The organism is Pedobacter sp. 22226, assembly GCF_052045455.1.
Taxonomy (GTDB): Bacteria; Bacteroidota; Bacteroidia; order Sphingobacteriales; family Sphingobacteriaceae; genus Pedobacter; species Pedobacter jeongneungensis.
The window spans coordinates 1-57,671 of record NZ_JBQEPB010000003.1; the positions used below are offsets into that span (position 1 = coordinate 1).

Consider the following 57,671-nt stretch of genomic DNA (forward strand, 5'->3'; position numbering starts at 1 on the left):
CTTTAAAACTAGAGATGACGAAAATTCACCCTGCCTTTTATTTAAACGCTTACTAAGCTTTCTTCTTGTAATAAGATTTGCAACAAAAAAATCAGTTTGATAAACCAAAGGAGATGACGTTAACTACGGGAACTAATACAACACCCTAAACTTTATCGTTTGTTCGATCTTTTTAAGCGATCTGAACAATTGTTTATCGTATTGTGCATTAATATCGGTAATGGCGTAACCGATTTCGGGGTTTGTCATTAAAAACTGGCTCACGATATTGATATCGTGTTTGGCAAAAACAGTATTGATTTTCGCCATAATACCCGGAACGTTTTTGTGGATATGGATTAAACGGTGCGATTTCTCGATTTTTGGCAGTTGCAGGTTGGGGAAATTACTACTTAAATAAGTAGCCCCGGTATTCATAAAATCGGCAACCCGTTTTGGAATAAAATCGATGTTACGCGGATTATTTTTAGGATCGTCGAAAACTACAATGCCTTGTTTGGTACAAAGATCGAGATCTATTTTATTTTTAGCATTGCCTAAATAACCAATTGTTTTCAATTTAGCGGCATTTTTTAACTGCTCTTTATCTATTTTTTCGCCATCGGCCAAAAGGATAATCCCAACATCTTTTACATATTTCTCTTCAAAAGAGGTTTTATGACGGATTGATAAGCCATCATTTTTAAGGATAGCAATGGTTAGGGGATCAACCTCACCAATTACCAGACAAAGAATCCTGTTTTTGGGATAAGAAATTGCACGGGGTAGATCGTTCACATATAAGAACTCATCGAAACTTGGCGTAACGTGGTCGGCTTTAGAAACAATGCTTTCGCGGGCAATATTTTCTGTAAAAGCAAAAAACTTATTGATGATACCGCTTTCTCGTAACTGGAAATCAGAGTAACCATCGCCTATACCAAACAATTCGCCCTCAAGCTTTAAATGCTGAAGTAATTTTACCTTTCCACCTTCTTCACTTAAAGGATTGGCATGGTCGTAATCAATAATTTTACCATCACCTGTTGTTACGAAAGTATTGGCGTAAATATTCTCTTTCTTAATATGGTACTGGCTTACTACAGGCGTAATAAACTCTTTAAATCCGCCCGAAACGATCAAAACTTCATCTGCGTGTTTTTTAAAAAACTCGGCATTACGCGAAAAAGAAGTAGATACTTTCTTTTTTAAATGCTTGATAAGTTGTTTCAAATGATCTTCGTTTGCTTCGAGCAGTTTAACGCGTTGTGCTAAACTTTCGGAGAAGGAAAGTTTCCCTTCCATGGCAAAATTGGTATAATCTTCAATTTTTTGGAAAATCGCTTCTTTATCTGGGTGGTTCCTGAGCGAAATCCTTGCAAGTTCATCGAGTGCTTCTACCTGGGTAAAGGTACTATCAAAATCGATGATGTAATAGGCTTTTTGTTTGGGCATTATCTTAAATGTTGGGTAATTTCTCTTATACTTTCGGCAACAGGTTTAAAAACTATACCGGTTTCCGATTTTACTTTATCATTGTTATAATAACTTAAGGTTACGCTACTTTTTGCGGCATCTTTGGTGATGGAAGGCTCTTTTCCGGTAAATATAGATGCAAATTTTAAGGCTCGCCAGGCGATACCAAGCATCCATGGCTTCGCTTCTTTGGTGGGGGCCTTAACTCCAAAACCTTGTGCAATTTCGCCGAATAAATCTTTATAATGATAATCGTCAGCTGAAATAATATAACGTTCTCCCGAAACTTCAGCATTCATTAATATAATCATTGCTTTGGCTACATCTTCTACATCAACAAAACCCGATGCGCCGTCAGTATAAAACGAAAAACCGCCTTTTACCAATTTAAAAATCGCCCCGCTTCCTTCAAAACCTGCATTTTTTCCGATTATTACCGATGGATTAACGATAATAGCATCTAATCCTTCCGTTATGCCCCGCCAAACCTCCATTTCGCCCTCATATTTGGATAATCCGTAGGCATGCGCTTTTGAATCATACTCCCAAAAGTCTTTTTCATTAATTTTCTGACCTTTTTTAGCATTGCCAAGCGCAGCAACTGAACTTACATGCAACAACCGGCAGTTCTTCTCAGCACAAAGGTTTACAATGTTCGAAGTTCCCTCAATGTTTACATGAAAAAGCTGCTTCTTATCTTTAGGATTAAAGGAAACAAATGCGGCGCAATGGTACACTTTGGTAATCCCCTCAAATGCATCTTCTAAAGCAGATGGCTCATTAATATCAGCCACAAACCATTCGATCAGGGAGACATTTTGAATGAGGCCAGGAATTTTGGATTTCTCCCGCCTTAGCGCCCGTACCGCTAAACCCTTATCAGTTAACTGTTTAATTAATTCAGATCCTAAAAATCCAGTTCCTCCGGTTACCAGTATCATTTTATTTTTTTCGGGCTATATGTGGAAATACGCATTCAAAAATAGATATTTGAGCCGAGAGTTTTAAATATATGTCATTAACGGATTTCTTTTCCCCCATTAACCCCGATAGTTTTACACCTAAGCAAGGATTTTTTACAAGTCAGCTGGGTTTAAAAGCACAGATCTACACAGAATCGTTTCCTGATTTTGAGGAAAATACTTATGATCTGGCCATTTTTGGGGTGCTTGACGGAAGAGGTGCGGTTAATAATGAAGGTACTGCCCTGGCTCCGGATTATTTCAGGGAGAAATTTTACAAACTCAACGAAGGCGCTTTTAACAGCAGGATTGTAGATTTAGGGAATATTAAACACGGTGCAACCATTGCTGATACGTATATCGCCATTAAAATGGTGGTTTCTGAACTGATTAAAAAAGACATTATTCCTATTATTATTGGCGGCGGACAGGATTTAACCTACGGCCAGTACCTCGGTTATGAAGATTTAGAGCAGAAAGTAGACCTGGTAGTTATTGATAACCAGTTTGATATCGGCGACGATGACTATGAAGGTATTGCTACCCGATCGGATTGTTACCTGAACAAGATTTTTCTGCACCAGCCCAATTACCTCTTCAACTTTAGCAATGTAGGTTACCAGACTTATTTTGTAAACCAGGAAAGTTTGAGCGTAATGGATAAATTATATTTCGATGTGCACCGTTTGGGCGAGTTTGCACAGGATATTACGTTAACAGAACCCATTATCCGAAATGCAAATATGATCAGTTTTGATATGGGTGCCATCCGCTCTGCTGATGCTGCTGCAAATGCCAATACTACGCCAAACGGTTTTGATGGTGAAGAAGCCTGCCGCATTGTACGTTATGCAGGCATGAACGATAAACTAACCTCAATTGGGTTTTACGAATTTAACCCGGCTTATGACAACAACGGACAAACCGCTTTCTTACTGGCACAGATGGTATGGTATTTTGTAGAAGGTTTTTATGCCCGTAAAAAAGATTTTCCGTTAACACCGAAATCGCAGTTTATGATTTACCGCACCAGCTTAAAGGATGGTTCGGGAGAAATGATGTTTGTAAAAAGTAAAAAATCAGACCGCTGGTGGATGCAGGTTCCTTACCCCTCAGGACAAACCAAAAATGAACGTTATCACCTTGTGCCCTGCAGGTATGATGATTACCAAACCGCGGTTAATGGCGAAATGCCCGATTTGTGGTGGCGGACTTATCAGAAACTGAATTAAGTTTGTGTAATTTCAAAGTAAAAACTGTGTAATTTCAAAGTGGGGGTTGTGTAATTTCAAAGTTAAAGCTGTGTAATTTCAAAGTGAGAGTTGTATATCAGTTGCTTCTTTTGTAATATTGCACAAAATAACTAGCTATGCGACAATTAGTTAAAAGACATATAAGCAAACATATTGAACAGCAAAAAAGCAAATTCCCTATTATTGCTGTTACTGGTCCCCGACAATCAGGAAAAACTACATTGTTAAAGAATATATTTAGTGATTACAGATACATTTCGCTAGAAAACCCGGATGTTAGGGCTTTTGCAACCGAAGACCCTAATGGTTTCTTAAATGAATATAATAATAAGGTGATCTTTGACGAGGTGCAAAGGGTTCCGATACTCTTTTCCTATTTACAGGGCATAGTTGATGAATCTAAAATAATGGGACAATTTATTTTATCGGGTTCACAAAATTTTCATTTAATGCATGGCATCACACAAAGTCTTGCAGGAAGGTTAGCATTGTTTAAACTTTTACCTTTCGATTTATCTGAACTCAAGGCCAGCAATTTAGTTGAGGATTCATATGCTGAGGCCTGCATTAAAGGTTTTTACCCTGCTATATACGATCGTAATATAGAACCTAATGTGTATTTTTCCAATTATATACAAACCTATGTAGAAAAAGATGTTACGGAGCTTTTAAATATCAAAGATTTAAGAACATTCAGAACATTTATCGGATTATGTGCTAACCAAGCTGGTCAATTAATTAACCTAAGCGCACTGGCTAATGCCTCTAATATATCACAGCCAACGGCAAAAAACTGGCTTTCTCTTTTGGAAAGCAGTTATATTGTGTACCTACTGCAGCCATATCATGAAAATTTTAATAAACGTTTAATAAAAACACCTAAACTTTATTTTTACGATTCAGGATTATTATGCCATTTACTAAAAATCAAAACCAGCGAAGCCCTATCAAGAAACAGGCTAAAAGGAAACATCTTTGAGAATATGGTAATCGCAGAATTCCAAAAACAAAATTATCACAACTACTTAAATAATGAATATTACTTTTGGCAAGATAGCCATGCCAACGAAGTAGATCTGCTTCAACCAACAGATGAGGGGTTCAATGTATTTGAAATAAAGGCTACACAAACAATTACTCCCGACTTATTTAAAAACATGAATAAGTTTGAAATGATTACAAGTCCAAAAAAGGCAGAAAAAACACTTATTTATGGTGGATTAGAGAACCAAAAGCGTAGTCAGTATAAAATATTAAGTTGGAAATCAGCAAAATAAAGGTTACGCTATAATAAAAGAATATATCATAATTTTACACGGCAATTTACGTTAAAGCGGTACAGATTCCTATATTTGAAAAACGATAACTAACCCCCATGAAAAAAATATTATTATCTGCAATGGCCTTATTGCCACTTGCAGCACTTGCCCAAAAGCCATTTACAGTTAATGGCAATATAAAAGGATTAAAAACCGGAGATAAGGTTTATTTGATTTATCAAGGCGATGGCAAAAATGTTACCGATTCTACAACAGTGGCAAATGGTGTTTTTGCATTTAAAGGTACGGTAACCGACCCGACACAGGGCGGCCTGTATTTAAACAAAAACCCTTTTGTGAAGCGCCCGGCACAAGGTGAAATATTAGATGCCCTATCACTTTATTTGGAACCGGGAGCCATTAAAATAACCGCTAACGATTCTTTAAAAAATGCAACCATTACAGGTTCTGTGGTAAACGATGATTCTAAAAAATTAAAAACCTTAACCAAACCTGTTGCCGATAAGCTTGCAGCAATTAATGCAGAATATGCAGCTTACACCCCGGAGCAGAAAAAAGATAAAGCGCTTATGGGAGCTTTGGGAGAACGTTACGAAAAAGAAGCTGCAGGAATGACTCCTTTATTGCTTCAATATGCAAACAGTAACCCAAAATCTTACATCAGTTTAAGTGCAATCGGCCAGTTGGCTTCTGATCCTGATCAGGCAGTGGCAGCAGAAAAAGCTTTTATTTCATTATCACCAGAGCTAAAAGCAACAGCAACAGGTAAAAGAATTGCCAATATATTCGACGCGGGAAGAAAAACAGCAGTTGGTGCAATGGCAATGGATTTTACCCAAACTGATACCGCCGGAAAAGCAGTAAAATTATCAGATTTTAAAGGTAAATATGTCCTGGTTGATTTCTGGGCATCATGGTGTGGTCCATGCCGTCAGGAAAACCCAAATGTAGTAGTTGCTTATAATAAATTTAAAGATAAAGGCTTTACCGTATTAGGTGTTTCATTAGACCGTCCTGGTAAAAAAGACGCCTGGTTAAAGGCAATAGCTGACGATAAATTAACCTGGACGCATGTTTCTGATCTAAAATTTTGGGACAATGAGGTTGCCAGGATGTATGGTATCCAATCAATCCCTGCTAATTTCTTAATTGATCCAACAGGTAAAATTATTGCCAAGGGATTAAGAGAACAAGCTTTACAGGATAAACTTCAGGAATTATTGGGAAGTAAATCGAAATAAGAATTAGCTGTTAAGCAATAGAACAGAAAATAAAAAACCCGCTGATTATTAAAATCAGCGGGTTTCTTTTTATGTATGCTTTTTGACTTAAATTAAATCAAAGCCTATATCTTCCCTGAAATATTTACCATCGAAATAAATTCTTCCGGCATCGGCAGTTGCCGATTGTAGGGCGGTAAACAAATCTTTCTGTAAACTGGTAATCGCGATTACCCTGCCACCGTTGGTTTTTACCACATCGTTTTCTAAAAGTGTTCCGGCGTGGAAAGCATTAGAGTGGCGCAGGTTTTCAATTCCGCTTATGGCTTTACCTTTGAGATAATCGCCCGGATACCCCCCGGCTACAATCATTACGGTAGCTGCAGTTTGATCTGAAATAACCAGGTTAACTTCATTGAGTTTTTTATTGGCTGTAGCTAAAAATAACTCTACCAGATCGTTCTCGATCCTAGGAATTACACTTTCCGTTTCAGGATCGCCCATACGTGCATTGTACTCAATTACAAATGGTTCTTCCCCAACTTTGATTAACCCGAAAAAGATGAAACCTGTATAATCGATACTATCTTTCTTTAAACCTTCTACCGTTGGCTTTATAATGCGTTCTTCTACTTTAGTCAAAAACTCAGGCGTAGCAAACGGAACCGGAGAAACCGAGCCCATACCACCTGTATTTAAGCCGGTATCGCCCTGGCCAATGCGTTTATAATCTTTAGCCGAAGGTAATGTGATATAATTTTCGCCATCGGTTAAAATAAACACCGAAAGTTCAATTCCACTTAAAAACTCTTCGATAACCACGGTTGCACCAGCTGCACCAAATTTACCGCCAAGCATCAGTTTTAATTCTTCCTGTGCTTCAATAGTTTCGGTGCAGATCAATACACCTTTACCAGCCGCTAAACCATCAGCTTTTAAAACAACCGGTAATGCATGGTTTTGAAGGTAAGCCAAACCATCTTCCAAAGTTTCGGGGGTAAAAGATTTTGAAGCCGCGGTTGGAATACCATGACGCTCCATAAATTGCTTAGAAAAATCTTTACTTCCTTCTAAAATAGCACCTTCTTTTTTAGGTCCGATAACGGGAATGTGTGCAATTGCTTTATCAGAAAGGAAAAAATCATGAATACCATTTACCAGAGGTTCTTCAGGCCCAACCACAACCAGCTCGATGTTTTCGGTAAGCACCACTTTTTTAATGGCATCAAAATCGTTCACATTGATGTTGATATTAGTACCATATGCTCCTGTACCGCCGTTTCCCGGAGCAATAATTAGTTTATCGCAGTGCGAAGACTGGCTCATTTTCCAAGCGAATGCGCTTTCTCTGCCGCCTGAACCTAAAAGTAAGATATTCATATGTGGCAAAGATAAATAAAAATGTAAGAGGGAAAATGGAAAAAGATGGAAGAGGGAAAATGTAAGATGGACGCTGTGTTAAGCGACTGGAAATCCCTCCATCATCCATTTTACATTTTACTTCATTTGGCGCTTCTCGTCATTTGCTCCAGCATATCCCACATTTCGGTGGGAATAGCCTCTAATCCGTTCATTTGACCGGCACCCTGTAACCATTCGCCACCATCAATGGTGATTACTTCCCCGTTGATGTATCCGGAGAAATCGCTTACCAGAAAAGCAGCCAGGTTAGCCAGTTCCTGATGATCGCCAACCCTTTTTAAAGGCACACGGTTTTTAAAGTCGAATTTTTTGGCTAAATCACCAGGTAATAAACGCTCCCAGGCGCCTTTGGTTGGGAATGGGCCTGGTGCAATGGCATTGGTACGGATCCCGTATTTACCCCACTCAACAGCTAAAGATCGGGTTAAAGCCAAAACACCACCTTTTGCACAGGCAGATGGCACTACATACGCAGAGCCTGTAAAGGCGTAAGTGGTAATGATATTTAAAACGGTTGCGGCCTGTTTTTCCTTGATCCAGTGTTTACCGAAAGTAAGTGTACAATTAACGGTTCCTTTTAATACGATATCGATAATAGATGAAAATGCATTTGCAGATAAACGCTCGGTTGGGGAAATGAAATTACCCGCAGCATTATTCAATAATACATCTACTGAACCAAACTTTTCTAAAGTTTTGGCGAGTACATTTTCTACCTGTTCAATCTCCCGCACATCGCAGGCTATTGCCAATACTTTGCCACCGGTTTTTTCTTCCATTTCACCGGCAGTTTTTTGTAGTACATCCTGCTTACGGCTGGTGATTACTAAATTAGCCCCTAACTTCAGGAAATAAACACCCATTGCTTTTCCCAATCCTGTTCCGCCACCTGTAATTACAATGGTTTTTCCTTTTAAAGCATCTTCTCTGAGCATTGGTGAGTTATAATTGAACATGGAATTTTGGTTAATTGTGAAATTGGTTAATTGTTGAGATTGGTTAATCGGTTAATTGTTTAAACTGGTTAACTGTTCATAGCGGATTGCCAGCTACGAACTGTCAATTGAAAACTGTTAACTGAAAACTACTTTCTCTGTAGGTTAGCTAAAATGGTTTGTAAAATATGGCGCGTTGCCGGTGACCACCATTGGGCCAACATTTTTTCTAAAGCAGCAGATTGATCAGCTGATGCGGCAGCAATAAGTTCTTCGCGGATATTCAGCTTACTTTGCGACCAGGTATTACTTTCCTGTTCCATAAATTTTTTAATCTTGCGTTCGGCCGCCGTTAATAAACTTTCATTCTTTACCAGCTCATCTATCAAACCTGCCTTTAAAGCTTCTTCGGGATTATACAATTTACCCGAAAGCAAACTACGGGTTGCTTCGGCTTTGCCAATCCAAAAAGCATATAACTGGAAAATACTGTTGGGAACGATAATACCTACGGGAACTTCGTTTAAGCCAATAATATACTGGCCTTCGGCCATAATGCGGTAATCGCAAGCTAAGGCCATTACACAACCACCTGCCGGACTATGCCCGCTAATTGCAGCTACCATTGGCTTTTTAAAGGAAACCATATTCGCAGTGAAGCCTAAAAACAATTCCCAGAACGATTTTGCTTCTTCTTCGTTATAATTATAAAGCTCTACCAGGTCTAACCCTGCAGAAAAGAATGGTGCTGTTCCGGTTAGAATTATGCCGCCAATGTTATCATCGGCGGCAATATTTTTAAGCATATCATCCAGTTCAGTAATCAGTTCGCGGTTTAATGCGTTTGATTTTCCCCGGTTTAAGGTAATGGTTGCTAAACGGTCTTTAACACTTACTTTTATTGTATTCATATTGTAATTAGTATCAAGGTCCAGGTATTAAGTATCGAGATTTCGAGTATTGAGTATCAAGATTTGAGTATTGAGATTCAAGTATCGGGTATCAGGATTCAGGTATTGGGTATCAAGACAATTATGCTAAATATAATTATGCATGCATACTAATTCAAATTTATCTATTTTTTGCTATTTAACATCATAAGTGTAAACTTTTCTGCCCAAATGGCCCTCAGCATCAATGCCTTCAATTACAACCCGGTAGTTTCCAGGTTCATCCGCATTGTAAAATTCGAACTTGGCTTTTCCGTCTTTATCTGCAACCACCTGTGGATTCCAGTAAATGGTTGTTCTTAAATCGGCTCTGCTGGCTGAGCTTGCTGAATCATATTTCGGTGAGTAGAATTCTCTGGAAACTGAAAATCCTTTAGGGTTTAAGGTTACAATGCCCGGTGCGTAACGGTTGGTACTTCTGCCTCCATCGCCGCGTTTGGTAGTGATAATAATTACCCCGCCGCTACCCTGCGAACCATAAATTGCGGTGTTGCCAATACTTTTTAACAGTTCGATGGTTTCAACATCTGATGGAATAACGTTATCCAGAAAATCGGCCTCCATTTGCATTCCATCTACAATAATCTGAACCGGAGTGTTTTGGCTACGCATTAAATAAGGTACGTTGCCTCTAAAAATTACGCCTGGTAAACGCCCCTGTAAACATTGTGATAAAGTTACACAGGTTGATAACTGATCGGCCGTCATTACATAATCGGCCCGGCCTGCACCATTTAAGTTCGATGAGTTTTTAGCCGGATTTTTCTTTTCGGTAATGGTAACCTCTTCTAATTTTATGGTTCTTTCAAGCAGTCCTAAACGCGTCATCTCGTTAAAATAGTTGTCGCTTTCTTTAATGTATTTCATCAGGGTATTGTTCACATTGATGTCGATATCTGCACCGTTTTTATTTTTGGTTACAATTTGCCCGGGAACTATATCTAAATTAATATCTACAAACTTCCTTTCTGTTTTAGTCCTGGCCTGCACCACAAACTTTGTACTATCGCCAAAACTCAGGTTATCGAAAACAAATTTTCCTTCGGCATTGGTTACTGTATCCAGTATATACATGGTGCCCTTGGTTGCCATCAACATCACTTTTCCACCGGGAACGGGTTTATTACCTTTAGTTATGGTTCCACTAATGGTAATCGATTGTTCGGGCTGGTAAGTAATATTCGGGCCTACATTATTGATGATATTTTTCCAGATAAACCTTCTCCATCCCTGGGTAAGCATCAGGTTATCCAATTCTTTTTGGGTTTGAAGATCATCTTTCAGAAAATAATGGTTAGGTTTTTCAACATACCCGGTCAGATCGGAAGTAAGCAACAGGGAAGTAAGGATATTTGATTCGTTATCTTCATCCGGAGCCACTTTACTAGCATTGGTAACGGCTACTGAAAAACTACCCAAAACCGGCTGACCGTTATTGGCCGCATCGAAAGCAAAGCTGGCTTTTCCTCTTTTAGTGGTTGCAACCTGAGATGAATTGAGTGATAAATCGATCAGGTCGGATTTTTTATTTACAAAAATTAAACGTTCGGCAATTGGCTGGTTACTGCCAGAGAACAAAGTAAACTGAACAATACCTGCAGGCAGATTCTTTTTAGGGATATTAGCCAACAGTACCTGTTTATCCATTTTCGCTTTCGAAACATAATACACATTGCCGCCATGCTGTGCCACCACTTTTAGTTCTTCGCCATTAACCAGATCGGCACTGCTCATAATTTTGAGCACTACTTTACCGGTATCGAGGCTATTTACGGAAATGGTATAACCACTTTTAACGGATGCAGGAAGCTTTATGGTTTTTTGCGATCCATCTTTAAATTTAATCTTTGCTGAATATGATTTTCCAGCCTGGCTGTTAAAAACAAAATTCCCCATACCAAGGTAACTGGTAGCAAAATTGGTTACTTCGTTTCCCATCTCATCTACAATCATACCTTCAACATCTTCTCCCCTGCCATTAGAATTTACCGCTTTTATGGCCACTTTCTGAGGCAGCTCTTCTATTAATGATCCCCCCTCTGGCATAAACTGAACATCTACATCATTCGAGGTTGAAGTAATCGGGATTGATTTGATTACTTTTTGTTTATTATCCAGCGTAATGGTGGCTACAATCTTCCCCGATTTGTTCTGGAAAGACTGATTATTGGTGAAACTGATCACCGCATCGCCGGTTTGGCTGGTTTTGGCTTTTCCTTTGGCAACCGAACGATAATCCAGCTGCACATCGTAACTTACATCATTTTCGCTGTAAGCCACACCATTTTTATCTTCGAAGTGAACGGTGGCCGTTACTTTATCAGTGTTGTTTTCTTTTGTAAAGTTGTAGGTGGTTTTTGTAAAAACTTTGTTAGCCCAGCTATTTCCAATCTTGATTGTTTTATCGAAGAAGAATTCTGTGCCAAAATTCCGCATATAATTGGTGTATGCCCTGATGCGGTAATTACCCTCGCCAAGCGAATCGGTAAGCTTAAAATCGCCCCATGTGATACCTCCCATAATAGGCAGTTTAACCATTTTTTTAAGGGAATCTTTTTCGTTAATCAGCTCTACATAAAGGATTTTACTGATGTTTGATGGTTCGGAAGTTTTGGTGTTTACCACGTAGGCTTTAAACCAAATATCATCCCCAATGGCATAATAAGGCTTATCTAAATGAAGGTGGACTTTTTCCTGGGGATATTTGCTGGTGTAATCTTCGAATTTTTGTAAGAGCTGACTAAAGGGATCATCGTCCATTTTAAATGCGGTAAAGCCGATTAATAAACAGACAAAGCTGAGTGCGAGAATAATTCTGGGTTTCATGTGGTTAGGTAAAATAAATAAACCTCAAGGTACAAAACCTCCTGCATACTTTTATGAAGTTACCGTGAAATTTAGTTGGGAGCGTGGGGTTAGGAGTTTCGGTTGGCAATTAGCAGTCTTCAGTTAATCAATATTTTTCCGCAGATATAAGAAGATAAACGTTGAGTTGTAGTTGGTGGTTTGCAAATTACAATTCAATTACCAATGCTCAAATCACAATATCCAAAACATAGCGATTGGCTTAGCAATATAACAATCGGGCAATTGCAATAATACAGTTAACCCATTCCCCAACCATTAAGAAGTTAAGAAAATTAAGGTTTTAGCAATTCACAATGAAGCAATACAACAATCGGGCAATTATAATAATACAGTTAACGCATTATCCGACCATTAAGAAGTTAAGAAAATTAAGGGTATAGCAATTCACAACAAAGCAATACAACAATCCGACAATTGCAATAATACAGTTAACCCATTACCCAACCATTAAGAAGTTAAGAAAATTAAGGTTTTAGCACTCACAATAAAGCAATACAACAATCGGGCAATTACAATAATTCAGTTAACTCATTAACCGACAATTAAGAAGTTAAGAAAATTAAGGTTTTAGCAATTACAATAAAGCAATACAACAATCGGGCAATTGTAATAATACAGGCAACCCATTACCCAACCATTAAGAAGTTGAGAAAATTAAGATTTTAGCAATTCACAACAAAGCAATACAACAATTTAGCAATCGCAAAAATACAGTTAATCGATTAACCAATTTATACAGTTAACCAATCCCTAAAACTTATTCTTCCACATCATGCTTTCTACCGGCCTGGTGGTTTTATTATTGTATTTGGCGTTTCCTTTCGAGTTGTACATGGTTTCGATATTGCCTTCAACTGCGAAATAAATCAGCTGCCCAATCGGCATTCCGGCATAAATTTTAACAGGCTGCGCTACTGATATTTCCAGCGTCCAGGTGTTGCAAAAGCCTACGTCACCTTTACCTGCAGTGGCGTGGATATCAATTCCTAAACGGCCGGTACTGCTTTTTCCTTCTAAAAAAGGAACGTGTTTGTGTGTTTCGGTATATTCTAACGTTACGCCCAGATATAACACCCCAGGGTGAAGAACGAAGCCATCTTTAGGAATTTCGAAATGTTCGATTTCGTTATGCGCTTTAGCATCGAGTACACGGCTTTTATAGGTGGCCAGGTATTTCCCTAAATGAACATCATACGAGTTTGTGCCTAAACATTCGCGTTTAAAAGGCTCGATGATGATTGTACCCTTCTCAATTTCTTCTAATATCCTGCTATCAGATAATATCATTTTTATGCGTATTTTTGGCCTAAATTATCATTTATTTAAGATAATTTTGCATGTAATCTCCAATTTAATCAATGCCAATCGTTTACAACAAAAATATTGATCAGCATTCTGTTTTAGCCATCTGGAAAATTGAGGAAACGGAAGAAGAATTGTTGGCCGGACTGCAGCTTAAGCAGCATGAGCGCGATATCATTTCCTCGCTAAACAGCGGTAAAAGGCTTCTGCATTGGCTAAGCACAAGGTTGCTGTTGAGAACAATGCTTAACACCACAGAATATATCGATTGCCAGTTTGATGAGCATGGTAAACCCTATCTGGTTAATTTTGATTACCACATTTCTTTAAGCCACTCTTACGATTATGCGGCGGTAATGATCAGTAAAGAACATCCTGTCGGGGTGGATATCGAACTGATCAAACATAAAATAAAAAGTATAAAACATAAGTTTTTGAGCGACGTAGAACTTGCCCAGAAACAGATTGGTGATAATACCGAAGGTTTGTATGTGGCCTGGTGTGCCAAAGAGGCGATTTACAAATGGCATGGTAAAAAGGGGCTTGAATTTAAACAGCATATCCACATTAAACCTTTTAAACTCAAAAGTGAAGGTTCTTTAAATGCAATTGTTGAGCTCCCTAATGGCACCCGCGAGCTCAGCGTAAATTATTTTAAAACCAAAGATGGCTACATGTTAGGTTATGTAGCGGGCAATTCTTAAAAATATACAGTGATGAACGAGACAGCAGAAAAAGAAATTGCAGCAGATTTAAAACCAACCATTTTTACCGACTGGGGCTTAACAGATTACCAGGAAGCATGGGATAAACAGGAAGATTTACTGAATAAAACGGTAGCCATTAAAACAGCAAACCGTGTTAACAATACCCAAAACCCTACCCCAAACCACCTTATTTTTTGCGAACACCCGCATGTTTATACTTTAGGTAAAAGTGGTCATCCTGAAAATTTATTGCTGGATGAGCAGGGCTTGAAAGATAAACATGCTACTTATTATAAAATTAACCGCGGTGGCGATATTACCTATCATGGTCCGGGGCAGATTGTAGGCTATCCTATTCTTGATCTTGATAATTTCTTTACTGATATCCATCTCTACCTGCGTACGCTGGAAGAAGCGGTAATCCTTACTTTAAAAGATTATGGGATCGAAGCAGGTCGTTATCCTGGTTACACTGGTGTTTGGTTAGATGCCGATAATGAAAAAGCACGTAAAATCTGCGCCATGGGCGTACGTTGCAGTCGCTGGGTTACCATGCATGGTTTTGCCTTTAATGTAAATGTAGATCTCGATTATTTCAAAAATATTGTTCCCTGCGGCATTGATGATAAAGCGGTAACCTCTTTGGCAAATGAGCTTGGTTATCAAATGGATATGGAGGAAGTAAAAGAACGATTAAAAAACCATATTGCCGGTCTTTTTAAAATGAAGTTGATTTAGAGTGCAATAAAACTAAGTTTAAGGCTACTTCGTAGATTAAACCATGAAGATTTTATTGAACCTCTTTTTATTTTCTTTCTTAACTTTGGGCTGTACAAAACAAGCCCCCATGATTAACGAGCCGGTTACCGATCAAACCATAAATCCATCAAACGGAACAGGGAATTTCACTTATCTCGCCCTTGGCGATTCTTATACCATTGGCGAATCTGTAAAACAGGCAGAATCGTTCCCGTACCAGCTTCAAAATTTATTAAAAGCTAAAGGCAGCAATGTGGCCAACCCAAAAATTATTGCCACTACTGGCTGGACCACTGATGAACTCCAGGCAGCCATTAAAAAGGAAAAATTAACCCAAACCTATAGCTTTGTTACGCTTTTAATCGGGGTAAATAATCAGTATCGCGGTTATCCGATCAGCACGTACAAAAAAGAGTTCGCAGAATTGTTACAAACGGCAATTGCATTTGCAGGTGGCGATAAGACCAGGGTTTTTGTTGTTTCTATTCCCGATTGGGGTGCTACACCCTTTGGTAAAAACTCAGGAAGAAATCCAGAAACCATTGCAGCCGAAATTGATAGTTTTAATGCTGCAAATCAGGAAATCACGCTTGCAGCAGGTGTAAGCTATACTAATATTACATCTGCATCCAGAAATGCGGCCACCGACCCTGCTTTAGTAGCGGGCGACGGTTTGCACCCAAGCGGCAAAATGTACGGCCAGTGGGCCGATGCGTTACTAACAAAGGTAACCGCTGTGTTGAAATAATTTAACTTCCATTTATTCTGTTTTTAAATTAAAAAAATTACTTTAGTTTAACTATTTAAATTAAGTAATCTTAAAATTGATACTATGGAAGATCAAAAACCCCAAGAACAAGCACCTTTCGGACAACAGCCTTTCGGACAACAACCATTCGGAAATCCTGCCCCAAAAAACTGGCTGGTAGAATCGATCCTTGTTACCTTATTCTGCTGCTTACCATTTGGAATAGCTGGCATTGTAAATGCTGCAAATGTGAATAGCAAATATGCTGCAGGCGATTATGCCGGAGCTCAGGCTGCATCTGCCGCTGCTGCAAAATGGACAAAAATCGGATTTTTTATAGGAATCGGTGTTTATGTTTTATACATATTGTTCTTCGTAGTACTTGGTTTTGGCGGTGCCATGATGGGTAATTACAGATAATGAAACTACTGTACATCTTAGGATCGATTGTAGTGTTATCACTTGTGATAATTTATTATAAATTCAATCCTGAGGTGTACAATTTCTTTCCCGAGTGTCCCTTCCACAAATATTTCCATTTAGATTGTCCCGGCTGTGGCTCACAAAGAGCTATACACGCATTGCTTCATCTAAATGTACAGAAAGCAATAGGATATAACCTCCTGCTTGTACTCAGCCTGCCATTACTCGCCGTACAACTGTTTTCTAAAATATATGCTTACTTCACTAACCAGAATATGGTGCTGCGTTTTTGGTATAACCCCAATACGCCAAAAATAATCTTTGTTATTGTGATGATATTCTGGATTGCCAGAAATTTACCTTATACCCCTTTCAGCTATCTTGCGGCTTAAACACTCATGCTGGCCGTTAGGTAATTGTAATCTTTTAAAACGGTTTCTAAAAACTGTAACTCATTCATTCCGTCCGGTATGGTAACCAAAATATGTTCTTTGGTTTTAGCCGCCATTGCATAAATTAAATCTGCATTTCCGGTTTGATAATAGCCTGTAAGCACTTCGTGGATCAGTTCTATATCCCGGTCGTTCAAATGTAAAACCTCCTTAAATTTTGGTTCATACTCTTCGGGTAATTTAAAGCTAAAAGCTACATTGGTAAATTCGGTACGGGGTTTTGTTTTAATTAATGTGGTTTTAGCGAGTATATCGCCCAAACGCTGGTGGTTTTTGGTTACGGCTACAGAAACCAGTGCCACTACACCCCATCCAAAAGGAAAGCCAAAATCGATCATCCTGAACAGCCACCTGAAAATATACTGACCGAAAGTGGGCTGTGTGCCATCGATACTGATTACCTTGATTTTGAACACCTTTTTCCCAAACGTTTGTCCATCCATGGTGATTTCGCAAATCAGATCATAAAAAGCAAATATGGCTATAAAAACAAATAAGACAACCATACCTGCACCTCCTGATATCCCTATTGATACAGCGCCCATCACAACAAGTGCAACCACAGCAATTAAAGCAAATCCAGCAAGGTCAATACACCTCGCGGCAATGCGTTCACCTAATCCGGCAATTTCGTAATCAATATCAATATTCTGAGCAGTGCTAATTCTGATGCTATCCATATTCAAACATAATTTTTTTTAAAGATAATTGAGGCATACAAATCAGTAATTTTTTCCAACTCATGTTTTCTTATATTTTTCATTTTAGATGCCCCATCTGTGTATATTTGTTTTGGAGACAGAATCAACCGGGATTTTATTTCCATAAAAAATTAACTATTTTAACGCCAGATTTGGTAAGGCCTTTAAATGAGAGAAGCATTATTTGTTAAACAGCATTCGGAAAAGTGGCAACATTACGATTCCATGCAACAGGCCAATCCTGATGAGGTAGCCAACCAGTTTATCGAAATCACCAACGATCTTGCTTATTCAAAAACCTTTTACCCCAATTCGAAAACCACAGCTTATTTAAACGGCCTAGCGGCTAAACTGCACCAATCGGTTTATAAAAACAAAAAAGAGAAATCGAACCGTTTTATCCACTTCTGGAAAACTGAATTACCCTTAATATTTTTACAACACCGGAAACAGGTATTTTACGCGTTGTTTTTTTTCCTGATTTCATGTGCCATCGGCGCTTTATCTGCCAAATACGACGATACTTTTGTGCGCTTAATTATGGGAGATAGTTATGTAAACATGACAAATGAGAATATTGCCAAAGGCGATCCTTTTGGAGTGTACAAACAGGATAATCCATTCATCATGTTTTTGCAGATAGGCTCAAACAACATTTTTGTAGCCTTATATACTTTTGTTTTGGGCATTTTATTCTCATTTGGCTCTATTGTTTCCTTATTCAGAAACGGGATTATGCTTGGTTCTTTCCAGTATTTCTTTTTTAGCAAAGGTTTAGGTTTTCAATCTGTCCTGGTGATCTGGATCCATGGAACGCTCGAAATTTCGGCTATTGTACTGGCCGGGGCCGCAGGTTTAATTTTAGGCAACAGCTTTTTATTTCCTAAAACCTATACCCGCATGGCATCAGTGCTCAAGGGGGCAAAAGACGGCTTAAAAATCGTAATCGGCCTGATCCCGATTTTTATTGTAGCAGCCTTTTTTGAAAGTTTTGTTACCCGCCATACCGAAATGCCATTATGGCTAAGCATATTGATTTTACTATCATCTGCAGCCTTTATAATATGGTATGTATTTATTTATCCCATTAAAGTTCACCATAAACAACCTACACTAAATTAACATGATCGGGAAATTAGAGTTTAGAAAAAAAAGAGATTTCGGACAGGTGATAAACGATACGTTTACCTTTATGCGGCAAAATTTTAAACCGCTCATTAAGGTATATTTTATGTTTTGCGGTTTGTTTGTGGTGGCCAGCATGCTCACTATGCTGTTGCAACAATATAAAATGGTGAATCTCTTCAATACCATTGGTGTTGAAGGTAACCCGAACAAATTTGGGCTTTCATCAATCTATAACTTAGAATATTTTTTATCTATTTTATTTTCGCTGGCCACTTATGCCAGTATGAGTGTGGCCGTACTTTCGTATATTGCTGTTTACGTTCAGAAGGGAAACGAAACGCCCACTACCGACGAAGTTTGGGGATATTTTAAACATTATTTTTTTAGGGTTTTCGGCAGCTCGCTCCTGTTAATCCTGATGCTGATTATATCCTTTTTCTTTTGTGTTGCACCTTTCTTTTGGCTATTTCCTTACGTAGCCATGATTTTCCCGATTATGGTAATCGAAAATGGCTCGCTTGGCTATTCATTCACGAGGAGTTTTGCGGTTATTAAAGATAATTTCTGGGTTACCTTTGGTACCTTAATCATCGTATGGATTATTGTGTACGCCTGCATGAGTATGGTGGTTTTACCTACTACTTTATTTAATATGGTGGGCATGTTTACGCATAAAACGCCTCGTATGTCGTTAACGTTAACCATGATTACTACCGTTTTACAGTCCATTTGCCAGGTTTTCACCATTATACCGATCATCACCATTTCGCTGTCTTATTTTAGCTTGGTGGAGCAGAAAGAAAATCCGGGATTAATGGAGCGCATTTCTAATTTTGGCAACACCGAAAAACCGATAGATACCAGACCTGAAGAATATTAAAATGCAGCGTATTTTTATCCGATATCTTCTTGTTTCCCTCTTGTTTTTTATTCCGGTAATCAGTAATGCGCGGGCGGTTAAATCCAAACCTGTTATTAAAGAAATCAGGATTGACAGCGCTAAAATTACGCCGTCAAAATTTGATAAGGATTCCATCAGCAGTTATAAAGAGCAGAAAGAATTTCAATATGACGAAATCGGCCAGCAGCAGCTGTCATGGTGGGACAAATTCTGGAGGTGGTTTTGGAGCTTAATTGGCTCATTGATTCAGGGAGCAACTTCTAATTTAATTTCGAGGTATATTTTTATCGGACTTGGCGTAGCACTGATCTTATACATCGTAATCAAAACAATTGGTACGGAAAACATATTCAGAAAAAAATCAAAAGAAACCATTCTTCCCTACGATGTGATTACCGAAAACATCCATGAGATTGATTATGAGCAGGAACTGCAAAGATTGGTTGCCGAAAGAAAATTCCGTCTGGCTGTGAGGCTGTTATATTTAAGGGCACTGAAACAACTGAGTGACGCCGAAATCATCAACTGGCAGCCCGATAAAACCAATTATAATTATTTAATGGAAATTGATAAGCCTGAACTCAGAAACGATTTCAGCAAGCTTACCCTGCAGTTCGATTACATCTGGTATGGCGATTTCCCTGTTGATGAAGTAAAATTTGAGCCCATTAACCAATCGTTTAACCAGTTTAACAGCCAGATTAAATGAGAGGTTATAAAATATATCTGATTATTGGCTCAATCCTGATCCTCCTTTATTTAGTGGCGCAGTACAATAAGCCTACACCCACAAACTGGTCACCAACCTATGCTGTAAAAGATAAAATCCCATATGGAACATACATTTTGTATCATAGGATAAAAGATATTTTACCCAAAGCAAATATTCAACAATCTAAAGCAGCCATTTACAACACTTTAAAGGCTAAAAATTTTAATAAAACGGCATATTTAATTATTGCCCAAAAAGCAGAAATCAGCAAAACAGATTTTAACCAGCTGGTTAAATATATGCAGGCCGGCAATGATGCCTTTATTGCCAGTTACGACCTGGGCAAAATAGAAAAAAACCTTAAACTGCAGGCGGTCAGTGCCATGTCGGCGGAAGGCAGCACGCTAAACTTCACCAACCCAAACCTAAAAACTGATGCAAATTATGGTTTCGACCGAGGGATTGGCAGCCAGTATTATAGTAATATTGATACCAGCAAGGCTACTGTACTTGGTGTAAACGGGAACGGGAAACCCAACTTTATCCGTTACAATTATGGAAAAGGAAATCTCTACCTGATTGCAGAGCCGGGATTTTACACCAATTTTAACCTGTTGGATAAATACGGGGCAGAATATGCCGCCAAAACCCTGAGCTACCTGCAGGGAAACACCCGGGTTATTTTTGATGATTATTTTGCCGGACAAGAAAACACTACAACTGACATGCTCAGGGTATTTTTTAAGCACCCCGAACTTAAATTTGCCTATTACCTGAGTATTTTCAGTTTGATTATTTTTGTACTCTACGATATTAAACGCAGGCAGCGGATTATTCCCATTGCCGATCCGCTTACCAACACCTCATTGGCTTTTGTTAACGTGGTAGGTAGTGTGTACTACCATGAGCGGAACAACCTCGATATTGCCTTAAAAAAGATCAACTATTTTATGGAGTACTTACGGAGCAGGTATTACCTTAAAACCAACGAGATCGACAACAGATTTGCCCAATTGTTAATGGAAAAAACAGGGATTAACGAAGCCCTGGCCAAAACATTAACCAGGTATTTTATCGAAACGCCTAAAATGGGCAATCTGAACGACACACAATTGATCAATTTAAACGAAAGCATAGAACAGTTTTATAAAATTACGCAAAGCAATGGAACAAGAACAGTTTAACCCACGTACCGATTTAAGTGCATTAAATGCGGCTGTTAATCAGATCAGAACCGTACTTGGAAACATCATAGTAGGCCAAAAACAGGTAATTGATTTTTTGATTGTTGGTTTACTTGCCGATGGACACATCTTAATTGAAGGCGTTCCGGGTGTTGCTAAAACGCTAAGTGCCAAATTACTGGCCAAATCAATTGATGCGCAATTTTCGAGGGTGCAGTTTACACCTGATTTAATGCCTTCGGATGTTTTGGGAACGCCAATTTTCAATACCAAAACCGGAGATTTTGAATTTAGAAAGGGACCAATTTTTGGCAATATTATTTTGGTTGATGAAATTAACCGCGCTCCTGCGAAAACCCAATCTGCGCTTTTTGAGGTAATGGAAGAACGCCAGGTAACCATAGATGGGCAGACCTATATGATGGATGAACCTTTTATGGTACTGGCCACCCAAAACCCGATTGAACAGGAAGGAACTTACCGCTTGCCTGAAGCCCAGTTAGACCGTTTTCTTTTCAAAATCGAAGTTAAATATCCTTCGCTGGAAGAAGAAACTGCCATTTTAATGGCACAACATACTTTGGTAAACAAAACGCTGTTAAGCGAGGTAAAGCCCGTATTATCGGTAAAACAGATACAGGAAGCCAGGGCCATTATCCGCAATTTATTTGTTGAACCGAAATTATTGGAATTTATTGCCAAAATCGTAACCGAGACCCGTAATAATTCTTCGCTTTATCTGGGCGCCTCACCGAGGGCATCTTTAGCCATTGTACACAGCGCAAAAGCTTTCGCCGCCATCCAGGATCGTGATTTTGTGACACCGGAAGATATCATCGCTGTTGCAACACCAGTATTGGCCCACAGGATACTATTATCGCCGGAAAAAGAAATGGAAGGGTTAACCACAAGTGATATTGTAGCCCAGATTATTAAAAAAATAGAAGTACCTAGGTAAGTACACAGTCTTGAGTCTGTAGTTCTTAGTCTTCATTAACGAAAGTCACCCTGAGCGGAGTCGAAGGGTAAACAATTAACCGATTAAACAACATTGAAAAAATTCTTTCAGCAATATTATACCAATCTGTTCTTAACCGACCGTTTATTTACGGCTTTAGGGCTTTGTATTGTGCTTTTCTTGTTGAAATTCTTTTTTGCCTGGCTGGGCGATATCCCCGAAATTGCTACTGGCGCCGTATTCGTTTTGTTTTTTATCGATCTTTTTATCCTGTATAGGAATACCAATGGGATTGAAGTTAACAGATTTACTTCGAAACGATTGAGCAACGGAGATGAAAACCCGATCCAGATTGAAATTAAAAACCGTTATGGTTTCGGTATAAATGCAAGGGTAATTGATGAAGTGCCTTTCCAGTTTCAAATCCGCGATAAAGATTTCAGGCTTCATTTAAAACCGGCTGAGATAAAATCAATTCATTATAACTTACGCCCAACCAAACGTGGTGAATATGACTTCGGATTTATCCGCACTTATATCAGTTCGCCATTGGGTTTAATCAGCCGGCGCTATAATTTTGATGGTGCCAAAGTGCTGCCTGTTTACCCCTCATTTATTAATCTTGGTCAGTACGAACTGATGGCCGTTTCACGCTATTTAACTGAATTCGGAATTAAAAAAATCAGAAAAGTTGGACAAAGCAGTGAATTCGACCAGATTAAAAATTATGTGGGTGGCGACGATATCCGTACCATTAACTGGAAAGCCACAGCCCGAAAAGGTGGTTTAATGGTAAATACCTATACGGACGAAAAATCGCAGAATATTTATTGCATTATTGATAAATCACGGGTAATGCGCATGCCTTTTGAAGGTTTAAGTCTGCTCGATTATGCCATCAATGCTAGCGTAGCACTTTCTAAAGTAGCCATGCTGAAAGAAGATAAAGCAGGGTTAATTACGCTATCTGAAACTATAGGGGCTATTGTACCTGCAGATCGCAAAGCTTCGCAATTGGGTAGTATTATGAATGTACTGTATAAAGAAAAAACCCGGTATCTTGAAAGTAATTTAGAGGCGCTATATTCTACTGTTCGTTCGGTAGTGAAACAACGGGGGCTTTTGGTTTTCTTTACCAATTTCGAAAGTTTATCAGCACTTCAACGTCAGCTACCTTACCTTAAAAGAATTGCCAAATACCATTTATTGGTTGTGGTATTTTTCGAAAATACAGAACTAAAAAGCTTAAGCACCGATCCGGCTAAAGATGTAGAAGGCATTTACTATAAAACCATTGCTGAAAAGTTTATCTATGAGAAAAAACTCATGGTTAAGGAGTTGAACAAACACGGCATCCTGGCCATCCTTACGCCACCACAAAAGCTTACCGTTAATGTGATCAATCAGTATCTGGCATTAAAGGCACAGCAGCGGATTTAGTTTGGAGTTGAGAGTGGTGAGTTTTGATCAAGTTGAATCTACTCTTGATCCTCGGTCTGTGTCCTCACAGACCGAAACATCATATAATACCCCTATAATCAGTTAAAAATTCAAAATTATCTATTCCTGTTTCATAAAATCTGGCAGATGACCATTCGTAATCTTCTGGATTTTCGCACAACTGCCATCGCTCTTGCAATGGATTATTATGTATATAATCAATTTTCTGTTCTAATTTATTCGTTGTATCCATAAGGATAGCTAAGGGATCACGTTGCCACAGACGAAAATTCCTTTCCCTATCCGATACTTTAAAATATGGCAATATTTCAGGGTGCTGAAGCTTTAAGTCCTGAAAAATCTGATGGGATGTAAATTTATTAAAGCTTGCATGAGGCATTTCTTTTCCATTCAGCTCTATCATTTGCCATACTAAATGTAAATGATTCGGCATAATTACAAAAGCATAAACGGTAATCTTTTTTCTGTTGACTAATTCCCTTAATGTATCGATTACTATTATTTTATACTTATCAATAGAAAATATCTTTTTCCAATCTTTAACCGTATCTGTCCAAAAATATACTTCATCTAAAAGCATTTTTGAATTGCGGTCTTGTTTGAAGATGTCTTTTTCCATTATTAAAAATAGAAAATAAACTTCAATTCCGGTCTTTGATAAGGTAACATCTCTGCCGAAAAACACTATCACGCTCTAGGTTTTTATCCCCCCACAAACCAATACCAACTATTAAAAATCCCTGAATATATGCTTTTGTTAGCCTTTGAGGACACAGGCCGAGGAATGGGAACAACTATTTAATCTTTTAAAAATTAATTCGTTTCGGTCTCTGTGGGGACACAGGCCAAGGGATTGGAAATAAAATTGAAATCTGTTAAATTGAAGATTTGTTTCGGTCTGTGAGGACACAGACCGAGGGATGAGCGGATTTAGTCTACAGTCTTGAGTCCTTAGTCTAGAGTCCAAATCAACGATCACAAGAAGACTCACGACTTAAGACTACCGACTTATGACTAATCCTACTCTTCTTCCCTAAAATACACCTTATAAAAGTTCATCGATTTATCATCGTCGTAACCTTTCTCAATCATATCTTTATTGCCGTGAATATAAATGTGGAAGTTTTTATCTAGTTTTAGCACACTTTTGTAAGCACGTGCCTGTTTTTTAACCGCAGATTCGGCAATCTCAAAATGATCCGCAATCGGACTTTCAAACTCTTCTTCGTAATTTTTCTTATAGTTTTTAAATGATTCGATCCCTTCGGCATTACCAATTACTTCATTTCCGAATTCTTCAATATCAAAAGTTTCTTTCTCTTTAAAATATTTCATCGACCGGTTCAGGAGATCAATTTTATCCGCTTTGCTGATTTCGTAATCATCATCGAGTTTCTGCGTGACGAAGTTTTTATAAACCCCCAAAACATTATTGGTTTGGTTATAACTATCATTTCTGATTTTCAGCTTTAGAAACTCATCCTTCCAGTAAACGGCAGAATCGTTACTGCTTTTCGATTGATCAAGCACCACTACCTTGTAACCTTCTTCTTTATCAACATTAAAAATCAAACAGCCTTTATCCAGTTTATTAATACTGATGGCTTCCTGCTCGTAGCTCATGTTAAAACCATCCAGCTCAGGATAAACCTTTAAGTAAGTATCTTTCGTTTCCGATTTGAAAATGCCCAGTACATCCAGCTGCTCGCCTTCAATCTGCACTTTTTCGAAATAAGCCACATATAATTCGCCTGATTTAATTTTAGGATGGTTGGCCACATCATATAAATATTTGGCCAGTTGCTGCGAGTCTTCGTGAAAAAGCGCATTGTTCTCAAAAATCTCATGCGCAAAATGGAATACTTCGTTTAGCTGTAAATTATCATTGGGATGAAAAAAACGGTACACTTCATTTACTTTTTCAAAAGGCTTTAAGAAATACTGCATTAACAGGTTTCCCAGCAGTTCATCCTCAATTTTTAAAGGGGCATCAGATAATTTATAATACTCTTCAACCAGTTTATTACCCGTATGGTGAATGGAAAGTTGCTTAAGCGAAGCCTCGAAAAATGAAATCATGGCAGCAAAAATAGCAAAATGATTGGTTAACCTCATTCAAAATTCATTCATTCCCCCATCGATTCAATCATTCAAAATTCATTCATTCAATCAATGGCTCACTCAATCATTCTGTCATTTATTTATGTAAACCTCAGCCCTTTGTAAAAAGCTTTTCTCCTGTAAAGTTGCTTCTACTTCATTTATGGCCTTCATCAGGTTATTTTCGGTGTTTGTAATTTCTGCAGTAGCTTTAATGATCACTTCCCACACAGGTTCCATGGTTGATAAAAGCATTTTACCTTTTTCGGTAAGTTCTACAAGACGCTTACGGGTATCTACCTTATCCTTTTTAGAACGGATCAGTTTCTCCTTCTCCAGTTCTTTTAACAAACTGATGGTGGAAGGATGAGCATAACCGATTTCTTCTGAAAGGGAAACCACGCTCATGGTCGATTTTTTATATAGCGTGTAAAGCACCGGGAACCATTTGGGCTCAAAATCGATCCCGAATGCTTTATAAATCAACAAACCATCTTTACGGATCTGGTCGCTGAGCCTTTGTAAACGTGTAGAAATGGCCAGTAAACCAGAAGCATCAATTACATTTTGTTCCATTAAACAGATTTTAAATCCAGGCTATAAAAAACATTATCAACTGCCATGCGGGGAAAATAAACCGGCAAATTTTCCATTGCAACTTGTTTAAACCCATTACGCTCGTAAAAGCGGCAGGCAGCTTCCAATATATCCTTGGTACCCAAATATACTCCATTCAGTTTGTTATCTTCGCAATAAGCTAAAAGGGTTTTTAATAAAGCCTGCGCCACGCCTAACGCTTTCCCACGAAATTCCTTTTTAACAAACATCTTTCTGATTGCTCCGGCATGGTGCCCGGGTTGCGCAATCAAGGCAATGGTACCAATAAGTTCGCCATTTAGTTTAGCACCCCAGAATGCACCTCCCGAACCATCGTAGTGTTTTTCGATATCCAACAGATCGGGTTGTGCAGCCAGATCGATATCTACATTAAATTCTATTTGCTGGATGGGCAGAATTAACCCGATAACCGATTCGCAGAATTGATTATTTAACCTTTCAATTTTAAAGTCCTTTTGCATCGCTAAATATTATGCAACAAATATATGTAGTTAACTACATATATTGCAAGCAGAAATATCATTTCATCATCAAAAATTGATTTGGAAAGGTTTATGGCTGATATAAATTAACGGCTACTTTTCAGTTTATTAAGAAAATCAATAATCTTTTGATCGGCATAATTGGCTACACCTTCGTGCCTGAAAGACAGCCTGCCCTGTTTATCGAAAATAACCGTGGTAGGCAACGCACCGGAGAATACTTTTTCGGGAATATCGCTTTCTACTTTATAAACCGGCATTCCATACTTGCGGTCGGCCATAAATTTGGTCGATTTTGGAAAATCACCATCGGCGTCGGCAAAAATGAATACAATATCTTTATCGTCTTTGAACTGGGAATATAACTTATTGATAGAAGGCATTTCGGCCCTGCATGGCGGGCACCAGGTTGCCCAAAAGTTCAGAAAAATAACTTTACCTTTTAAATCGCCCAGATCAACCAGATTACCTTTGGCGTTTTTAAACCGGATACCGTTAAGGTCTGCGACATTTTCTTTTGGTGCTTCAATATCTGGCTTATAAAAACCGATTTCCATTAATCCTTTAATAAAAAATGCTTTTGCATCAGGCACAAAAACAATGACCAACAGGAGCATGAAAAATAAAGCATTAAATATATTTTTCCTTATAAATTTCATTAGCTGTCAGTTCAAAGGGATTAAACCATCGATAAAATCGCAGGTTATAACACTATAAAAGCAATGTTACTTTTCAAATATATATAATTGCTCAGGAATTACTACTTTTGACCTGTTGAAAAAGCATAGACAAAACATTCAGAAATATTTATCGGCATTTATGCTGATGGTGTTTGCTATTGCTTTAACTCCGTGGAGTGTTCTTCACCACCACAATGCCGTTCCTGTTGTGCCTAAAGAAGCACATTGTAAACATGTAAGCCATGTACAGGCACACGGCGAAACCTGTTTAATCTGTAATGCAAGTTTTGAAAAAAACTATGTGCAAACGCACCACATTTACAGGATCTTTTTATCCGCAAAAATTTTTAACCGTACCGAACCTACGTTAAAGAATGCCTTTACCGAAATAAAGCGCACCTGCTTACGCGGTCCCCCTTTGGCTTAATTTTTTCATTTCGAGCGCAAAGCGCTAAATCCATTTATTACATGAAACCTAAAACAGCTTCAAAACAGGCTATTTATTGGTTTTTTGAATCATTTTTATTTATATCCAACACATGAAAAAATTACAGCTTATCGGCCTGGTAATTCTATATACAATATTAAGCAGCACTGTTTTCGCTGCGGCTTTAAAAAACATAAAAGGTAAGGTTATTGATGCCAGCACTAAACAAACATTGCCAGGCGCCACCATTTTTATTCCGGATTTAAAAGTTTCGGCCGTAACCAATAACGATGGTGAATTTACATTGAACAACCTTCCTTCAAAAGGAAGCTACCTGGTAGAGGTACATTACGTAGGCTATAAAACTGCTACACAGGTAGTTAATTTTGCCAGTGAAGCTGGTTTAGAGTTCACTTTACAGCCCACAGCAATCGAAACAAAGGAAATTGTAATTACCGGAAGTTTGATCAGCAGCACCAGCAAAAGAAACAGCGCCTCATCGGCAGTGGTAGGCAAAGACCAGCTTTTGCAACCCTCAACCAACTTAATTGATGCATTAACCAAAATCCCAGGTGTTTCGCAGATTACCACCGGACCATCTATTTCCAAACCCGTTATCAGAGGTTTAGGCTACAACAGGATTGTAACCTTAGATGATGGAATTAAACAGCAAGGCCAGCAATGGGGCGATGAACACGGAATCGAAATCGACCAGTTTAAATCAGACCGTATTGAGGTTTTACGTGGCGCAGCTTCATTAATGTATGGTTCTGACGCGTTAGGTGGTGTAATTAACTTATTAGAACCTAGTTCGGCACCAGAAGGCCAGGTAAAAGGCGAATTTATTACCAATTACTCTACCAACAATGGCCTTACCGCAAACTCTTTGATGTTAAACGGTAACGAAAACGGCTTCGTTTGGAGGGCCCGCGGAACTTATAAAAATGCTTATTCTTTTAAAACACCTACCGGATATTTCCCTAATTCAGGTTTTAACGAAACCGATTTAAGCGGCATGGTAGGCTTAAATAAAAGCTGGGGTTACACACACTTAAACGTTTCAAGTTTCCGCAATAACATTGGTTTTTATGAGCCAACTTTAGATGATAACGGAAATTTTGTAAAAGAAGATGGTAGCGCATTTACCAATGATGATTATAAAAACCGTACGTTAGAATATCCGCGTCAGGATATCAGGCACTTTAAAATTGCGTTAAACAACAATTTTATTTTGGGCAATGGCAATTTAAAGGCAGATTTTGGTTATCAGCAGAACCAGCGCCGCGAATTGGATGGACCAGACCCGGCTTTATTCTTCGATCTTAAAACTTATAATGCCGACTTAAAATATTATATCCACGAAACCAACGGATGGCAGCCGGTTTTTGGTTTAAGTGTAGATGATGCACATAGCCAAAATAAAGGAACAGAATTTTTAATTCCTGCTTACGATACCTTTGGTTTAGGCGTTTTTGCTTATGCGAAGAAAAATTGGGAGAACAATACTTTTAGCATTGGTGCACGCTACGATTTCAGAAAAAACAACGGAAAACAATTGTTTGATGACGGCGAAGAACTTTTTGCTCCTTTTAAAAACAAGTTTTCTAACGTAAGTGGTGCCTTAGGTTTTACACATCAGTTTAATGATGAACTAAATTTTAAAGCCAATGCGGGTTCTGCTTTCCGTGCACCAAATCCGGCAGAACTAGGATCAAACGGTGTACATGAAGGTACTTTCAGATATGAAATCGGGAATTCTGCCCTAAGTCCGGAGCGCAGTTACCAGGTAGATGCTGCTCTGGAATATGAAGGGAAAATTGTAAGTGCAAGTGCAAGCATTTATAACAATTACATCCACAATTACATCTATGCTTCCAACAATGGCGAGCAAAGAACTGTTGATGGTACACTTTTCGATGTTTACCGTTATGGACAGGTAAATGCAAACCTTTATGGGGCTGAGGCAAGTTTAACTATCCATCCGGTTCCGTTTATCCACTTCGAAAATACTTTTGGATACGTTCATGCACAGAACAATACGTTAAACAGGCCACTTTCGTTTATTCCTGCCGGAACTTTGAGAAATGAGCTGCGTTTCGAACCCAAGCTTAAAGGTACAAATGATGCTTATCTTTCTGTGGGGATTAATTCAGCATTTAAACAAAACCGTGTGGATGATGTTTTCGAAACACCAACCAGCGGTTATACCTTATTAAACGCAGGCATTGGTGCTACATTTAATTTAGGCAAACAACCTGTTAAATTATCAGTTTCGGCCAATAACCTGTTAAATCAGAAATATTACGATGCTTTGAGCAGGTTTAAACCAGGTCGTTTTGATCAGGAAAATCCTAATTTAGGGGTTTACAATACCGGTAGAAACATCACTTTCGGATTGTATGTTCCTTTTACTCTGGTTAAGTAAGACGATTAATATTTGAAAGCAAAAAGCGGAGCGATCTTACTGATCAGCTCCGCTTTTTGTTTTTTACAGGTGAAAGAGAAAAAAGAGTAGCGTCATCTCGACTGAAGCGCAGCGAAATGGAGAGATCTATCTCGAGACAGATTTCTCGGCTGCGTTGCACTCCGCTCGAAATGACGGTTGGTGAGGATATTTGTTGCCCTTAACTACTTCTTACTCGTCTCCCTTTTGGCTCTCACATATTGATTAGGCCATTCTGTATCATCACCCAATACCTGTGCAGCATGCGTAGGGAAATAAGCATCACGCAACGATTCGCGGGCAATAAAAATTAAATCGGCTTTTTCCTGCTCCAAAATTTCTTCTGCCTGATGCGCCTCAACAATTACACCTACAGCACCGGTATAAATACCAATTTCATTCCTGATTTTATCTGCAAAAGGAACCTGGTAATTTGGTCCTGCCGGAATAAAGGCATCAGGCACATTACCACCCGATGAGGTATCGATTAAATCTACCCCACGGTCTTTTAACACCGCAGCCAGTTGTAACGAATCATTTTCGTTCCAGCCATCTTCCGTCCAGTCTGTCGCCGAAATACGGACAAACAAAGGCAGGTTTTCAGGCCAAACCGATTGTACCGCTTCAACCACATCAATCACCAAACGGATCCTGTTTTCGAAACTCCCCCCATAAACATCATTGCGTTTATTACTCAGCGGACTAAAAAATTCGTGTAATAAATAACCATGTGCGGCGTGGATTTCGACCACTTTATAACCTGCATCTAAAGCGCGTTTTGCAGCAGCCCTGAAAGCAAAAACAATATCCTGAATTTCTGAAATCGTTAATTCATGTGGCTCAACCTGCCCTTGTTTAAAAGGGATTGGCGATGGCCCAACGGGTTTCCAGCTGTTTTCGCCATCGGCAATCTGTTCACCACTATTCCACGGCACTTCACAGCTGGCTTTTCGTCCTGCATGTGCCAGCTGAATCCCGGCAATTGCACCATTTTCATGAATGAAGGAAACAATCTGTTTCAGTTTTTCTACATGTTCATCTTTCCAGATACCCAAATCAGCATAGGTAATCCTTCCATCAGCGGTAACCGCAGAAGCTTCCTGGATAATTAAACCGGCACCGCCAATCGCACGGCTTCCTAAATGCACCAAATGCCAATCGTTGGCAAAACCATCAACAGCAGAATACTGGCACATCGGAGAAATAACAATTCTATTTTTTAGGGTTACATCCTTTATGGTGAAAGGAGAAAATAATTTCGACATATTTTTTAATATTTTTAACTACAGAGGTCATAAAGAATGCACAGAGTACGCTGATTTTCTCTGTGAAAAACTCATGTACTCTGTGGTTGATATTTAGATTAAAAACCTGCGTTCTTCAATTCGGTATTAATCAACTGAATTTCTTCAGCACTTAATTTTACATTTACGGCTTCTGCATTTTGTACAGCTTGTTTTTCATTCCGTGCACCAACCAAAGCTATGGTAATGCCCGGGCGTTCAATCGTCCAGCGTAAAACCAATTGAGACAAAGTTGCATTTTTCTCGTCAGCCAATGGCTTAATCTTTGCCAGAAATGCATTTGTTTTTTCTATACTTTCTGGTGAGAAAAATTTATTTCCCTGGCGGTGATCGCCTTCTTCAAACTGATGGCCAGGGTTCAATTTGCCGGTTAATAAACCACGCTCCATCGGGCTATAAGCCAAAACTGATTTATTTTTTTCGATGCAAAAAGGAACAATCTCCTCTTCTACCCCACGGTTTACCATGCTGAACGGGATCTGATTGGAAACGATTTCTAAAGTTTGGTCAGCTTCTTTTAATTGCGCTACATCATAATTGCATACGCCGGCATAACGTACTTTGCCCTGCTCAATTAACCTGCTCACTGCTTCAAAAGTTTCGCTGATGGGCGTAGTTACGTCTGGCCAGTGAATCTGATAAAGGTCAATATAATCAGTACCCAGGCGTTTTAAAGATTGCTCGCATTCGTAAATTACACTTTCTTTACCTGCATATTTATAAATATCGATTTCCTTTTTATCATTGTTTTTACTCTTAAAGCCGAATTCGCCTTTGGCCAGGTCCCAGCGCATGCCAAATTTAGTTACCAGCTGTAATTTATCTCGCGAAATTCCTTTTATGGCATCGCCAACAATCTCCTCGCTATCGCCCTGTCCGTAAATCGGCGCGGTATCAATTGAAGTAACCCCTAAATCGTAGCCTGCTTTAATGGCGTTTATCGCATCGTTTCTGTCGGTGCTTCCCCACATCCAGCCCCCCGCTGCCCAGGCGCCAAAAGTGATTACCGACAGTTCTAAATCTGAATTTCCAATTTTTCTGTATTCCATAATTATTTTTTAATGAGTTTATCAACCGCATAACTGTTATGCGGCAGGTAAGCAAGTAGAACCGATAAAAATGCCACATGGATAAGCTGAGAAGGAAGTGCCTCCCAATTCTCAATTGCTGTGGTTCCGAAAATCAATGCTAAAGAAATCAGTCCGGCAAACAGCAACCCTTGTCTGGTAAATAGGCCTAAGATAATCATCAATCCTGCTATAAATTCGGCAAAGGGCAAAATGTAACTGAAAGGGATGACCAGTGCATCAGGCAAAAAAGATTTTGAAAATTGCCCGGTCATCCAGTGACTAAAGCCTGCAAGTTTCGGTAAACGCACCAGGCCATGTCCGAAAAAACTTAAACCTATTGCTAAACGGCTAAGTAGGTATGCCCATTTTGTATCCATATTTTATCGATATACTACAAACATACAATCTCCACATTAAGGAAGTTTTAATGCAACGATTATTAAACGGATATTTTACTGTTCCGTGGCGAAGCCAGGCGCTTAGCGCCCAGCGCAAGGCGATTGGCGTTGGACTTATCGCATGAAAACGCCAACCGCCATCCGCAAAACTTTTTTCACTAAAAATTTGGAGGTAAAGAAAATACATTATACTTTAGTGTATTATTTAACTAATACAGTAGATATGATCAATATTAACAATCTTAACTTTGGCTATAACAAGTACAAGCCATTGTTTAAAAATATGAGCATGCGTTTAAGCAACGGCCATATTTACGGTTTGCTCGGAAAAAACGGTGCGGGCAAATCAACCTTATTAAAAAATCTTGCCGGTTTGGTGTATGCACAGAGCGGAACTTTAGACGTAATGGGTTACGATCCGGCCAAGCGACAGCCTGCACTTTTAGAGCAGATCTGTTTTATTCCGGAAGAATTTTACCTTCCATCTGTAAAAATTGACGCCTACATTAAAGCAAACGCGCCATTTTATAAAAATTTCGACCATAATTATTTCACCGATCTGATCAAAGAATTTGATATTCCGGTTGAGCAGAAACTCATTAATATGAGTTACGGGCAGAAGAAAAAAGTAATTATTGCATTCGGTTTGGCTACCCAGGCAAAACTGGTAATTATGGATGAACCTACCAATGGTTTGGATATTCCATCCAAAGCACAGTTCAGAAAAATTATGGCTTCTGCCATGACAGATGAACGCTGCATCATCATTTCTACCCATCAGGTGCGTGACCTGGATAACCTGATTGATACGGTAATCATGCTTGATGAAAATGATATCGCACTTAAAGCTACTGTAGAAGAAATCACTTCGAAATTAACCTTCAAAAAAGTAAAAGAAATCGACGATAGCATCATTTATGCAGAACCTTCTCTTTCAGGCTATAATGCGGTAATGCCAAACTACCACCAGGAAGAAAGCAAATTGGATATGGAACTCCTTTTCAATGCCATACTTGCAGAAAAAATCAAATTTAAACCTCTATTCAGTTAAGCGATGAACAACACATTTAATATTAATCGATTTGGCTTATTGCTTAAAAGACAATGGCTTGATTTTGGAAAAATCTATTTAATCAGTTTTGGTGTATTAATTGGCGTTTTGGCCTTATTTTATAGCATAAGCTTAACAGATAATAATTTAAAATACCTTTCATCTAACACATTAAATTTTAGATATCCCTTATTTCTGATCACTGGCTTTCTATTTGTAAGCATTATAGCGAACAGTTATTTCATGCACTTAGGACAAAAACCTAAAGCCATCATTAATATTTTGGTACCTGCATCTAACATCGAAAAATTTTTCTGTGCTATATTCTATACCCTAATAATTGGAATACCAAGTTACTTATTGTGCTTTTACCTGATCGATCTTGCGTTTATTTCTTCTGTTAGGGCAACCCATACCTTAACAGGAAGTTATACCGATTATCAGGGAAAAAAGGTGGTAATAGATTATGTTTCTTATTTTTTCTCAACCGGAACTGTTAAAGAATTTTATCAATTTTATTATGTGCCGCTATTAATTAATAGTGTATTCCTTTTAGGCTCTGTATTTTTTCAAAACTTCCACTACATTAAAACAGCCATTTCTGTAATGGTTTTTGGAGTGCTTTGGGTTGTTTCAACAATTTGGGTAATACAAAAACTAACCAATAATACCGTTTGGGTTGGAAATAACTATTGGCAAGACGAGCACAATATTTTCTTCATCATGAGTTTAATCGGCATATTATTAACATTGGTATTCTGGTTTATCTCATTTATACGTTTAAAAGAAAAGGAGGCTTAAAATGGAATTTAATAATAACAAGGCCATTTACCTACAGATAGCTGAATACGTTTGCGAGCAGATATTATTAGGTAAATGGAAAGCCGACGAAAAGATTCCATCGGTAAGGGAGATGGCCATAGAAATGGAAGTAAACCCGAATACGGTAATGCGGACATACGAATTGTTACAGGGTAAAAATATCCTTAACAATAAAAGGGGGATTGGTTTCTTTTTGGCTGATGATACCATTGATCAGGTAAAACAATATCGGAAAACCAGTTTTATTGACGATGAACTCCCGAACCTGTTCAGAAATCTTTATCTACTGGAAATCGATTTCGATGAATTAAAATCCCGCTATCAAACTTTTGTATCACAAAACTTTAACACCTAAAAAATGAAAACAAGCAATAAATTATTAATTGGGCTGGCAATTGCCTTGCTCATCATTCCATTAACAGTAATGATCTTAATTGCCAAAGCAAACCGGATCGATAATAAGACCTATGATAAAATGCTAATGGGAGCCGAAACCATAAACGGTGACGCTGATCGGCTTATCAGAAAATATTCTGTTCCGGCATTTCAACATGTGGTAATTAATGGATCAGAATCATCTTTCCTTAATATAAAAATCATTGCAAACGATAAATTTTTGCTTAAAGCGACGAACGAACTTGCTCCGTACATCGAATATAAGGTAGATAAGGATGGAAAACTTAACATATCCTTAAAACCTGAACGCAACTACCAGCATGGCACGCTATTGATTTTTTCACCAAATTTAAAAGGAATTACTTTTAATAATGTATCGGTTGACGGATTATCGGTAAATACCGATAGCTTAAATGTAGAGATCACCAAAGGTGTAAACTTCAGATTTGGAGAGGATATGAAAGTTAAAAATCTGCACCTGGTAAAAATTACTAAATATCAAGAACAAGATGTGGTGATACCTGGGATTACCATTGAAGATGCAAAAATTGAAAATTTGCATGTCGACATCAATTCGGGATACTTAACCGTAAATAACACGCCACTGTTAAATGTTGATCTGAAATTAAAAGATGCAAAAGCAGAATTCAAAAATGAAGAAAATAAGAATATTGGCACAATAGAAACTCTATCATTAAATAGCATGGGGAAAAATGATGTAAATTTTCAGCACATTAAGATTAACAAAGCAAGTGGAAAACTTTCTGATGAAACAAGCATCCAAATGCCAACCGTTAATTTAAAACAATTAATCAAATAACATTTTTGAATACCCAAAAGATACTTATCAATATAGATTATTGTGATTTTATAAAAAGGGCATGATTTTTAAGCTAACTAACTGGCAAAAGTTTAACTTGGGCCAATTAGTTTTTTTAGTTTAAGTCAATTCCAATCAATGAAAAAATACTTCCTTTTACTTTCCCTTAGCTTATTTGTTCTCATCCACGTACAGGCACAGAAAACAGATACCCTTTCTATCACTTTAGATAATGTTAAATATCCATACCCGGTTAAATATTTCCCTATAAATACCGAAGGACAGGATATTAAAATGGCCTATATGGATGTTGCACCTACTGCGAATGCAAATGGCAAAACAGCGATACTTTTCCACGGAAAAAATTTTGGCGGTTACTATTGGGGCAACGTAATTAAAGCATTAACCAATATCGGTTACCGGGTTATTGTTCCTGACCAGATTGGTTTTGGTAAATCATCTAAAGCATTTATCCATTATAGTTTCCATCAAATGGCTGCCTGGAATAAAAAGCTATTGGATACACTGGGCGTTCAAAAAACAGTGGTTTTAGGCCATAGTATGGGCGGAATGTTGGCCACCCGTTTTGCTTTAATGTATCCTGAAACAACAGAAAAATTATTGCTTGAAAACCCAATCGGACTAGAAGATTACAAAACTTTTATTCCGTACACTACTACTTCCCAACAGTACCAAACCGAACTTAAAACCACTGTAGAAAGTGTAAGGAAATACTATCAGAGCTCTTATTTTACTTATTGGAAACCAGAATACGAATACCTGGTTAATATAGCCGGTGGGGTAACTTATAGTGCCGATTACCCACGCTGGGCAAAAGTGGCCGCGCTAACCTATACCATGATTTATGAGCAACCTGTAGTGTACGAATTTCAGAATTTAAAGGTGCCTACGGTTTTATTTATCGGTAAAGAAGATAAAACCATTGTGGGCAAAGGTTTGCTCACGCCAGATCAGCAGGCTTTACATGGTCAGTACAAGCTTTTAGGCAAGCAAACTGCTGCCAAAATTATTGGCGCTAAAATTATCGAATTTGATGCCTGCGGACATATTCCGCACATCGAAATCCCAACGGAATTTTTGGTGGCCTTAACGGGTAGTTTGTAATATAAATATCTTGCGTAATCGTCATTCTAGCGCATGTGGCTGGGAATGAAGACAATACTAAATTAATTAACCTCTTTACCCACAATTTTATTAATGCCCTGCATTTCGAAATCAATATCTTTTCCCATTGATTTCATTTTACCATATAGTTCTATCCGCAAATGACTGTTCAACACAATCCCGGTTTTAATATCGAGCGATGTTTCACCAGAATTGGTTCCTTTTAAATCGGTTTCCATTTTATTGCCCATAGCTTCAAAATTTCCTTTTGATAGCAGGGAACCTTTTACAATGAGTATAGCAACGCCATCTTTAACTTCCTTTAAGGTATATTCTGTAATGGTTTCAATCGGCATACTCATCTGCAGTTTTGTATCAACCGTCCAGCTGTCGCCAATTTTCACAGCTCTTTCAGGATAAATTTTGAAAGAGGATTCCATGGTCTGTTTTACCACATCTGCGCTAAACTGCTTACTCAGGGCATTTTTAATCTGCCTTACCTCGCTGGTATCATTGCTCATTTTTGCCGCCATATTATCGAGCATTTTATCTATGCCCGCCACAGTTTTAATCCCACCATTTGGGGTTACGGTCATCAAAAAAGTAGCTCCTTTTAACCCACTAAATGGATTTTTCTTTATGCTGTCCTGATCATCCGAATTATATGTCATAGTCGTTCCCATGGCAACCGATTTCATAAAAATCTTTTTATAGGTTACTTTAACATCCTTTTCGCCATTATGGCCTTCTGTAATATCAAAAGTATAATCAGTTCCAATATTTTGGGTTAAATGAACCTCCTGACCGCCAATTTTCTGGTTAATGATCTGATCGGAATTAATCGAGAAATCGTATTTATAACCCGTTGGAAAATTTTGCCTCAATACATAAGTTTTCTGTGCAAACACACTGACTGAAATTAAACTACAAATAATCGTTGCAAATATTCTCATTTGGTAATTTTTCATTTTAACCTGCAGGTTGTTGCGCAAAAATGCGGCTTAACTGGAAATACAATTCAGGATGTTTATCCTTAAATAACTCTGGTTTTTCGAAGAAATATTCTGAAACGACTGCAAAAAATTCTGCTTCATTGGTAATGGCATAAGGATTAATATCTGATTTATTATCCTCAATTTTTGCAATCTCTTCGTGCATCATTTTAATCCATGGCAAAGTATATTCATGTGCCATTAAATTCTCCGGAACGCCATCCGTTGCCCCATCTGATTTATCTAAAAGATGTACAAATTCGTGTATAGCTGTATTTTCTTTTCCGGCACTTTTAGAAAAGCCATGGCGTAAAGCCGAACGCGATAAAATCATTTGTCCGTTCATATAACCGGTACCTACCATGCCCATAATATTTCTTTCTCCACCTTCAAACTCAAAATCTTTGTTAAAGGTATCGGGATATAACAAAACGCTGGTCAGGTTTTTGTATTGCCAGTCATCAAAACCAAAAATCGGGATTACCGCGCTCGAGGCGATCAACAATTCGTCCAGAGTCGTCATTTCCAGCCCAACAGCTTCAATTTTAACCGAACTGAAAAATGCTGCAACTTTCTGTTCAAATTTTAGCTTATCCGTCGAATCGAGATTATGGTAATAAGCTACATAATCGTCTAATATTTTCTTGTCCACATCCGTTAAAGGCTCAATGGCTACCTTCTTCTTTTTAAGGATCAGGTAAAGGGCAATCAGGAAAATAGGAATTAAATAAGCAAATGGCAACGAGTTCATATTAAGGATTACACAGATTAAAGTGATTACACCGATTTAAAGATTGCATAAATCAGAGGTTAGTTTTCAATAATTTCTAATTGAATTAAAACATCTCCTCTGGTAACGGGATAGGGTTTGTTATTGGTGATGGATTGATAAATGGCTTCAAAAAGGGGCAGGTAACTTCCTGTTTCCGATTTAATGATTTCTTCGGTTTTATTTCCTTCAGCATCAATGGTGGTTAATAAACCATCTTTACTTGGCGACTCAATGCCATAAGCCGGATCGGTTAATTTCATACCCGCCAGCAACTGTTCTTCCTGAATATCGGTTCTTTGTTTAATAAAGCTACCATTTACGCCATGCAAAACAAATCCTGGCTGTGGGTTTACCACCAGCATGCTCGAGGTTACAAAAACATTCACGCTATCAGGATAGCTCAACTGGATCGAGAAATAATCATCTACTAAGGTCCCTGCCCTGTTTTTACCCAATATTTTATGGAAACTCAGTGGCTTACCGAATAAACTGATAACCTGATCTAAAAGGTGCGGACCTAAATCGTAAAGCAGTCCGCTGGCTTCTACCGGCTTTTCTTTAAATGCTTTTGGCCCGATTACATTGCGGTAACGGTCATAACGTAAATGAACTTCAACCAGTTTACCGAGCTTACCACTATCGATCACTTTTTTTACCGAAGTAAAATCGCTATCCCAACGGCGATTCTGGTAAAAGAAAATCTGTTTACCCACGCTATCGGCTAATTCGAAAAGTTCTTTGGCTTGCTCGCTGGTTGCGGTAAATGGCTTTTCAACCAAAATATTTTTATGCGCATTTAATGCTGCTTTAGCATGTTCGTAATGAAGGTTATTAGGCGTATTAATCACCACTAATTCAATTTCTTTGTCATTCAGCAGCTCTTCAACGCTGTTATAACTAATAATATTGGGGTAATCGTTAACTGCATTTTTATGACTCCGCTCTACCACAGCTTTTAAATTGAAACCACCGTGTGCATGTAAAAAAGGTGCGTGAAAAACCTTTCCAGACATGCCGTAAGCTAATAAACCTGCATTAATTGCTTTATTGATATTCGTATCCATAGGTTATAAATGTAACCAAAAATACCATTACCATTCAAGCTTAAGTGTTAAAAAGCCTAAACGTTTTACTTAAGGCTTACACGTTTTTACACTATCTTTGCAGGATATGAAGCCGTCGGAGATTAATGCCAAATGGAAAGTTTTACAGGAAAGGATTTCAACTGAATTTGATTCGGATTTTCCTGATTTAAAGGTGATGCTTTTTCTCATCGGCGTTCAGGAACTGGGCAAAGGACCAAAGAAATACAGCAAGCGCCAGAAGGAAGAGCTGATGCACATTGCTACCTGCCGTTTATTGAGCGAAATGGGCTTCTACGAACTGGAAGGTTTAGATCAGGACGGCTGGCCGCACTGGAAACTAATTAAAGCCATTCCGCCTTATACCATGCTGGAGCAGGAGATGCTGATGAAATCGCTTGTGGTGAGCTATTTCGAAGATATTTATTCTGCAGACTAATTTCCTCGTGATATTGGATATTCCCATCCGACACAAGCCTAAAAGATTTATTTAAAGCTTTTGGAAAGCAGGGGCTATCTGTATTTTTTAAGTTTAGCCGGGCTTTTCGCTGTATCCCGATGAAAAATCGGGGATGCCGCTTCAATCCCGTTTAGAAAATTCTGCCGGTGCAACTATTTAGGGTTGCAGGACGTTAACAGTGGAGAGCACTGCCTCAGGTTAACTAAACCTGATAGCAGCGGCACGCAGTAGAGCGAATAGCAGGGCTTTTGGAACCGATTAGTACAGGAACCTGCTTTTCATAAAACTAAAGAATACAAACTAGCAGTGTCGGATGGAAACATCAGACACCACAACCGAACGCTTAAACACAAAAAACCCCGGTGGATGTACACCGGGGCTGCATATATAATGACCTCATAGGTAGAGGGAATTTGCGATATTATCCTTGTTTTTGCGCAGTAGCTTTTAATGCATCGTTAGCAACGATTACAATTTCAACACGACGGTTAGCTGCACGGCCTGCATCAGTTTCGTTATCTGCAATTGGCTCGGCAAAACCTTTACCAATGGTAACCAATCTTGATGCTGGTACACCCTGAGAAACGGCATAAGCTTTAACAGCTGCTGCTCTTCTTTCTGATAAGCCCATGTTGTACTGTTCGGTACCACGGCTATCGGTATGTCCAATAATTTTGATATCTGTATCAGGATATTGGTTTAATGAAGAAGCTAAGCTTTGTACATTTGTTTTAGCGGCATCTTTCAAAGCAGTTTTATCGAAATCGAATAAAATACCACTATCAAATTTTACAATGATTCCTTCACCTTCACGAATAACTTCTGCGTTAGGAATAGCTTTCTGGATTTCAGCTGCCTGCCTGTCCATCCTACGACCGATAAAAGCTCCTGCTGTACCACCAATAGCACCACCAATTAAGGCACCCACGGCTGTATTACCAGCTTTTTTACCAATTAATGCACCAATTACACCACCGGCTGCTGCACCAATACCGGCACCTTTTTGTGTTTTAGTTAAACTATCACAACTTTGGAATGCCATCGATCCTACGGCTAATCCTATACTTAATGTCGCTATTCTTACTTTTGAAATACTCATGATATGCTAGATTTATAATTCTACCCGACATATTCAAACACAATGCCAAAAACTACCTAAGTTGTATTTTCTGTCTATTTTGATCGATTTTCAGGGCAAAGGGCAATCAAGGGCATAAAAAAAGAGCCCCAACTGATCGAGACCCTTGTATAATGTATCATTCTTAGTACATAAACTAGGCAGAGAAATAACTCTCCAGCTCTTTTAATGTATTTTCGTCTGTTTTGAAATCTTTAATCACTTTTCCTTTCTCAACCAGTACAATCCGGCTACAAACATCGGTAACGTGATTTAAATCGTGACTGGAAATGAAAGTAGTCATGTTACCTGCCTGATCTTTTAATAGTTTCTTCAACCGGATCTGCGTAGTCGGATCGAGGTTGGCAAAAGGTTCGTCCAGAATTAAAATTTCGGGTTTTTGCATTAAAGCAGCTGCAATGCCCACTTTAACCTGGTTCCCTTTACTAAAATCGCGGATATATTTGCCACTGTTCAGGATTTCGCCGTTAAAAAATTCCCCATATTGATTCAGGTAAGCAGAAACATCGGCCACACTGAGGTTATGTAAACTGCCAATAAAAATGAAATATTCTTCGGGCGTTAAATAATCGATCAGGAATCCTTCGTCCAAAAACGATGCGGTGTAATTTTTCCAGTTATCGTTCTGCATTACGTTTTCGCCTTTTGATAAAACCTCACCTGTGGTTGGGCGGATTAAATCTAAAAGCATGCGGAAGAAAGTAGTTTTACCTGCGCCGTTATTACCTACCAATCCTACCGTTTCACCGGTAGCAATCTGCAGGTCTTCGATGTTTACAACGGTTTTTTCGCCATAAACTTTTTGTAATTTCTTAACTTCTAAAATCATAATTATTCTCTAAAGCCTTCGGCTATTTTATATCGTTGTTTTTCAAGTCGCTTTGCAATGTAGTTTACCCAAAAGCCCCGTAGCAATAACATGACTAAACCGAATATACCCACGATGGACAATCCCCAATAGGGTTTATTCAGGATGCCAAACGGTAGGTAAATCAGGATTGGGGTTAGTGCATAAGGAAACATTAAAAGCCATTGTGTAGCGCCCGTTCCCTGATAGTTAAAGCTTGCGGCTTTGGTAATATCCAATCTTTTATAGTTTAAAGTAGCCAGGTAAAGTACCACCACCGTACCGAAACCAATATTATATAAGTAAGCCGCCAAATGCAGAAGCAATAATTTCGGGCTTAAAAAGCCGTAAAAGCTGGCCAATAGAGTAATAATGGTACAACCAATGGTAAAAAGTAAAAATTTAGCCTTGATGTAATCTTTAAAATTAATTTTATTGGCCAATATGCCATCAAAATGGGCACTTTGCCAGGCAAACATAAACTGACCATAAATAATGATGGAAACACCGGTCATAAAAATGGCGCCAAACATCATCTGCCCAAAAGCATCACTATTGATTGCCTTTTCCTTGTAAAAAATAAATCCGTAGAAAAGAAAGAAGAAACCCAGGATAACCGCAGAACGCGGGCGTTTGTGCCGCAGGATTAACTTCAGCTCTAAAGCGGCCAGCTCGCCAACTTTTCCAAAACGGTTAAGGAAAGCATAATCGGTACTGCCTTTTTTCTCCTGTTTGGTGCTCAACTCTTCTACATAGAGATTTTTACGCAGAAAACCGGAGTTAAGGTAAAATATGGCTACAGCGGCCAGGGTAAATGCAAAGCCATAAAAAGGATGTGCGGCGATGGCCCTGAATACGAAATCAGAGGCAGCCATAATCGAAATTATCTTATAATATTCTAAAGCGGCAAAAGCAGCTATAACCACCAGTCCGAAAAAGGTATAAAGTGTATTGGTGATCGATTTCCGTTTGATGTACAATACGAGATAGTTATTAAAAACCATCACTGAGAATATCGAAACAATATACATTAGCGTAACTAAAGCACCGTATTCGGGTAAAATTTTAATAAATACGAAAGGAAGAAAAATAAAAAACGGCCAAAGGTTAAAGGCCGAAAAAAGCGCCTTAACATTTAAAAACCTGATGATTTTGCTCCTCGAAATCCTTAAATGCAGGTAAGGAATAATGCTTAAAGTTGGCAATTCCTGAAACTGTAAACGCATGATAAAATCGAATGCGAAATAATAAAGGATAATGCCGTTAAAACTCGAAATTACCTCTTTGTTTGGGAAAATTTTTGGCAGGAAATGCGACATTCCAAAACCTACGCCAACGGCAATGGCAAAGAAGTAAAGCATAAAGAAACCCAAAACAATCTGGCCGGCAATGCTACTGCCCCTGTTGCGCGAACGCCAGAAAGATTTTCTTTGATGGCTTAAAAAAGTACTCAGCATATTTAGTTTAAGTGTTTGATTTTTAGTCAATATACCTATTAGTATGCATTTGCAAGAAAATGTTACACTAATATTTGTATTTGTCTTTCCAGTTTTGCCTCAGCTTTTCGCGCAGTTTCTCTTCTGCTGCATTTTTGCCCGGATCGTAGAGTTTTGTACCGCTTAATTCTTCGGGAAAATATTCCTGTGGAGAGAAATTCCCTTCATATCCGTGCGAGTATTGATAATCTTTTCCATAACCGATATTTTTCATCAGTTTGGTGGGTGCATTGCGGATATGTAAAGGTACTGGCAGGTTACCTGTTTGTTTAACCAAAGCCTGCGCTTTGTTAATGGCCTCGTAGGAAGCATTGCTTTTTGGGGAACTGGCCAGATAAGTTACACATTGTGATAAGATAATCCTTGCTTCCGGGTAACCGATTACATTTACGGCCGTAAAACAATTATTGGCCAGCAACAATGCATTTGGGTTGGCGTTTCCGATATCTTCTGAAGATAAAATCAATAACCTGCGGGCAATAAATAAGGGATCTTCTCCACCTTCTATCATTCTGGCCAACCAGTAAACCGCTGCATTAGGGTCGCTACCGCGGATTGATTTGATAAATGCCGAAATGATATCGTAATGCTGTTCTCCGGCTTTATCGTACAGTGCAAGGTTCTGTTGTGCATGGGCCAGTACATTTTCATTGGTGAGCACCATTTTATTCCCGCCAATGCCGTTAATGGCGATTTCGAGCACATTCAAAAGTTTCCGTGCATCGCCACCAGATAACCGGATTAAGGCTTCGTGCTCTTTTATGGTAATTTTTTTCTCTGCAAGAACGGCATCTTTTTTAATGGCCGTTTGCAATAAACCTGCCAGTTCTTCTTCTGTTAATGATTTTAATATATATACCTGACAGCGTGAAAGTAAAGCGGAAATAACCTCGAAAGATGGATTTTCGGTTGTGGCGCCGATTAGGGTAACCAAACCTCTTTCTACCGCTCCGAGTAAACTATCCTGCTGCGATTTACTGAAACGGTGGATCTCGTCAATAAATAAAATGGGTAAACCTAAAAAGCTGTCTTTTAGCTGTGCTGCCCGATCAATTACCTCACGAATATCTTTCACACCGCTGTTAATGGCGCTCAGGTTAAAAAACGGCCGGTCCAAAGCCTGCGAAATGATATAGGCCAATGTTGTTTTACCTACTCCGGGAGGTCCCCAGAAAATCATGGATGGCAACTGACCGCTTTCGATAGCCTTGCGCAACACGGCTCCTACCCCTACTAAATGTTTTTGCCCAACATATTCATCAAGATTTTGAGGGCGCATACGTTCGGCTAAAGGAGGCAGGTTTTGCATAATGGTAAATATATAAAAATTGATTATTTTGTTAACCGATAGTTACTAACCAAATATCGGAAACATAAATCCTTTAGCTAAAACAAAAGGGCGAATGCTTTAGTTCTAATTTATTATTATGGACATCAAAAATTTAGATCACCTTGTATTAACCGTCGCCAATTTAGAAAGTACCTGTAAATTTTACAGCCTGGCTTTGGGAATGGAAATTATTGAGTTTGGCGAAAACCGAAAGGCGCTGAAGTTTGGTAATCAAAAGATTAATCTTCATCAATATGGATCAGAATTTGAGCCAAAAGCATTTAAACCGATGCCTGGAACAGCTGACTTATGTTTCATCACCGATTTTCCGCTTCGCGAAGTAATGCAGGAGCTTAAAGAAAAATGTATAGAGGTAGAAGAAGGGCCGGTAGAACGGACCGGAGCCAATGGAAAAATTATATCGATTTATCTCCGCGATCCGGACATGAATTTAATTGAGGTAAGTAATTATCTTTAATCATACGTTATTTTTTCGGTGGAGGATAAGTTAGCTACCGAATCCCTGATTACCATGGAAAACTTATTACCAACGATAGCTCAATACAAAAAATCGTCATTGCGAGGAGGCACGACGAAGCAATCTTACAACGATCGCTATAAGCCATAGTTTAAAGATTGCTTCGTCGACTGAAAAAGCCTTCTCGCAATGACGACAGATGGCGCGAAAATCTAATCCTCAATCTTCGAATGGTGTTTGGTATCTTTCATGGTGGTGTACAAAATCAGTGAGATTAAAATACATCCGGTTACGTACCAGTAAAAGTAACTTTCGTGCCCTATATTTTTAAACCAAAGCGCTAAATATTCTGCCGTTCCGCCGAAAATGGCAACAGTTAAGGCATAGGGTAAACCCACACCCAAAGCCCTGATTTCTGCCGGAAAAAGTTCTGCTTTAACTACAGCATTAATACTGGTGTAGCCGCTTACAATAATCAAAGCGCCGATCATCAATAAAAATATGATTGTAGTGTTGGTTTCGCCTGCTAAACCTGTTAAAATCGGATAAGTGCATAAAGTACCCAGAACACCAAAACCAATTAACAATGGTTTACGACCTATTTTATCAGACAGTAAACCAAATAATGGCTGCATAATGGCAAAAACCAGCAAAGAAATAAATGATAACTTTGTAGAGGTTTCTTTACTCAGGTGCACCGTATTCACCAGAAACTTCTGCATGTAGGTACTAAACGTATAAAAGGCAATGGTTCCGCCTAAGGTTAAGCCCACAACGGTAAAAACTTCTTTTGGATATTTCAATAATATGGCAATTCCGCCTTTCTTATCTTCCGCATTTTTGCTTTTAAAAGCAGCTGTTTCATCAATATGTCTTCGCAGATACAAAGCAATGAAGGAAAGTACTGCACCAATAAAAAAAGGGATGCGCCAGCCCCAGGCATGTAATTCTGCAGGAGTAAGCAACCAGTTTTGCAAGATCAACTGAATGCCTAAGGCCAATAATTGCCCGCCGATTAGGGTTACATATTGAAAACTCGAATAAAAGCCGCGGTGTTTTTTGGTGGCCATCTCGCTGAGGTAAGTAGCAGAAGTTCCATATTCGCCGCCTGTACTTAATCCTTGAATCAGCCTTGCAAAAATGAGTAATAATGGAGCAGCTATACCAATTTGTTTATAACCCGGTGTTAATCCGATAATTAATGAGCCTATGGCCATAATCAGTACCGAAAGCGTCATAGAACGTTTCCTGCCTAATTTATCGGCGATACTTCCGAATAACCAGCCGCCAATAGGGCGCATTAAAAATCCTACAGCAAAAATGCCTGCGGTATCTAATAACTGTGCAGTCGGATTGCTATTTGGGAAAAAAGCAGGCGAAAAGTAAAGTGCAAAGGCAGAATAAGTGTACCAATCGTACCACTCCACAAGGTTGCCTACCGAGCCACCAAATATAGATTTTAACCGGTATTCTACATCCTTGATTTCGTCTTTTTGTACTTTTTTTTCCATAGGGCAGAATTATTGAATGAGTGAATAGTAAAATGAGTGAATGATAGAATGAGTAAATGATAGAATGAATGAATAATAGAATGTGATTGAAAGAATTTTGAATGAGTGATTAAATGCCAATATGAAACTTAAATTAACACCAGTTGTTTATCAAAAATATAATAATTTTATAAAGAAAGAGCGGAGTTATTTCCATCGCGACCCCATTCACTCCTTCCTTCATTTAAAATTCAATCATTATAACAATGAAAGACAATTTTTCTACCCAATCTGCTGATTACGCCATATACCGGCCAACTTATCCGCAAGAACTTTACGATTACCTGTTTACGCTGGTAAAAAACAAGGAAACAGCATGGGATTGTGCTACAGGGAATGGTCAGGTGGCACGCGTATTGGCGCTGCATTTTGGTGCGGTTTATGCAACAGATATCAGCGAGAATCAGTTAAAAAATGCTTTACAACTTCCAAACATTACCTACAAAGTTGAGCCTGCAGAACAAACTTCGGTTGGCAATGATAGTTTTGACCTGATTACGGTAGCACAGGCGATACACTGGTTTAATTTTGAAGCATTTTATGCCGAAGTAAGGAGAACACTTAAACCTGACGGACTTTTTGCGGTAATTGGTTACGGAATCATGTCAATCGATAAAAAAGTTGACAAAGTTATTCATAAGCTCTATGAAGACATTTTGGGTAAATACTGGGATAGCGAACGCCGATACATTGAAGAAGGTTATAAAACCATCCCCTTTCCTTTTGAAGAAATTACAGCGCCACATTTCCAGATTAAAACCACCTGGAATTTTAACCAGTTAATTGGGTATTTAAACACCTGGTCGTCTTTGCAACATTATAAAAAGGCCAATGATCGCAATCCATTGGAATACCTGTTTACAGAGTTAAAGGAAGCCTGGGGAGATGATGCGGAGAAAAATGTGCATTTCCCGGTATTATTACGGATTGGACGGTAGGTTTAAGCCAAATAGATCCTGAAACAAGTTCAGGATGACGACCGCATCTATCATTGATCTCTGTGGTTAAATAAACCTCTATTTCAACAACTCCAGAATACCTAAAACAGTCAGTTTTTTCTGCTCACCGCTTTGCATATCTTTTAAGGTAAGTTCGCCGCTGGCAATTTCATCACCACCGATTAAAATAACATAAGGGATTTTTTTTGCATCGGCATAGGCCATTTGTTTCTTCAGTTTTGCCGAACCTGGATATAACTCTGCTGAAATTCCAGCATTTCTGAACTGCTGAACAATTGGTAAGGCATATTTTTCGGCTTCCTCATCAAAATTACTGATCAATACCTTGGTTCCGATCTCTGCCGAGGCTGGGAAAAGGTTCAGTTCTTCCAGCACATCGTAAATGCGGTCGGCACCGAAAGAAACACCTACGCCGGTTAAATCTTTCAACCCGAACATACCGGTTAAATCATCGTAACGGCCGCCTCCACCGATACTGCCCATGGCCACTTCGTTGGTTTTAACTTCAAAAATACAGCCGGTGTAATAGTTTAAACCACGTGCTAAAGTAATATCCAGTTCTAATTTCGCTGTTAATGGCAAAGCATAAGCAATCAGGTTTTCTACATATTCAAAAACCTGTTCTATTTCGGCTATACCTTTTAAACCCGTTTCTGATTGAGCTAAAACTTCTTTCAGGCTGGCCAGTTTTTCTTCATTACTTCCTTCCAGTAAAATCACCGGACGGAGTTTTTCTAAATCTGCTTCGGTAAAGCCACGCTCCAGGAGCTCTTTACTTACGCCGTCTAAACCGATTTTATCCAGTTTATCAATGGCTACCGTCATATCGATAATTAAATCAGGTTTACCAATAATTTCGGCAATGCCTGATAAAATTTTACGGTTATTAATTTTGATGCTGAAATCCTTTAAACCCAGTTTGCTTAAAGCTTCGTTATAGATTAAAATAAATTCGGCTTCGTTCAGTAAACTTTCTGATCCCACTACATCTACATCACACTGGTAAAATTCGCGGTACCTGCCTTTTTGCGGACGATCGGCACGCCAAACGGGCTGCACCTGAAAACGTTTAAAAGGCAAAGTAATTTCGTGCTGGTGCATCACTACATAACGGGCAAAGGGCACGGTTAAATCGTAACGTAAGGCTTTTTCGGAAATCAGAGGAATCAGTTTATTACTATTATCTTCTTCAGCAAAATCGAATGATTTCTTTTTCGCATCTTTAAGATACTCTCCACTGTTTAAAATTTTAAAAATCAGTTTATCGCCTTCATCGCCATATTTCCCGGTTAAGGTATTAAGGTTTTCGAAACTTGGCGTCTGGATTTCAGCGTAACCATATTTCCTGAAAACCGTTTTAATGGTATCGTAAATAAAGTTGCGTTTTACCATTTCAACCGGAGTAAAATCGCGGGTACCTTTTGCTAATGAGGGTTTAATAACTGACATAGCCGCAAAAGTACAAAAATGTAATGTTTAAAAAACAAAGATTCGTTATTGCGAGGAGGAACGACGAAGCAATGACGTAATTATTTTAAAATTATTTCCCCAATACTTCTTTTACCATTTCCCTGTTCGGCTTAGATACCGGGATTTTATCGCCATTATTCATCAACAGCGTTCCGCCATCTTCTTTTAACCAGCTTTTTACAAATTTCGGGTTAACCAGGTGGCTTTGGTGTGCCCGTATAAAACCATGGGGTTTTAGTAAATCTGAATATTCTTTTAGTGGTTTCGAAATCAGGATTTTATCGCCATTGGTTAAGAAGAAAAAAGTATAGGTATTATCGGCTACGCAACGCACAATATCACTAACCGAAACATAGCGGATTTCGTGTTGCTGGGGCAAGGCAATTTTCGGACTGCCGGATTCACTCTTTTTAATCTGGCTCAATAGAAAATTGAGCTGTTCACCATTTATCTTATTCCTGAACCTGATTTCAGCTTTTTCTACCGCAGCTTTCAACTCTTCGGGATCAACCGGCTTGAGCAGATAATCCAATGCCGCAAATTTTACTGCCTGGATGCCATAATTATCATAGGCGGTTACAAATACCACCTCAAAAGTTTTCTCGGTAAGCAGGTTCAACAAATCAAAACCTGTTGTTTTTCCCATTTGGATATCGAGGAAAAGCAGATCAGGATGATGCAGGTTAACCTGTGTAAAAGCCTCTTCAATATTGCTGGCATTGGCTACCACTTTAATGTTAGGGCAGTGCTTGTTCAGTAAAATCTTCAGATTTTCTAAATTGGCTGCTTCATCATCTACTAAAATTGCCCGCATTTTACAACCATTGATTAATTGTGATCTGAATTAAAGTTCCTTGCGCATCCGCTTTCATATCTAATAAAAACGGAGTTTCTTTATAAATCGAATTGAGTAAAGATATTCTGTTTTTCGTCAATGCCAGGCCTAAACCTGTATAATCTTTTGCAGTATCGAAACCATTGCCGTTATCTTTTACGCTTAATACCAGGTCTGTCTCCCCTTTTGTAAAACTGATTTCAATTTTTCCATCATTTCCTTTTTCGGCAATACCATGTTTTACCGCATTTTCTACAAAAGGCTGCAGAAGCATGGCCGGGATTTCGATATTCTCTACATCCAGATCAGGCGAAGCACTAATATGATACTGAAACCCGAAACGTAATTGCTCCATTTGCAGGTAATCGTCCAGTAGGGTCTTCTCTGATATTAAACTGATGAGTTCTTTATGATCTAATACATTTCTGGTTAGACGGGCAAACTTGGTGAGGTAACGGTTGGCATTATCGGTTTCGTTTTTGTTCATCAGGTTTTGAATTCCCGCCAGGGCGTTGAATAAAAAGTGCGGGTTTAACTGCGAGCGAACAGAATCTAACTGGAGTTTGGCGATTTCTTTATCTCTATATTGTAAAGCCAGTTTTTTAGCTTCTTTCTTTTTGATATAAGTTACAATAGCTCCAAAAATTGCTCCTGCTATGGCGCACAATATGAGTCCATAAATGATGAGCTGTTTTTCAGAAAAATATTTTCTTCTAACATTGTTTACATGAAAAGAATAACGGGTGGTACTTTTTTCAATGGATTTTGAATTAAAACCTTGAGAAAGTTTAGGAATAATCAGTACTTCATAATCTCCGGAATTATTAAAATATTCTGCACCAATTAATAAATAAGGTACTCTAGGCGTGATGTAACCATAAATCCAATCATTTGAACGAAATACAATTTTTCTTGTCAATTTATTTCTAAGGTAAACACTATAGATAAAATCCAAGTCCGTACTTTTAATTGCTATCATTAAATTTTTGGTGGTCTCGTCAACATCTATATTTGGAGAATTTCTCTTGTTCTGCATTTCCACTACTGCTCCTTTCTTAGTGCTAACATTTAATGTAACAAATGAAATAAATGCAGGCTTAATCACTTTATTATAGATAATTATAGTTGCTATTTCACTTCTATTGGTAATTTTATAAAGATTAATCGTCAGTTTTTTGTTTTCTACATTAAATTTTCCCAAATCTATCCGAGCCCGGTTTTTATCCAGACTTTTAATGTCCGATTGATTTGGTGTCGCATCTGAAATAATCTGTTTATTATCGTTTTCAACAATATTATATCGATAAAACGATAAGCTATCTTTATTTATAAATCCGAAAAGATTAATTTCCTTTGATCCTTCTAAATAAACAAGGTTGTTTAAAGGCTGATTAGCTATAGAGTTAAAATAATCAACAGTTTGTGTAAACTCATCAATAGTAACAAGTATGTTAAACCCAAAGTTGCCAAGGCTTCCGGGATAAAAATTTTTATAGCCAGTTTTCTGTGCATTTACTACGAAAGCGAGAACCAGAAAAAAAAGGGAAAGGATTATCTTTTTCATGCGTTTAATTTTTCATAAACATCTCGCAAAAAATCTGCTTAAGAAACATTAAAACAGGATATGATCTGGTTAATCTAGTAAAAGAAACGATTGAAGCAGTATTTGTATCTGGATGGGTGGAATTTAAAGAAAGATGACTAAAATGATAACTTTCGAATCAGATTTCTCCATTCCGTTACACTTCAGTCGAAATGACGGGGCGCAGGAACTACTTTTCAGTTATCCCCCGGCCTTTTTTACTTTATAGCCATCTTTTTGCAGAATGCCCATTACTTTATCGCGCACATCACCCTGGATCATGATTTCGCCATCTTTAACCGAGCCGCCTACACCGCATTTAGTCTTTAGCATTTTGCCCAATACCTCTAAATCTTCTGACCGGCCCCTGAAACCTGTAATTAGCGTTACGGCTTTACCGCCACGGTTCTTTTTATCGAGCATTACCCTCAAATCCTGCTGGTTGTTCGGCGAGGTAACGGTATCATCAACTTCTTCTTCGTATTCGAATTCGGGATTGGTAGAATACATAATTCCGCCAAGATCGCTTAAACTGTTTTTCTTTGGTTTCATGCTAGTAATGTAATATGGAAGATGTAAGATGGTTTATTGGTTAACTGGTTAATTGTGCAAATCGGTTAATTGACGCTCAACGCTAAATTGGTTAATGGTTGATAGTTCATAGTTTAATAGCCGATCATATCCGCCAACCACTTTACGCTTAGCGCTCAACGCTAAATTGTCGATGATTGATAGTTTGATGGTCAATAGCTAGATTATTTCCAAACTCAATTAAGGAACGATCACTTTTAACGATAATGGGTTCACCACCGCTGTGATCTCCGTTCCCATTTGTAAAGGTTCGCCATCAACATGCACTGCCCCCACTTTTTCCCTTATAATTTTTATGTTTTTTCCTTTAATAATTTCAATCATATCAGAGCTTTCTGCCTTGCCCCTTAACATTACATAACCCAAAACAGGCAATTTTATTATCGGGAAGGGCTTGATAATGCAAACATCCAGCAAGCCATCTTTTACCGAGGCATTTGGCGAGATATAAACGTCGTTTCCATACTGAGATGAATTGGCAATACTAATGGCAAAAGCTTTTTTGGTGTATTCAACCCCGTCGATATTCAATTGATAGGTTTGCGGCTTATAATTAAAAACCTCCTGAAAACCCAGTTTAACATAACCTGATAATCCGCGTTTTTTATCTTTCGAAAAAACGGAACTTAAATGGGCATCAAATCCCATCCCCGCCAGGTTAAAAAAACATTTGTTGTTAAACTCGGCGGTATCAATCTCATCAATTTTAAAATTATTGATAATTGATAGGGCATACCTTAAATTTTTAGAAATATTTAAGAACCTCGCTAAGCCGTTTCCCGATCCGAGCGGTAAAATACCTAAAACTTTATTGTGTTTAAGTACCTTGCTTGCCACTTCGTTAATGGTACCATCGCCGCCAGCAGCAATAATTACATCGAAATTTTTGGTAGCAGCTTCGTCGGCCAGTTCGCCGGCATGGCCCACATATTCGCTAAAAACGAAGTTGGGACTAAACTTTTCCTTATCCAGGTATTTGTCGATAAAATCGGGAATACGCAGTTTCCCTCTCCCACCAGAAATAGGATTTATGATAAAGAGGATATTGATCTTTGTGTGCAAAGTGTAAGATTGAGTGCACAAAATAATCTATAATTTTTGAAATAAAGAAAATATGCTAATTTTGCGACAGTAAAAAGTGGATTGATTTGCTATCCCGACACCTCGGGACCGGATTGCAACCACTTAAAAAAATTGCTAATGCCTCCTTTCAATCATTTTACCACCTGTTTCCAAGGGGTTTGGCAATTATAAATTTGTTTATTTATCATTAATTATTTAATAAATGTCATATTTATTTACATCAGAATCTGTTTCTGAGGGTCACCCAGATAAAATCGCCGATCAAATTTCGGATGCGTTAATTGATAACTTTTTGGCTTTCGATCCAGAATCAAAGGTAGCTTGCGAAACTTTGGTTACCACTGGTCAGGTTATTTTGGCGGGTGAGGTAAAATCTAAAACATATTTAGATGTACAACAAATTGCACGCGATGTAATCAAGAAAATTGGTTACACCAAAAGCGAATACATGTTCGAGGCCAATTCTTGCGGTATTTTATCGGCCATACACGAGCAATCGCAGGATATAAACCAGGGTGTAGATAGAAGCAGCAAAGAAGAACAAGGTGCGGGCGATCAGGGTATGATGTTTGGCTATGCCACCAACGAAACCGAAGATTATATGCCTTTGGCATTAAATCTTTCTCATAAATTATTACAGGAACTTGCTGTTTTACGCCGCGAAAATAACGAAATCACTTATTTACGCCCTGATGCAAAAAGCCAGGTTACTTTAGAATACGATGATAACAACAAACCGGTTCGCATCGATGCCATTGTAATTTCTACACAGCACGATGATTTTGATGAAGAAGCTGCAATGTTAGCCAAAATTAAAACTGACCTGGTAAATATTCTGATTCCAAGAATCATCAAAAACAATCCGGCTTACGCACATTTATTTAACGATAAAATTGAGTACCACATTAACCCAACCGGTAAATTTGTAATCGGCGGTCCGCATGGCGATACAGGTTTAACCGGTAGAAAAATTATCGTTGATACTTACGGTGGCAAAGGCGCTCACGGTGGTGGTGCTTTCTCGGGTAAAGATCCAAGTAAAGTTGACAGAAGTGCCGCTTATGCTACACGCCACATCGCTAAAAACCTGGTAGCTGCAGGTATTGCCGACGAAATTCTGGTTCAGGTATCTTATGCAATCGGTGTTGCAAAACCAATGGGTATTTACATCAACACTTACGGAACAGGCAAAGTGGGTAAAACCGACGGCGAGATTGCTAAAATTGTTGAGTCGATTTTCGATATGCGTCCTTACTTTATTGAGCAACGTTTAAAATTAAGAAACCCGATTTATAGCGAAACTGCTGCTTACGGACACATGGGCCGTACGCCGGAAACGGTTACCAAAACTTTCAGAACACCAAACGGTGAAGAAAAAACGGTTTCAGTTGATCTGTTTACCTGGGAGAAATTAGATTACGTAGATCAGGTTAAAGCTGCTTTCGGTATTTAATTTACATAAATTTATAGAAAAGGCGTTTTGCAATGTTGCAGAACGCCTTTTTTTTGGTTCAAAACCGATGATGTCGGCATGGAACTCTGCCAGACAGACTTCGTAAGTTAGTTAGTTGTTTTTGAAAAGCAGGGTTCTGTGTACATCGGTTCCGAAAGCCCCGCCATGCGCTTTACCTCACTGCGTTCGGTGCACGCTACTGACGGGTTTATTTAACTCAGGTCAGAGGTTCTTGGGAGGCAGAAATCTTCTTTAGTATCGTCATTTCGACCGCAGTGGAGAAATCTTTTAAATTAAATCCTACTGTAACTGCTTTACAAAAAATAATATAAATATTTTTCCCTACGCGAAACTTATGAAATCGGCATGGGGCCATGTTTAAAAACACGAAACGTTCCTACGGGACGAAAACGCTAACTTACAATTGGCTACCCGTGAAGCGTTCCTACGGAACGCCTTATTAGGCTAAATGGTATTTCAGCTCACGGTGGCTGCCCTCTTCTACCACTACTCCTTTATCTAATACAATAATTTTATCGGCATTGTTCAGCGTGCTCGATCGGTGCGTGATTACAATTACGGTTTTCTCATCGGCTTTTAAAAGTTCGATCATCCTTTGTACATGCTGCTCAGAAACTGAATCGAGCGATGAAGTGGCTTCGTCTAATATTAAAATTTCCGGATCACGGTATAAAGCCCTGGCAATGGCAATGCGCTGCCTTTGTCCCCCAGATAAAGAAGTGCCATTTTCGCCCAGATAAGTCTGAAAACCTTTTGGTAAGGCTTCGATAAAACCAATCAGCCCCAGTTTAGTAGCAATATCAATAATGCGTTGCATATCAGGTTCTTCTTCGCCAATGGCAATATTCTCGATTACATTACCGGCAAATAAATCGATTTGCTGGGGTACTACCGATATCATCTTACGGAGCGAGGAATTAGTGATGTATTTCAGGTCGTATTTACCAATGCGCACATTCCCGGATTGGATAGGATAAATGTTCTGGAGGATCGACATTAAAGTCGATTTTCCCGACCCGCTTTCGCCTACAATAGCCGTAAATTTTCCCTGCGGAATGCTTAGGTTCAGGTTTTCGAAAACAGGCAACCTTGCACCGTAGCGGAAGGAAACATTTTCGAAATGGATATCGCCAATTTTATCCGTACTCAATTCGATCTGATTTTCGTCACTTTCGCGCTCCAGGTCCATAATTTCGAACAAACGATCAGCAGCAATTACCGCATCCTGTACGGTTTTATTCATGCCAATCAGCGATGAAACCGGCCCTGTAAAATAACCAATCAAGGTATAAAACGACAATAACTCTCCTGGTGTAATCGAATTGCTCAACACATAACCTGCACCTACCCAAAGCAGAATAATGGTAATCATCCGCGAAATAAATTCGGTAGATGTTCCCGATACCACGGCATTAATATTCGATTTAAAACCAGCCTGAAGCAATTTGATAAAACGGGTTTCGGTTTTTTCGTTGGCATGATCTTCCAGGCCAAAACGTTTAATGGTTCCTACTGCATTTAAACTTTCTACCAGTTGCGATTCGAGCTCGGCAGCATCTTCCATCAACCTGCGTTGTGTGCGTTTGTTAAACCGATCGGTAATTACATAAATTACAAAATACAGGGGAATAACAGTAAGCGTAATGAGTGCGAGTTTCCAGTAATAGGTAAACATCATGATGAACGAAAAGAAAACGATAAAAACGTTCACTACAAAATTGACGCATACATCGTTTAAGAAAGTCCTGATTTTTACCGCATCGTTAATTCTTGAAATAATTTCGCCCACCCGCATGGTATCAAAAAACTGTTGTGGCAGGCGCAGCAAGTGTTTATAATAGCCTAAAATAAGCTGAGAATCGATTAACTGACCGGTTTTTAAGGTGAACACAGTTTTTGCTGAGCCAATAAACATTTGTACTAATAAGATCACCATCATGGCGAGGCTCATCAGGTTTAAAAGGTTATGGTTACCATCTACCAGCACAAAATCGACCAGTTTTTGTACGAAAACA

Annotated in this window: 55 protein-coding genes (1 of these 55 running past the window's edge); 25 read left to right on the top strand and 30 right to left on the bottom strand. The window is 38.6% G+C overall.

Going from position 1 to position 57,671, the window contains the following annotated elements; translation table 11 throughout:
- Positions 1–132: 132 nt before the first annotated feature.
- Together ACTJKC_RS06900 and ACTJKC_RS06905 are read right to left on the bottom strand one after the other, a co-directional pair.
- Positions 133–1,434 (bottom strand): HAD-IB family phosphatase, encoded by a 1,302-nt coding sequence (locus ACTJKC_RS06900; protein WP_440790829.1) that lies wholly within the window; start codon positions 1,432–1,434, stop codon positions 133–135.
- Complete coding sequence (locus ACTJKC_RS06905; protein ID WP_440790830.1) at positions 1,434–2,396, bottom strand: NAD-dependent epimerase/dehydratase family protein; 963 nt, start codon at positions 2,394–2,396, stop codon at positions 1,434–1,436. Before ACTJKC_RS06905 ends, ACTJKC_RS06900 begins: the two co-directional genes overlap by 1 nt.
- Before the next feature lie 71 nt (positions 2,397–2,467).
- Here ACTJKC_RS06905 and ACTJKC_RS06910 point away from each other — a divergent pair, with 71 nt between their 5' ends.
- From ACTJKC_RS06910 to ACTJKC_RS06920, 3 genes are all read left to right on the top strand, one after another.
- The gene (locus ACTJKC_RS06910) at positions 2,468–3,649 is read left to right on the top strand and encodes a formimidoylglutamase (protein WP_440790831.1); all 1,182 of its coding nucleotides are present in this window, start codon (positions 2,468–2,470) and stop codon (positions 3,647–3,649) included.
- Positions 3,650–3,786: 137 nt separating this feature from the next.
- Entirely contained in the window at positions 3,787–4,947 is a 1,161-nt protein-coding gene (locus ACTJKC_RS06915) for an ATP-binding protein (protein WP_440790832.1), read from the top strand.
- Between the two features lie 98 nt (positions 4,948–5,045).
- Positions 5,046–6,191 carry a redoxin domain-containing protein gene (locus ACTJKC_RS06920; protein ID WP_440790833.1) on the top strand — a complete coding sequence of 382 codons (1,146 nt, stop codon included), beginning with the start codon at positions 5,046–5,048 and terminating at the stop codon, positions 6,189–6,191.
- Positions 6,192–6,278: 87 nt separating this feature from the next.
- Here ACTJKC_RS06920 and purD read toward each other — a convergent pair whose 3' ends face one another.
- From purD to dcd, 5 genes are all read right to left on the bottom strand, one after another.
- Positions 6,279–7,550: a phosphoribosylamine--glycine ligase gene (purD, locus tag ACTJKC_RS06925; RefSeq protein ID WP_440790834.1), complete on the bottom strand. Its 1,272-nt coding sequence runs from the start codon at positions 7,548–7,550 to the stop codon at positions 6,279–6,281.
- A gap of 122 nt (positions 7,551–7,672) precedes the next feature.
- Positions 7,673–8,548, bottom strand: a complete 876-nt coding sequence (locus ACTJKC_RS06930; protein ID WP_440790835.1) for an SDR family oxidoreductase — start codon at positions 8,546–8,548, stop codon at positions 7,673–7,675.
- Between the two features lie 128 nt (positions 8,549–8,676).
- On the bottom strand, positions 8,677–9,438 hold the full coding sequence (locus ACTJKC_RS06935) for an enoyl-CoA hydratase/isomerase family protein (RefSeq protein WP_440790836.1): 762 nt from the start codon (positions 9,436–9,438) through the stop codon (positions 8,677–8,679).
- Positions 9,439–9,612: 174 nt separating this feature from the next.
- The gene (locus ACTJKC_RS06940) at positions 9,613–12,303 is read right to left on the bottom strand and encodes a TonB-dependent receptor plug domain-containing protein (RefSeq protein ID WP_440790837.1); all 2,691 of its coding nucleotides are present in this window, start codon (positions 12,301–12,303) and stop codon (positions 9,613–9,615) included.
- A 792-nt stretch (positions 12,304–13,095) separates the two neighbouring features.
- Positions 13,096–13,632 (bottom strand): dCTP deaminase, encoded by a 537-nt coding sequence (gene dcd / locus ACTJKC_RS06945; protein WP_025143422.1) that lies wholly within the window; start codon positions 13,630–13,632, stop codon positions 13,096–13,098.
- A gap of 71 nt (positions 13,633–13,703) precedes the next feature.
- Between dcd and ACTJKC_RS06950 the strand changes: the two genes are divergently transcribed.
- The 5 genes from ACTJKC_RS06950 (at position 13,704) to ACTJKC_RS06970 (ending at position 16,676) form a co-directional block, all read left to right on the top strand.
- Positions 13,704–14,351 (top strand): 4'-phosphopantetheinyl transferase family protein, encoded by a 648-nt coding sequence (locus ACTJKC_RS06950; protein ID WP_440790838.1) that lies wholly within the window; start codon positions 13,704–13,706, stop codon positions 14,349–14,351.
- Between the two features lie 12 nt (positions 14,352–14,363).
- Positions 14,364–15,092: a lipoyl(octanoyl) transferase LipB gene (gene lipB / locus ACTJKC_RS06955; RefSeq protein WP_440790839.1), complete on the top strand. Its 729-nt coding sequence runs from the start codon at positions 14,364–14,366 to the stop codon at positions 15,090–15,092.
- A 43-nt stretch (positions 15,093–15,135) separates the two neighbouring features.
- Entirely contained in the window at positions 15,136–15,861 is a 726-nt protein-coding gene (locus tag ACTJKC_RS06960) for an SGNH/GDSL hydrolase family protein (RefSeq protein WP_440790840.1), read from the top strand.
- A gap of 84 nt (positions 15,862–15,945) precedes the next feature.
- A complete protein-coding gene (locus ACTJKC_RS06965) occupies positions 15,946–16,281 on the top strand; it encodes a CD225/dispanin family protein (RefSeq protein ID WP_440790841.1) in 336 nt (111 codons plus the stop codon).
- On the top strand, positions 16,281–16,676 hold the full coding sequence (locus ACTJKC_RS06970; RefSeq protein WP_440790842.1) for a DUF2752 domain-containing protein: 396 nt from the start codon (positions 16,281–16,283) through the stop codon (positions 16,674–16,676). Before ACTJKC_RS06965 ends, ACTJKC_RS06970 begins: the two co-directional genes overlap by 1 nt.
- On the opposite strand, the gene ACTJKC_RS06975 is transcribed toward ACTJKC_RS06970, so the two are convergent.
- Positions 16,673–17,416 carry an RDD family protein gene (locus ACTJKC_RS06975; protein WP_440790843.1) on the bottom strand — a complete coding sequence of 248 codons (744 nt, stop codon included), beginning with the start codon at positions 17,414–17,416 and terminating at the stop codon, positions 16,673–16,675. The two genes, ACTJKC_RS06970 and ACTJKC_RS06975, sit on opposite strands and share 4 nt — an antisense overlap.
- A gap of 189 nt (positions 17,417–17,605) precedes the next feature.
- On the opposite strand from ACTJKC_RS06975, the gene ACTJKC_RS06980 reads away from it, so the two are divergent.
- From ACTJKC_RS06980 to ACTJKC_RS07005, 6 genes are all read left to right on the top strand, one after another.
- Complete coding sequence (locus ACTJKC_RS06980; protein ID WP_440790844.1) at positions 17,606–18,559, top strand: stage II sporulation protein M; 954 nt, start codon at positions 17,606–17,608, stop codon at positions 18,557–18,559.
- Position 18,560: 1 nt separating this feature from the next.
- The gene (locus ACTJKC_RS06985) at positions 18,561–19,445 is read left to right on the top strand and encodes a hypothetical protein (RefSeq protein ID WP_440790845.1); all 885 of its coding nucleotides are present in this window, start codon (positions 18,561–18,563) and stop codon (positions 19,443–19,445) included.
- Position 19,446: 1 nt separating this feature from the next.
- Positions 19,447–20,175 (top strand): DUF4129 domain-containing protein, encoded by a 729-nt coding sequence (locus tag ACTJKC_RS06990; protein ID WP_440790846.1) that lies wholly within the window; start codon positions 19,447–19,449, stop codon positions 20,173–20,175.
- Complete coding sequence (locus ACTJKC_RS06995; RefSeq protein ID WP_440790847.1) at positions 20,172–21,362, top strand: DUF4350 domain-containing protein; 1,191 nt, start codon at positions 20,172–20,174, stop codon at positions 21,360–21,362. The genes ACTJKC_RS06990 and ACTJKC_RS06995 overlap by 4 nt, the downstream gene beginning before the upstream one ends.
- Positions 21,343–22,320, top strand: a complete 978-nt coding sequence (locus ACTJKC_RS07000; RefSeq protein ID WP_344852325.1) for an AAA family ATPase — start codon at positions 21,343–21,345, stop codon at positions 22,318–22,320. Before ACTJKC_RS06995 ends, ACTJKC_RS07000 begins: the two co-directional genes overlap by 20 nt.
- Before the next feature lie 93 nt (positions 22,321–22,413).
- On the top strand, positions 22,414–23,760 hold the full coding sequence (locus ACTJKC_RS07005) for a DUF58 domain-containing protein (protein WP_440790848.1): 1,347 nt from the start codon (positions 22,414–22,416) through the stop codon (positions 23,758–23,760).
- Between the two features lie 79 nt (positions 23,761–23,839).
- On the opposite strand, the gene ACTJKC_RS07010 is transcribed toward ACTJKC_RS07005, so the two are convergent.
- The 5 genes from ACTJKC_RS07010 to ACTJKC_RS07030 all read right to left on the bottom strand — a co-directional run bounded on the left by ACTJKC_RS07010 (position 23,840) and on the right by ACTJKC_RS07030 (position 27,640).
- Positions 23,840–24,400 (bottom strand): transposase, encoded by a 561-nt coding sequence (locus ACTJKC_RS07010; RefSeq protein WP_440790849.1) that lies wholly within the window; start codon positions 24,398–24,400, stop codon positions 23,840–23,842.
- Between the two features lie 401 nt (positions 24,401–24,801).
- Positions 24,802–25,860: a nucleoid-associated protein gene (locus tag ACTJKC_RS07015; protein WP_344852327.1), complete on the bottom strand. Its 1,059-nt coding sequence runs from the start codon at positions 25,858–25,860 to the stop codon at positions 24,802–24,804.
- 114 nt (positions 25,861–25,974) lie between these two features.
- Complete coding sequence (locus tag ACTJKC_RS07020; protein WP_440790850.1) at positions 25,975–26,457, bottom strand: MarR family transcriptional regulator; 483 nt, start codon at positions 26,455–26,457, stop codon at positions 25,975–25,977.
- Positions 26,457–26,960 (bottom strand): GNAT family N-acetyltransferase, encoded by a 504-nt coding sequence (locus tag ACTJKC_RS07025; protein WP_440790851.1) that lies wholly within the window; start codon positions 26,958–26,960, stop codon positions 26,457–26,459. The genes ACTJKC_RS07020 and ACTJKC_RS07025 overlap by 1 nt, the downstream gene beginning before the upstream one ends.
- 107 nt (positions 26,961–27,067) lie before the next feature.
- Complete coding sequence (locus ACTJKC_RS07030) at positions 27,068–27,640, bottom strand: TlpA family protein disulfide reductase (RefSeq protein WP_440790852.1); 573 nt, start codon at positions 27,638–27,640, stop codon at positions 27,068–27,070.
- A 115-nt stretch (positions 27,641–27,755) separates the two neighbouring features.
- Between ACTJKC_RS07030 and ACTJKC_RS07035 the strand changes: the two genes are divergently transcribed.
- Positions 27,756–28,088 (top strand): hypothetical protein, encoded by a 333-nt coding sequence (locus ACTJKC_RS07035; protein ID WP_344852331.1) that lies wholly within the window; start codon positions 27,756–27,758, stop codon positions 28,086–28,088.
- Between the two features lie 112 nt (positions 28,089–28,200).
- Complete coding sequence (locus ACTJKC_RS07040) at positions 28,201–30,513, top strand: TonB-dependent receptor (RefSeq protein WP_440790853.1); 2,313 nt, start codon at positions 28,201–28,203, stop codon at positions 30,511–30,513.
- Positions 30,514–30,716: 203 nt separating this feature from the next.
- On the opposite strand, the gene namA is transcribed toward ACTJKC_RS07040, so the two are convergent.
- The 3 genes from namA to ACTJKC_RS07055 form a co-directional block, all read right to left on the bottom strand.
- Positions 30,717–31,796, bottom strand: coding sequence for an NADPH dehydrogenase NamA (gene namA, locus ACTJKC_RS07045; protein WP_440790854.1), 1,080 nt, complete (start codon positions 31,794–31,796; stop codon positions 30,717–30,719).
- Positions 31,797–31,894: 98 nt separating this feature from the next.
- A complete protein-coding gene (locus ACTJKC_RS07050; protein WP_440790855.1) occupies positions 31,895–32,884 on the bottom strand; it encodes an aldo/keto reductase in 990 nt (329 codons plus the stop codon).
- A 2-nt stretch (positions 32,885–32,886) separates the two neighbouring features.
- Positions 32,887–33,282 (bottom strand): DoxX family protein, encoded by a 396-nt coding sequence (locus ACTJKC_RS07055; RefSeq protein WP_440790856.1) that lies wholly within the window; start codon positions 33,280–33,282, stop codon positions 32,887–32,889.
- A 142-nt stretch (positions 33,283–33,424) separates the two neighbouring features.
- Between ACTJKC_RS07055 and ACTJKC_RS07060 the strand changes: the two genes are divergently transcribed.
- The 5 genes from ACTJKC_RS07060 (at position 33,425) to ACTJKC_RS07080 (ending at position 37,517) form a co-directional block, all read left to right on the top strand.
- On the top strand, positions 33,425–34,354 hold the full coding sequence (locus ACTJKC_RS07060; RefSeq protein WP_440790857.1) for an ABC transporter ATP-binding protein: 930 nt from the start codon (positions 33,425–33,427) through the stop codon (positions 34,352–34,354).
- 3 nt (positions 34,355–34,357) lie between these two features.
- Positions 34,358–35,155, top strand: coding sequence for a hypothetical protein (locus ACTJKC_RS07065; protein WP_440790858.1), 798 nt, complete (start codon positions 34,358–34,360; stop codon positions 35,153–35,155).
- A gap of 1 nt (position 35,156) precedes the next feature.
- Positions 35,157–35,531: a GntR family transcriptional regulator gene (locus ACTJKC_RS07070; RefSeq protein ID WP_440790859.1), complete on the top strand. Its 375-nt coding sequence runs from the start codon at positions 35,157–35,159 to the stop codon at positions 35,529–35,531.
- A gap of 3 nt (positions 35,532–35,534) precedes the next feature.
- Entirely contained in the window at positions 35,535–36,392 is an 858-nt protein-coding gene (locus tag ACTJKC_RS07075) for a hypothetical protein (protein ID WP_440790860.1), read from the top strand.
- A 138-nt stretch (positions 36,393–36,530) separates the two neighbouring features.
- A complete protein-coding gene (locus tag ACTJKC_RS07080) occupies positions 36,531–37,517 on the top strand; it encodes an alpha/beta fold hydrolase (protein ID WP_440790861.1) in 987 nt (328 codons plus the stop codon).
- A gap of 62 nt (positions 37,518–37,579) precedes the next feature.
- On the opposite strand, the gene ACTJKC_RS07085 is transcribed toward ACTJKC_RS07080, so the two are convergent.
- Genes ACTJKC_RS07085 through ACTJKC_RS07095 form a run of 3 tightly spaced genes read right to left on the bottom strand, consistent with a single transcriptional unit; the run spans position 37,580 to position 40,345 of the window.
- Positions 37,580–38,470, bottom strand: coding sequence for a DUF6263 family protein (locus ACTJKC_RS07085; RefSeq protein WP_440790862.1), 891 nt, complete (start codon positions 38,468–38,470; stop codon positions 37,580–37,582).
- A 16-nt stretch (positions 38,471–38,486) separates the two neighbouring features.
- On the bottom strand, positions 38,487–39,260 hold the full coding sequence (locus ACTJKC_RS07090; RefSeq protein WP_344852342.1) for a zinc-dependent peptidase: 774 nt from the start codon (positions 39,258–39,260) through the stop codon (positions 38,487–38,489).
- Between the two features lie 59 nt (positions 39,261–39,319).
- Positions 39,320–40,345, bottom strand: a complete 1,026-nt coding sequence (locus tag ACTJKC_RS07095; protein WP_440790863.1) for a Gfo/Idh/MocA family oxidoreductase — start codon at positions 40,343–40,345, stop codon at positions 39,320–39,322.
- Positions 40,346–40,451: 106 nt separating this feature from the next.
- Here ACTJKC_RS07095 and ACTJKC_RS07100 point away from each other — a divergent pair, with 106 nt between their 5' ends.
- Positions 40,452–40,802 (top strand): hypothetical protein, encoded by a 351-nt coding sequence (locus ACTJKC_RS07100; protein WP_025143454.1) that lies wholly within the window; start codon positions 40,452–40,454, stop codon positions 40,800–40,802.
- Between the two features lie 442 nt (positions 40,803–41,244).
- Here the strand turns inward: ACTJKC_RS07100 and ACTJKC_RS07105 are convergent, their stop codons facing one another.
- The 4 genes from ACTJKC_RS07105 to ACTJKC_RS07120 form a co-directional block, all read right to left on the bottom strand.
- On the bottom strand, positions 41,245–41,922 hold the full coding sequence (locus tag ACTJKC_RS07105; RefSeq protein WP_344852344.1) for an OmpA family protein: 678 nt from the start codon (positions 41,920–41,922) through the stop codon (positions 41,245–41,247).
- 175 nt (positions 41,923–42,097) lie between these two features.
- Complete coding sequence (locus ACTJKC_RS07110; protein WP_344852345.1) at positions 42,098–42,790, bottom strand: ABC transporter ATP-binding protein; 693 nt, start codon at positions 42,788–42,790, stop codon at positions 42,098–42,100.
- A 2-nt stretch (positions 42,791–42,792) separates the two neighbouring features.
- A complete protein-coding gene (locus ACTJKC_RS07115) occupies positions 42,793–44,265 on the bottom strand; it encodes a DUF5687 family protein (protein WP_440790864.1) in 1,473 nt (490 codons plus the stop codon).
- Between the two features lie 67 nt (positions 44,266–44,332).
- Positions 44,333–45,613 carry a replication-associated recombination protein A gene (locus tag ACTJKC_RS07120; protein WP_344852347.1) on the bottom strand — a complete coding sequence of 427 codons (1,281 nt, stop codon included), beginning with the start codon at positions 45,611–45,613 and terminating at the stop codon, positions 44,333–44,335.
- A 118-nt stretch (positions 45,614–45,731) separates the two neighbouring features.
- On the opposite strand from ACTJKC_RS07120, the gene ACTJKC_RS07125 reads away from it, so the two are divergent.
- A complete protein-coding gene (locus ACTJKC_RS07125) occupies positions 45,732–46,112 on the top strand; it encodes a VOC family protein (RefSeq protein ID WP_440790865.1) in 381 nt (126 codons plus the stop codon).
- A gap of 212 nt (positions 46,113–46,324) precedes the next feature.
- On the opposite strand, the gene ACTJKC_RS07130 is transcribed toward ACTJKC_RS07125, so the two are convergent.
- On the bottom strand, positions 46,325–47,623 hold the full coding sequence (locus tag ACTJKC_RS07130) for an MFS transporter (RefSeq protein ID WP_440790866.1): 1,299 nt from the start codon (positions 47,621–47,623) through the stop codon (positions 46,325–46,327).
- 245 nt (positions 47,624–47,868) lie between these two features.
- Here ACTJKC_RS07130 and ACTJKC_RS07135 point away from each other — a divergent pair, with 245 nt between their 5' ends.
- Positions 47,869–48,600, top strand: coding sequence for a class I SAM-dependent methyltransferase (locus tag ACTJKC_RS07135; protein WP_440790867.1), 732 nt, complete (start codon positions 47,869–47,871; stop codon positions 48,598–48,600).
- A 78-nt stretch (positions 48,601–48,678) separates the two neighbouring features.
- Here the strand turns inward: ACTJKC_RS07135 and hisS are convergent, their stop codons facing one another.
- The 5 genes from hisS to ACTJKC_RS07160 all read right to left on the bottom strand — a co-directional run bounded on the left by hisS (position 48,679) and on the right by ACTJKC_RS07160 (position 54,161).
- Complete coding sequence (hisS, locus tag ACTJKC_RS07140) at positions 48,679–50,070, bottom strand: histidine--tRNA ligase (RefSeq protein WP_440790868.1); 1,392 nt, start codon at positions 50,068–50,070, stop codon at positions 48,679–48,681.
- 91 nt (positions 50,071–50,161) lie between these two features.
- Positions 50,162–50,905 (bottom strand): LytR/AlgR family response regulator transcription factor, encoded by a 744-nt coding sequence (locus tag ACTJKC_RS07145; protein ID WP_344852352.1) that lies wholly within the window; start codon positions 50,903–50,905, stop codon positions 50,162–50,164.
- A 1-nt stretch (position 50,906) separates the two neighbouring features.
- Positions 50,907–52,490, bottom strand: a complete 1,584-nt coding sequence (locus tag ACTJKC_RS07150) for a sensor histidine kinase (RefSeq protein WP_440790869.1) — start codon at positions 52,488–52,490, stop codon at positions 50,907–50,909.
- Between the two features lie 219 nt (positions 52,491–52,709).
- Positions 52,710–53,060, bottom strand: coding sequence for a translation initiation factor (locus ACTJKC_RS07155; protein WP_090504011.1), 351 nt, complete (start codon positions 53,058–53,060; stop codon positions 52,710–52,712).
- A 219-nt stretch (positions 53,061–53,279) separates the two neighbouring features.
- Positions 53,280–54,161, bottom strand: a complete 882-nt coding sequence (locus ACTJKC_RS07160) for a diacylglycerol/lipid kinase family protein (RefSeq protein WP_440790870.1) — start codon at positions 54,159–54,161, stop codon at positions 53,280–53,282.
- A 223-nt stretch (positions 54,162–54,384) separates the two neighbouring features.
- On the opposite strand from ACTJKC_RS07160, the gene metK reads away from it, so the two are divergent.
- Positions 54,385–55,635, top strand: a complete 1,251-nt coding sequence (gene metK, locus ACTJKC_RS07165) for a methionine adenosyltransferase (protein ID WP_344852355.1) — start codon at positions 54,385–54,387, stop codon at positions 55,633–55,635.
- Between the two features lie 460 nt (positions 55,636–56,095).
- Here the strand turns inward: metK and ACTJKC_RS07170 are convergent, their stop codons facing one another.
- Positions 56,096–57,671, bottom strand: partial view of a peptidase domain-containing ABC transporter gene (locus tag ACTJKC_RS07170; RefSeq protein ID WP_440790871.1) — the 3' portion only. It continues 536 nt past the right edge of the window; the window shows 1,576 of its 2,112 coding nt (coding positions 537–2,112); its start codon lies beyond the right edge, outside the window; its stop codon occupies positions 56,096–56,098.

What these genes read in the sequence shown, in the direction of transcription:
- ACTJKC_RS07085 (WP_440790862.1), bottom strand. Translation starts at nt 38,470, where the DNA reads ATGAGAATATTTGCAACGATTATTTGTAGTTTAATTTCAGTCAGTGTG.
- ACTJKC_RS06920 (WP_440790833.1), top strand. Translation starts at nt 5,046, where the DNA reads ATGAAAAAAATATTATTATCTGCAATGGCCTTATTGCCACTTGCAGCA.
- ACTJKC_RS07020 (WP_440790850.1), bottom strand. Translation starts at nt 26,457, where the DNA reads ATGGAACAAAATGTAATTGATGCTTCTGGTTTACTGGCCATTTCTACA.
- ACTJKC_RS06940 (WP_440790837.1), bottom strand. Translation starts at nt 12,303, where the DNA reads ATGAAACCCAGAATTATTCTCGCACTCAGCTTTGTCTGTTTATTAATC.
- ACTJKC_RS07070 (WP_440790859.1), top strand. Translation starts at nt 35,157, where the DNA reads ATGGAATTTAATAATAACAAGGCCATTTACCTACAGATAGCTGAATAC.
- ACTJKC_RS07090 (WP_344852342.1), bottom strand. Translation starts at nt 39,260, where the DNA reads ATGAACTCGTTGCCATTTGCTTATTTAATTCCTATTTTCCTGATTGCC.
- ACTJKC_RS07060 (WP_440790857.1), top strand. Translation starts at nt 33,425, where the DNA reads ATGAAAACGCCAACCGCCATCCGCAAAACTTTTTTCACTAAAAATTTG.
- ACTJKC_RS07050 (WP_440790855.1), bottom strand. Translation starts at nt 32,884, where the DNA reads ATGGAATACAGAAAAATTGGAAATTCAGATTTAGAACTGTCGGTAATC.
- ACTJKC_RS06935 (WP_440790836.1), bottom strand. Translation starts at nt 9,438, where the DNA reads ATGAATACAATAAAAGTAAGTGTTAAAGACCGTTTAGCAACCATTACC.
- ACTJKC_RS07115 (WP_440790864.1), bottom strand. Translation starts at nt 44,265, where the DNA reads ATGCTGAGTACTTTTTTAAGCCATCAAAGAAAATCTTTCTGGCGTTCG.
- ACTJKC_RS06970 (WP_440790842.1), top strand. Translation starts at nt 16,281, where the DNA reads ATGAAACTACTGTACATCTTAGGATCGATTGTAGTGTTATCACTTGTG.
- ACTJKC_RS07135 (WP_440790867.1), top strand. Translation starts at nt 47,869, where the DNA reads ATGAAAGACAATTTTTCTACCCAATCTGCTGATTACGCCATATACCGG.
- ACTJKC_RS07025 (WP_440790851.1), bottom strand. Translation starts at nt 26,960, where the DNA reads ATGCAAAAGGACTTTAAAATTGAAAGGTTAAATAATCAATTCTGCGAA.
- ACTJKC_RS07040 (WP_440790853.1), top strand. Translation starts at nt 28,201, where the DNA reads ATGAAAAAATTACAGCTTATCGGCCTGGTAATTCTATATACAATATTA.
- ACTJKC_RS07110 (WP_344852345.1), bottom strand. Translation starts at nt 42,790, where the DNA reads ATGATTTTAGAAGTTAAGAAATTACAAAAAGTTTATGGCGAAAAAACC.
- ACTJKC_RS07015 (WP_344852327.1), bottom strand. Translation starts at nt 25,860, where the DNA reads ATGATTTCATTTTTCGAGGCTTCGCTTAAGCAACTTTCCATTCACCAT.
- purD (WP_440790834.1), bottom strand. Translation starts at nt 7,550, where the DNA reads ATGAATATCTTACTTTTAGGTTCAGGCGGCAGAGAAAGCGCATTCGCT.
- ACTJKC_RS07065 (WP_440790858.1), top strand. Translation starts at nt 34,358, where the DNA reads ATGAACAACACATTTAATATTAATCGATTTGGCTTATTGCTTAAAAGA.
- ACTJKC_RS06975 (WP_440790843.1), bottom strand. Translation starts at nt 17,416, where the DNA reads ATGGATAGCATCAGAATTAGCACTGCTCAGAATATTGATATTGATTAC.
- ACTJKC_RS07010 (WP_440790849.1), bottom strand. Translation starts at nt 24,400, where the DNA reads ATGGAAAAAGACATCTTCAAACAAGACCGCAATTCAAAAATGCTTTTA.
- lipB (WP_440790839.1), top strand. Translation starts at nt 14,364, where the DNA reads ATGAACGAGACAGCAGAAAAAGAAATTGCAGCAGATTTAAAACCAACC.
- ACTJKC_RS06995 (WP_440790847.1), top strand. Translation starts at nt 20,172, where the DNA reads ATGAGAGGTTATAAAATATATCTGATTATTGGCTCAATCCTGATCCTC.
- ACTJKC_RS07075 (WP_440790860.1), top strand. Translation starts at nt 35,535, where the DNA reads ATGAAAACAAGCAATAAATTATTAATTGGGCTGGCAATTGCCTTGCTC.
- namA (WP_440790854.1), bottom strand. Translation starts at nt 31,796, where the DNA reads ATGTCGAAATTATTTTCTCCTTTCACCATAAAGGATGTAACCCTAAAA.
- ACTJKC_RS07105 (WP_344852344.1), bottom strand. Translation starts at nt 41,922, where the DNA reads ATGAGTATTTCAAAAGTAAGAATAGCGACATTAAGTATAGGATTAGCC.
- ACTJKC_RS07030 (WP_440790852.1), bottom strand. Translation starts at nt 27,640, where the DNA reads ATGAAATTTATAAGGAAAAATATATTTAATGCTTTATTTTTCATGCTC.
- ACTJKC_RS06915 (WP_440790832.1), top strand. Translation starts at nt 3,787, where the DNA reads ATGCGACAATTAGTTAAAAGACATATAAGCAAACATATTGAACAGCAA.
- ACTJKC_RS07095 (WP_440790863.1), bottom strand. Translation starts at nt 40,345, where the DNA reads ATGGATACGAATATCAATAAAGCAATTAATGCAGGTTTATTAGCTTAC.
- ACTJKC_RS07155 (WP_090504011.1), bottom strand. Translation starts at nt 53,060, where the DNA reads ATGAAACCAAAGAAAAACAGTTTAAGCGATCTTGGCGGAATTATGTAT.
- hisS (WP_440790868.1), bottom strand. Translation starts at nt 50,070, where the DNA reads ATGTCAGTTATTAAACCCTCATTAGCAAAAGGTACCCGCGATTTTACT.
- ACTJKC_RS07000 (WP_344852325.1), top strand. Translation starts at nt 21,343, where the DNA reads ATGGAACAAGAACAGTTTAACCCACGTACCGATTTAAGTGCATTAAAT.
- ACTJKC_RS06950 (WP_440790838.1), top strand. Translation starts at nt 13,704, where the DNA reads ATGCCAATCGTTTACAACAAAAATATTGATCAGCATTCTGTTTTAGCC.
- ACTJKC_RS07125 (WP_440790865.1), top strand. Translation starts at nt 45,732, where the DNA reads ATGGACATCAAAAATTTAGATCACCTTGTATTAACCGTCGCCAATTTA.
- ACTJKC_RS06905 (WP_440790830.1), bottom strand. Translation starts at nt 2,396, where the DNA reads ATGATACTGGTAACCGGAGGAACTGGATTTTTAGGATCTGAATTAATT.
- ACTJKC_RS06990 (WP_440790846.1), top strand. Translation starts at nt 19,447, where the DNA reads ATGCAGCGTATTTTTATCCGATATCTTCTTGTTTCCCTCTTGTTTTTT.
- ACTJKC_RS07145 (WP_344852352.1), bottom strand. Translation starts at nt 50,905, where the DNA reads ATGCGGGCAATTTTAGTAGATGATGAAGCAGCCAATTTAGAAAATCTG.
- ACTJKC_RS06910 (WP_440790831.1), top strand. Translation starts at nt 2,468, where the DNA reads ATGTCATTAACGGATTTCTTTTCCCCCATTAACCCCGATAGTTTTACA.
- dcd (WP_025143422.1), bottom strand. Translation starts at nt 13,632, where the DNA reads ATGATATTATCTGATAGCAGGATATTAGAAGAAATTGAGAAGGGTACA.
- ACTJKC_RS06980 (WP_440790844.1), top strand. Translation starts at nt 17,606, where the DNA reads ATGAGAGAAGCATTATTTGTTAAACAGCATTCGGAAAAGTGGCAACAT.
- ACTJKC_RS06985 (WP_440790845.1), top strand. Translation starts at nt 18,561, where the DNA reads ATGATCGGGAAATTAGAGTTTAGAAAAAAAAGAGATTTCGGACAGGTG.
- metK (WP_344852355.1), top strand. Translation starts at nt 54,385, where the DNA reads ATGTCATATTTATTTACATCAGAATCTGTTTCTGAGGGTCACCCAGAT.
- ACTJKC_RS06930 (WP_440790835.1), bottom strand. Translation starts at nt 8,548, where the DNA reads ATGTTCAATTATAACTCACCAATGCTCAGAGAAGATGCTTTAAAAGGA.
- ACTJKC_RS06965 (WP_440790841.1), top strand. Translation starts at nt 15,946, where the DNA reads ATGGAAGATCAAAAACCCCAAGAACAAGCACCTTTCGGACAACAGCCT.
- ACTJKC_RS07080 (WP_440790861.1), top strand. Translation starts at nt 36,531, where the DNA reads ATGAAAAAATACTTCCTTTTACTTTCCCTTAGCTTATTTGTTCTCATC.
- ACTJKC_RS07055 (WP_440790856.1), bottom strand. Translation starts at nt 33,282, where the DNA reads ATGGATACAAAATGGGCATACCTACTTAGCCGTTTAGCAATAGGTTTA.
- ACTJKC_RS07120 (WP_344852347.1), bottom strand. Translation starts at nt 45,613, where the DNA reads ATGCAAAACCTGCCTCCTTTAGCCGAACGTATGCGCCCTCAAAATCTT.
- ACTJKC_RS07130 (WP_440790866.1), bottom strand. Translation starts at nt 47,623, where the DNA reads ATGGAAAAAAAAGTACAAAAAGACGAAATCAAGGATGTAGAATACCGG.
- ACTJKC_RS06900 (WP_440790829.1), bottom strand. Translation starts at nt 1,434, where the DNA reads ATGCCCAAACAAAAAGCCTATTACATCATCGATTTTGATAGTACCTTT.
- ACTJKC_RS06960 (WP_440790840.1), top strand. Translation starts at nt 15,136, where the DNA reads ATGAAGATTTTATTGAACCTCTTTTTATTTTCTTTCTTAACTTTGGGC.
- ACTJKC_RS07150 (WP_440790869.1), bottom strand. Translation starts at nt 52,490, where the DNA reads ATGAAAAAGATAATCCTTTCCCTTTTTTTTCTGGTTCTCGCTTTCGTA.
- ACTJKC_RS07100 (WP_025143454.1), top strand. Translation starts at nt 40,452, where the DNA reads ATGAAGCCGTCGGAGATTAATGCCAAATGGAAAGTTTTACAGGAAAGG.